We start from the raw sequence: 55,094 nt of genomic DNA on the forward strand, positions 1-55,094 counted from the left end.
TTTTTTCAAACGTATTTTTTAAAACACAACCATTCTTATTTTATAATTTGTCTATTTGGCAAGGTGCCCTTGTTTCACTTTCTTTTTATATTTTGTACAAATTTTTATATAAAACATCTAAATTTTAACAGCCCTTCAAAAGGCTGTTTTTCTTCTGTCTAATTTTACAAATTGAAAAATTTCATAAAGAAAATAAGAAAAATGCAAAATAATTAAAGTTAATTGTTGACGTGATGCTTTTATTATCGGTATCATAAATCTTCGTGAGCAATTATTTTTCGTTATACGATTTTTTTATTATTACTGAATTTTTGAGAGGAGAAATTAGATGTCAGTTAAGAAGAAAACGCAAGTACGCACCGGCAAAATGGTACGTGAACTAATGTTAGCAGACGAAGATGTAAATGCTTCGCTAATTATGGTATATAGTGAAAACGGTGTAAACGCAGAAATTAAAATCGAGGGCTTAACGCCGAAATGTAACGAAGAATTATTTTTGAGCGGAAACGTGGATTGGAACAAGAGTGTTATTTATAAAATTGTTGATTTCACTGGGAACGCTGAAGTTGGTAAAGTTACATTAACAGCGATGAACAAAAACAATGTTTCTCTAGAAGTTGAACGCGTTATGTGGAGCAAAGAGAATAAAGAAGCTGCTGAGCAAGAAGAAACTGTTGTAGAAGCTACTCCGAAAAAAGAAGTAGTTGTAGAAGTTCCAAAAGCAGTTACACCGGCTCCAAAACCTGTTACGCGAGTAGAAACACCTGCAGCACCTAAACCTACTCCGGTACCAACACCGAAGCCAGTAAGTGTAGAAGCTGCTGTGGAATTATCTACTCCAGCACCTGTGAAAAAAGCAGTACCAACTCCAGTTACAAAGCAAGAGACAGCACCGGTTGCGCCTGCAAAACCGAAGCAATCTGCTTTGACTGAAACAAATACAAAACTACAAGAAAATTATGTGAAACTCGTGAAAAAGACAATTGAGGTTTGTCAAGATTACGAGCTTGGCATCGACATAGATGATTCTATTGAAGGATTAAAACAAGAATTACAAAGCCAAGGTATTAGCGTTACATTTGACAAAGAAATTATGGACGTTGTAAATCGCCTTCGTTCTTTACAAGATAAAGGAATCAAAGTAGAAAAAGTACTTAATTTACTATAAAAAAATAAGAGGTGGCAATTGCCACCTCTTATTTTTTATAATTCCATTCTTTACTTTCATACTTCTCTTTTGCTAATGTTTGTACTTCATGTAATTGTTCTTCTGTTAATTCATACGGAACAAGCTCTACATCTAATCCTTTTTCAAACCCAACCTCAAACGCTTTAATTAACTGATCGATTGTAAACGTACGGTCTGTTAATTCATTAATTGCTACCGCTTTAGAAGAGAACATACTCTTCATACGTTCTTTTACACGTTCATTCGGGAATAAAAACAGATCATATAACTCATCTAAATCTATTTCTAACGGAATCGACCCGTGCTGTAAAATCACACCTTTTTGGCGTGTTTGAGCACTACCTGCGATTTTTCTTCCTTCTACTACGATTTCATACCAAGATGGTGCATCAAAACATACGCCTGAGCGTGGATTTTTTAAATTTTCACGATCTGCTTCTGTTTTTGGAACTGCATAATACGCTTCTAACCCTAATGCTTTAAAACCGTCTAGTAAACCTTGCGAAATAACACGATACGCTTCTGTAACTGTTTTTGGCATATTTGGATGATCTTCAGACACAATAACACTGTACGTTAATTCTTTATCATGTAGTACACCCCTGCCGCCTGTTTGACGACGAACGAATCCATATTTCTTTTCGTTAACTACATCCATATTAATATCTTTTTCAACACGCTGGAAATACCCGACTGTTAATGTTGGTACTTCCCATTCGTAAAAACGAATAGTTGGTGGCATTTTCTTTTCACTTTGCCAATTTAATAAACATTCATCTAACGCCATATTAAATGCCGGTGAACATTGACCAGAGTTAATATAACACCATTTTTCTTTTCCCATCCTGCACCTCATATAACCAATTATTTTTCACATTCTCTAGTCTACCAAATTCGACAAAATTTGTGAAAGAATACGAAATTTCTTCTTATATACAAATGAATCTGTTGCATAAATACATACGGGCATTATAATATTGAAAGTAGGATAAGAAAAAAGGGAGCGATAGAATCGTGTCAACAACTTGGATTATTTTATTAGCCGTAATCGTAGCGTTCATCGGTTACACTGTATGGATGTATTTCTATCAGAAAAAATTAATTAAAACACTTTCAGAAGAAGAGTTTCGCGCTGGCTACCGTAAAGCACAGCTTATCGATATTCGCGAAGCAGACGAATATACTGCAGGGCATATTTTAGGCGCACGTAACATTCCGTTATCACAAATTCGCCTTCGTCATAAAGAACTTCGTAAAGATCAACCAGTTTACTTATACTGCCAAAGCGGATTCCGTACTGGTCGTGCGGCTCAATACTTAAAGAAACAAGGCTACAAAGATTTCTACCAATTACAAGGTGGATTCAAAACGTGGACTGGAAAAATTAAAAAGAAATAATAACATACAAAAACTAGCTGAATGATTCAGCTAGTTTTTTCATTCCATATTATTCGCAATGTATAATAAATTTTTCTTAATCACATCTTGATCATTCTCTTGTACATTACGATACAAGAGCTGATATTCAAGTCCTTTCTCTTTCCATATAAGCGTAGCAAATTCATCTCCTTGCCCAGAGTCATCCTTATTTTTAAAATAAGCGAATGCTCCATTATTCAATTTCATTTGTTCTTGAAATCGCTTCTCTTCCACGATATCTGGAAAACTATAAGGAAAGTTTGCAACATTTAACTCAATATACTCATTTCTCCCCGGCTCCCGCTGTTTATATTTAATCATTAAGACAGCGTTCTTTTTTTCAATCGTTCTGACTTCTCCCTTTACATCACTCGTAGTGTCATACGGTAAAAACGCCGGAACTTTAAATTTCACTGGAAAATATTTTGGAAGCTCCTTCAGCGGAATTGGATCCGTAACACGATCCATAGTTCCTCCTGTTGTTCCCACAAAGTGTTTTTCTTCTTGCATCGTTTGCTGAAACGAACACGAACTAAGCACGAAACTAGAAAACACGAAACAAATGATTCTTTTTTTCAATTTGTTTCCGCCCTTTCATACCGCTCTCTTAACGAACGAAGCGTTTATATGCTCTTCATATTCGCTTCGCTACCAAACTCCACCTTTGAAAACTTTCCACGTTATTCTCACACATTTTGACAAAACTTCTTTTACAGACGCAAAAAAGACCTCTATCATTCTCACGCCCAAATAAAAAGGTTACGCGAATAAAAAGAAGCCTTATTAATACCATAGTTTGTGAAAAGCTTTTCAGGTCAAGATTTTTTCATTCTTATTATTTTCCCTTTATAATAAGTGGAAGAGGTGATACATATGGCCAATATAAAACAAATTGCAAAAACTGCTGGTGTATCCATATCAACTGTTTCCCGCGTTCTTAATAATCACCCTTACGTAAAAGAAGAAAAGCGTAAGCGTGTTCTAGATGCTGTTGAAGAATTGAACTACGCAAAAAATATAAATGCTATTCACTTAATAAAGGGAAAAACATATACGATCGGCGTTATGCTCCCTTTCATTAACCTTCCATACTTCAGTACCATTATTGAAGGAATCGGAAACGAAGCGTTAGCAGCTGGCTATCACATTAATTTATGTCAAACAAATTACGATAGTATTGAAGAAATTCGTGTTCTTGAAATGATGAAAATGAAACAATTCGACGGGATGATTATTTGCTCTCGAACGAGTTCATGGGAACAAATTGAACCTTTCGCAAAATTTGCTCCTATTATTTCATGCGAAAAAATGAACCACCCCCTCATTTCATCTGTCTACGTAGATCATTATGAAGGCTTCCGTCTCGGCACCGCCTATTTACTTAGTAAAGGCCATGAAAAAATCGGGATTTGTTTAGCAAGAAAAACAAGTGTAAATTCTGTAGAACGTGAAAAAGCGTTTGCTGATACACTTCGTAATGAAAGCAAAACGTTACATCCCGAATGGATTTTTCATCAATGCTATACAATGCAGGACGGTGCACAAATACTCCATCGTATTTTAAACATGAAAAATCGTCCAACCGCTATTTTTACAGCGAACGATCAAGTTGCAGCTGGTTTATTAACAGAGGCGCGAAAACATGGCATTCGCGTTCCTGAAGACCTTGCTATCCTTGGATTTGATAATCATGAAATTTCAAAGGCGTTAGAAATTTCCACAATTGAACATCCTGGTCTCGCAATGGGCTCACATGCTTTTTCTTTATTCCATAAGCAGATCCAGAGTGAGCAAATTGTCGGGAACGCAAAAGAGCTTTCATTCCATTTAATTGAGCGAGATACTGTCTAAAAAGAGCGTTACCTATAGCGCTCTTTTTTCAGCCCTTCACCTATTGACTTTATATTTTCCATCTCATATAATAAACCTAACGAACGGTAGGTAGGGGATGAAAATGACAGCAAACCGCATTAAAGCTGTAGCACTTTCTCATTTCGCACGCTACGGCTACGAAGGAACTTCATTAGCAAATATTGCTCAAGAAGTTGGGATTAAAAAGCCATCGATTTACGCACACTTTAAAGGAAAAGAAGAGCTATATTTTATATGCTTAGAATCCGCTCTTCAAAAAGATTTGCAAAGCTTCACTGACGATATCGAAAAATTTTCAAATTCGTCTACTGAAGAATTGCTCTTACAGTTACTAAAGGGCTATGCAAAACGATTTGGTGAAAGTGAAGAATCAATGTTTTGGTTACGAACTTCTTATTTTCCGCCCGATGCATTTCGCGAACAAATTATCGAAAAAGCAAATGCACACATTGAAAACGTTGGAAAACTTTTATTCCCTATATTTAAACAGGCAAACGAGAAAAGTGAACTGCATAACATTGAAGTAAAAGCCGCTCTAGAAGCTTTCCTATGCTTACTAGACGGACTTATGGTTGAGCTACTATTCGCAGGTTTAAATCGCTTTGAGACTCGTTTAAACGCCTCTTGGCAAGTATTTTGGCGAGGCCTTTCAAACTGACGGATTGCTCCTTTGCAATGCGTCGTTTTTAAGCCCTTTACCTAACGACTGGTAGGAAGGAGAAGTGACATATGGCTTGGATTTATGTAATCATAGCTGGTATTATTGAAATCTTTTGGGTGATTGGACTAAAAAAAGCGGAGGCACCACTTGAATGGGCTGGTGTTGCATTATTAATTACAATTAGTTTCGTTTTATTATTTAGAGCTTATAAAGATTTACCTGTCGGCACTGTATACGCCGTCTTTACAGGAATTGGAGCTGGTGGGATCGTTCTTACAGAAATTTTCATCTTCGGAGAACCTTTCTCTATTGTAAAAGTTTTATTAATCGGCTTAATCTTCTTCGGCGTAATTGGTTTAAAACGAGTAACAGAAGAAAAAGAAACGAAGGAGGCCGCATAAAATGGCTTGGGTATTTTTAATTCTAGCTGGTATTTGTGAAATTATTGGTGTACTCTTTATGAAAGTAGCCACTGAAAAGAAAGGCTGGGCACCAAAAGTTATTTTAATCGCTAACTTCGGCGTAAGCTTCTTCTTCTTATCTCTTGCGATGAACACATTACCGATGGGAACTGCTTACGCGATTTGGACTGGAATCGGAACTGCCGGAAGTGCACTTCTAGGTATTCTTATTTTCCGTGAATCAGCGGATTGGCGTCGTCTTGCCTTCTTAAGCTGCATTCTATGCGGCGCTGTTGGCTTAAAACTATTAAGCTAACGTGAGGTGAATGTCATGTGGAAAGAAAAAGGAAAACAAATGCTAGCATGGATTACACTCGGGATCGTCATTCTACTGCAAATCAGTTTTCATATAATAGAATGGTTGTTTCATAGAGTCGTATCCATTCTTACATTTCTTCCTAACATGACACTTGAAATTGCATCTATTGTTTGGTCCATTATTGCCTCCATTGCAATCGTCATTATATGGAGTATCGCCAAACTATGGAATAAATTATTTAAAAAGGACAGTACTTCTGAAAAAGAGTAACTGTCCTTTTTTATAATCATTCAGACTTTCTGTAGAAGTTTGATGTGATAAGACAAAGAAGACCAACGATGACAACACTTATACCAACCCCTTTATGCAAATTAGGAAATGGTGATGGTATATCTGAGTAAAAATTTGCTAATATGAGACCAATTGAAAATAAAAATATCCCTATTCTATATAACCATTTTCTTTTGTTCATCATTCTCCCCCTAACATTTTTCATACACTCCTTTCTTTTGGACATACTACCTAAAAAAGGAGTGAATAATATGCAAAATTCTATACATAAGCAGATCCTATTTTTATTTTTCCTCTTTCTCATTCTCGTTATCGTTTTCAGCTTTATATTACATACTCCAAAAGATGTTGTACCGAATAACCTCTCTGTTTATAAACTCTTACTTTCATATTGTCGTTATTGAAGAAGGTGCCTTACATAAGGCACCTTTTAAAATTCTCTCTTCCCATACAATTTCACTGAAACGAAGATAGATACTATGAACATGCATATTGAACTAACGAATAACATGCTGTTATATAATTGAATTTGTTCCATGCTGATTTCAAAGAACATGGTACCAATTGCTGTCGGTGCTATTAGTATGAAAAGCGTAATAAAAGAAGCTTTTTTATACCCAAACCAAAACAATATCGGTAATACAATGCTTAAATATATAAAAACAAAGCCAGAAATCGTAATTACTGTTGTCGTTATAAATTCAAAAGTTCCATCTTCAAATCGATTGATTACTACAGGACTAGACACTATCATACTTATAATAAAAATAATAAGTGCCATTATGTATTTAGCTAACACAATTTGCTTTTTCGCTAGCGGTAAACTATTTACTATTACTTCACTATTATATTTTTTATCGTCATTGAATGTTTTTAAAATTGCTATTACTGGAATTATAGCTGACATAATTATGTAAAAACTTTTAATATCTATTAATGTCATATACAAGAGAAGAGGATAGATTAAGTGCCATATTAAATACTTCCATTGCATGATAAAGTCTTTTATTATAAGTTGCTTCACAATCGCTCCCTCCTTATAAATCACGCTCATTGTACAAATGAATTGAGATAAACATAGACATAACATATAAAAGAAGCAATCCTGCTATAAAACAACTATTTACAACAAGACTCGTGTTCCAAACATTCTCTACATCTAACCATACGTTACTTACAATCAGTCCACTTAAATACCCAAATGCAATTCCGATGAAGGGAGCAATTTGTTTTGCACTGCTATATCCTACTGAAAATTCAATTGGGAGTACAATTATGCTATAAACCAATCCTCCCGTTATTCCGCCAAGAATCTCTCCCCATAACATAAACGCAGTTGTATTTTCATTTTGCAACTGGATTAAACTAATCACAAGTGAGAAAAAAACACCTAAAGTAACTAAAATACTTATAAATATGTATTTTGCTATGACAATTTCCTTACGCTGAAACGGTAAACTATTTATTACCATTTCACTTTTATTCCTATCCTCATAAATCATCGACAGCATCATGCCAAGAACAGGTATAAACATAATAAATGTCATCAAAAAACTATCACTACGAAAATCAACAATAGCAAGGAAGAACAAACATATTAAATACACAAAACTTAACTTTCTTTGCAACATCATATCTTTTAAGACTAATTGCTTGATCATGTTTTACCCTCCTAATATGAAAATGCCCCTTCTATAACTCTGCCTCCTGAAACATTTTCATTGAGAGCAACATTGATATGACTATACTTACTAACACTCCGATACCAAGAACACTCATTGATAATGTAGCATCTTCAGAGTGAAGTACTTTTAACATGATTATTTCATCACCAAAAATATTGCACATAAAGCCAATCATACCCATTAAAGGAAAAATCATAATCACATTCAAGACAGTAATAGCTTTATATCCTCCAATGTAATTAGTAGGTATCGTTACTACACAATAAATCAAAGTTGCTACTATTGCTGAAAATATCGCATATCCAGGAATAACTATATCTCTGTCTAATAAAACATTTCCTAATATTATGACTATAAAAGTTATACTCAAACCAGCTATAATAAATAATGAGCTTGAAATATATTTAGCTATAACTATCTCTTTTCTCGTTATAGGCAAACTCACTAATACTTTTTCTGTTTTACTTTTCTCCTCATGATAAAAAGAAATATAAATAATTGTACTACATGTTATAAATAATCCTATTGCAATCCCCATTGGTTGAACGGAATCCCTAAAAATAGATAACATAGGGATTAAAAAATAGAAAGGAAATATCTTCTTCTGTAAGAAAAACTCCTTCAAAATCAACTGTTGCATATGAATTCTCCTCTCTATAAATCACGTGTTTCATAAATTTTAATTGTAAGAAACATAGAAGCGATATAAATACTGACTAATACAATGAATCCAAATATAAATACACCAATATGCAGAGGATTCATAATCCACTCAAGGAATGAAGGTGCTACTTCCTTCAGCCCATCACTAATAAATATCCAAAGTATCCCCCCAACTATTATTGAAGCTGCTGCTATTATACTTATTACCGCCTTTGATTTTGTAACATAATAAATAGGGAAAAAGGTGCCCATCCAAAATACGGCGTAAACAATTCCATTTATTACTTCATACCATGAAATCTCAATATAAAGTTTAGGATAGTATGCACCGATATCACCAATAACAGCGATACACCTTATAAGAAAAACAACTAGCATAGTAGAAACCATGCCCCCTACAATAAATATTGCACAGGAAATATATCTAGCAATTATGATATCCTTTCTACTTAGTGGTAAACTATTCATCATAATGTCACTTGTATTCCGTTCATCTATTGCGACTAATATCATAACTGAGGAAAGAGTTATAAATAAACAACTCATAGGAAACAGCATTCCATCACCGTTTTCAAATAAAAAGAATATAAAGGGTATAATAAAGTATACGAACCATATCCCCCGAAAAAAGAACAAATCTTTATAAATGAGCTGACGCATAGGCACCTCTCCCTTTCGCAGTGTAAACGATAATATCATCTAATGTAGGCTTTTCTAGTACAACCTCATTCCCAAACCAATCTATGATTGCTTGTTTATCCTTCGCTAACCCTTCAAAACCAAATTTATTTTTTCGTAATCCAACAAATAGCTCTTTTCCTTCTCGGTCTAATAAATCATTACTTCCCTTTACGATTACGTAGTTCTCCATTAGTTCATCTTTCTCACCAGTAAATATAATTTCCCCATCGTTGATAAACGTAATATAATCAGCGATACGCTCTAAGTCTGTTGTAATGTGCGTTGAGAATAATACAGATACTTCATCTTCCATTACAATCTCTTGCAACATATCAAGCAATTCACTTCGAACAACTGGATCTAATCCTGCTGTCGGTTCGTCCATAATAATAAACTCTGCGTGGTGCGAGAGCGCGATGGCAATCGCAAATTTCATTTTCATCCCTTTTGATAGTTCTTTAATTTTTTTATACTTCGGAACTTGCAATCTATCCATATACGATTGATACTGCTCTTCGTCCCACTTTTTATATAGCGGCGCGATAATACGCTTCATTTGTTCACACGTTAAATCTTCGTAGTAATGATTTTCATCATATACAAAACCGATATTTTGTTTTATTTCCTTTTCGGCTTTCTTATTGTCCTTGCCAAAAATTTTTATATCGCCGCTATCTTTTCTAATTAAATTCATAATCATTTTGATCGTCGTACTTTTCCCTGCTCCATTCGGCCCGACAAATCCCATAATATATCCGCGTGGTAGTGTAAAACTTATATTTTTCACTGCAAAATCTTGATAACTTTTACAAACGTTTTTTAGCTCTAACACCCTTTATTCCCCCTCATATAAACACGCAATCATCTGCTGTAAATCTTCAAGTGAAAGCTGCAACGCTTTACTTTCATTTACAACCTCTTCCGCTTTACTTTCCAATAGACGAAGCCTTTGTTCTTTTAGTAGTTCATTATTTTTACGTGAAACATAAGTCCCCTTCCCAGCAACAGTTTCTATATATCCTTCTTTTTCAAGCTCCTCGTACGCACGCTTCGTAGTAATTACACTAATCTGTAATTCCTTTGCTAAGCTACGAATAGACGGTAATTGGTCTCCACCCTTTAAACCACCATTTAAAATAAGCTGGCTTAATTGTTTTCTTATTTGCACATAAATAGGGTCTTGGGAAGAATTCGAAATAATAATATTCATGTTTTCCTCCAGTGTGTGTATATACTGTGTATACCTTATATACACAGTATATACACAACATCCTATTTTTGGCAAGAAAAAAAGACCAACATTTTCCTGTTGGTCTTTCGTATATGTATCACTTTTCAAAGCGATCTAACATCTCATCTCTCATTCCAAAACTCACTACCGCAATTCCTACATACATAAACAGAAGGAACGCCGGATGAACTGTGTTGTACCAAGTGCTATCAACAATTAAATAAATCGTTAATGCCACAACTAGAACAAACGCTAAGATAAACATATAAAAGTGTCTTGTACTACCCATGATAAACTCCTCTCTTCTCACTTCACCATTCAACAGTATATTTTATCGAATAATTCGATATGACTCAAGGTTAACTTTCTGTTATGTAATCAAGTTCCACCTTTACAATGTCCTCACATGCTATTGAAATGATCGTTCCTTGCTTATCAATTGCCGTCACTTCTCTATTATCCATTACTCGATGCGCTACTCTTTCTAGTACTTTTCCTTGGTCTCTATAACAAAATTCTTTTACATCTTTAATCGTTTTTCCGTTTTCTAAATGGTATATCATTCTATAACACCGATATCCCACATTTTCACCCCCAACTTGCTCGTTTTTTCACATATACATAAAAATGAGTCATTCCTATCTCATTACATCTTCTTAATTTCAATAAAATTCTAACAAAAATAAATACTTTTATCAAACTGACTTTTTCAACAAAATCACCTATGAAACTGCTTCTTTACACCATTATGAAACAAAAAATATAAATTTTTAACATTTTCTTCACTAATTCTGCACAGATTCTCCATATAAAAAAAGAACCCGCATACAGCGAGTTCTTCCTTCGTTATTCTAATCAAACTTGTACAGGAGCTGGCTTTTCATAACGTAAAACTGGTTTACGTGCAGCCATCGTTTCGTCTAAACGTTTAATGACTGTTGTATGAGGTGCTTCTTGTACAACTTCTGGATTTTCTTCTACTTCTTTAGCAATTTGAATCATCTTATCAATGAAACCGTCTAATGTTTCTTTTGATTCTGTTTCTGTCGGTTCAATCATAATACATTCTTCCACATTTAATGGGAAGTAAATTGTTGGTGGATGGTAACCGAAATCAAGCAGACGTTTTGCAATATCTAATGTACGGACACCAAGTTTCTTTTGACGACGACCTGATAATACAAACTCATGCTTACAATGTCTATCGAATGGAAGATCATAGAATGGTGCTAATCTTCTCATCATATAGTTCGCATTTAATACCGCATACTCCGTTACTGCACGTAGTCCATCTGGACCCATAGAACGAATGTATGTGTATGCACGAACGTTAATTCCGAAGTTACCATAGAATGGTTTTACGCGCCCAATTGCTTCTGGACGATCATAGTTAAAGCGATAGCCATTTTCCGTTTTCTCTAAAATTGGTTTTGGTAAGTACGGAATTAAATCAGCTTTCACACCTACTGGACCAGAACCTGGGCCTCCGCCGCCGTGAGGACCTGTAAATGTTTTATGAAGGTTTAAATGCACAACGTCAAATCCCATATCTCCTGGGCGCGCTTGACTTAATACCGCATTTAAGTTTGCACCATCATAGTATAATTTACCGCCTGCATTATGGACGATTTCTGCCATTTCTAAAATATTTTCTTCGAATAAACCTAATGTATTAGGGTTTGTTAACATAAGTGCTGCTGTTTCTTCGTTTACAACACGTTTTAAATCTTCTAAGTCAACAAGACCATGTTCATTTGATTTTACTGTAATTGTTTCAAAACCAGCTACAGTTGCAGATGCTGGATTCGTTCCGTGAGCAGAGTCAGGAACAATTACTTTCGTACGGTTAAAATCACCATTTGCTTCATGGTATGCACGAATTAACATTAAGCCTGTCCATTCTCCGTGTGCACCAGCTGCTGGTTGTAATGTAACAGTATCCATACCTGTAATTTCAATTAAATGCTCTTGTAAGTCGTACATTAATTCCAATGCACCTTGTACTGTCTTTTCGTCTTGTAACGGATGAATATTTGCAAATCCTGCGAAACGAGCTACATTTTCATTAATTTTCGGATTATATTTCATCGTACAAGATCCAAGTGGATAGAATCCAGAATCAACACCGTGGTTACGGTTTGAAAGTGCTGTATAATGGCGCATAATATCAAGTTCAGATACTTCTGGTAGCTCCGCATCTTCTACTCGAATATAATCGCTCTCAAATACATCTTCTAGTTTCACTTCTTCTACATCTAATTTTGGTAGGCTATATCCTATGCGTCCTTCTTTACTCACTTCAAAGATAAGTGCTTGGTCTTGGTTCTTCATTGGATAGCCCCCATTTCGTTTACAAGTGTGTCAATTTCCTCTTTTGTACGAAGCTCAGTTACTGCTACAAGCATATGGTTTTCATGCTCTTTATAATCACGGCCTAGGTCGTAACCGCCGATAATATTCTTTTGTAATAATGCATCGTTTACTTCTTTCACTGGACGCTTGCAATCTACAACGAACTCATTGAAGAATGGTCCAGCAAATGTTACAGTGAAGCCTTTCGCTTCAAATTGACGTTTGGCATATTGTGCTTTAGAAATGTTTTGACGTGCCATTTCTTTCACACCTTGTTTACCAAGTGCCGTCATTGCAACTGATGCTGCTAATGCATTTAACGCTTGGTTTGAACAAATGTTAGACGTCGCTTTATCACGGCGAATATGCTGTTCACGTGCTTGTAACGTTAATACGAATCCACGTTTACCATCTGAATCTACAGTTTGTCCGACAAGACGTCCTGGAATTTTACGCATAAATGCTTTCGTTGTTGCAAAGTAACCACAGTGTGGTCCACCAAACTGCGTTGGGATACCAAATGGTTGTGCATCACCGATTACAATATCAGCACCAAATTTTCCTGGTGGTGTTAATGCGCCTAATGATAACGGATTTGAAGAAACGATAAATAATGATTTTTGTTGATGAACGATTTTTTCAATATCAGCTAATTTTTCAACTTGTCCGAAGAAGTTTGGATATTGAACGATTACACAAGCAACTGTATCATCTACTTCACTTTGTAATACGTCTAAATCAGTTACACCATCTTTATGGTTAATTTCAACAACTTCAAGATGTTGACCTTTTGCATACGTTTCAAGTACTGCTCTTGATTCTGGATGAACTGCGCTAGATACAAGAATTTTCTTTTTACGAGTATGGCCAGCTGCTAGCATCGCCGCTTCAGCTAAAGCTGTACCTCCGTCGTACATAGAAGAGTTTGCTACATCCATTCCCGTTAATTCACAAATCATTGTTTGGAATTCAAAGATTGCTTGTAATTCCCCTTGTGAAATTTCTGGTTGGTATGGCGTGTAAGCTGTATAAAATTCTGAGCGAGAGATAACGTGATCTACAATTACTGGAGCGTAATGATCGTATACGCCTGCTCCTAAGAAAGAAGCGTATTCTTTTAAGTTAGCATTTTTACTAGCCATTTGAGTTAACTCTTTTAACAGCTCTGGCTCTGATTTTGCTTCTTTAATTTTTAAATCCCCTTTAAAACGAACACTCTCTGGAATATCAGAGAATAACTCATCGATCGTTTGAACGCCGATCGTTTGTAACATTTCTTTTTTGTCTTCTTCTGTCATTGGAAGATAACGATGCAACATGAAATCTACCCCTCTCCCCGTTACTTTGAACGTTTATAAAATGGTGTTGGAACAACTACTGCTTTGACGCGTTTATTACGAATTTCAATTTCTACTTCTGTATCAACTGCTGCGTATTTTACATCAATTAGTGCTAAACCAATGCTTTTCTTTAACGTTGGAGATTGTGTACCACTCGTTACTTCCCCGATTTTTTCTTCTCCAATAAATACAGGGTAATGTGTACGAGGAATTCCACGTTCGATTACTTCGATGCCGACTAACTTACGAGGTGCACCGTTTTCTTTTTGCTCTTTTAAAGTCGCTTTTCCAAAGAAGTCTGCTTCTTTATTTGGTTTTACCGCAAAGCCAATTCCAGCTTCAATCGGTGTAATATCTTTTGATAACTCTTGACCGTAAAGTGGTAATGTTGCTTCGAAGCGAAGTGTATCACGAGCACCTAAACCACATGCTTTTAAGCCTTCTTCTGCTCCAACTTCAAGAAGTTTCTCCCAAAGTTTTGCAGCATCTTCACTCTTACAGTAAATTTCAAATCCATCTTCACCTGTGTAACCTGTACGAGATACAAGTGCTGGAATTCCATCTACAAGAATATCGTTTTTAAATTTAAAGAACTTAATTTCTTTCAAATCTTCTGACACAACTTTTTGTAAAATGCCTTCTGCTTTTGGTCCTTGAATTGCAAGCTGTGCAACTTCACTAGAAACATTGACTACTTTCGCATCGCCAATTACATGGCTAGCTAACCATTCGTAATCTTTCTCGATATTTGATGCGTTGATTACTAATAAATAGTCTTCTTCACCACGTTTGTAGATTAATAAATCATCTACTGTACCACCATTTTCGTAGCACATAGCTGTATATTGTGCGCCTCCTACCTTTAAGGTAGAAACGTCATTTGTAACAACTCGTTGTAAAAATGCTAAACTATCTACACCTTTTACCTCAACTTCTCCCATATGAGACACATCGAACAAACCTGCCGCTGTACGCACAGCTTCATGTTCTTCTTTAATGCTTGAAAATTGAACTGGTAACTCCCAACCACCGAAGTCGATTGTTTTCCCACCATACTTCGCGTATACATCAAATAACGGTGTACGTTGTAATGTAATCATGCTCTCTCCCCCTTATGCTCTGACAAATCAATAAAAGTTGTTTCCCTTATCTAAACATTTTCACTCTGAAAAGATAGGATATACGGAATCTCATTATATTTTTTTATGAAAGCGTAAATAAAAAATCACTTTCTTGGATAAAATACGAAAGATTCCACACATTTCACACCATTATCCTAACATTATTCGCTATATTTCATCAATATTCTAGCATAAAAAATAATTTAGAATTTTTCATTCTTAATCTTATTAAATACAACTTTCAAAATTTAGCCCTTTATCTTTATCTATTCTTTAACTTTTAGTATGTGTAATAGTGCCTTATTACAAGGTTTATATAATAAAGATTTTTTAATAATTACTTTAGTTTATAAAAGGTGGGAGAGTCGTAATGAATGTCGATATTTCCGTAGATCGAACGTGGCAAAACAATTTTTTAAATAGAATTGATGAAGATGGCCCTTGGACAAACTGGGATTTATACCATTTAGCTTATGAAACAGAAAAATCATTACTTGTTCCTACTTTCGATGGATTACAAGCACCGAAACATTTATCTCATTTCACACCACTTCCTCATCAATTGGAAGTCGCTCAAAATGTCATTGAACAAATGAATGGTAAAGCGATACTAGCAGATGAAGTGGGACTTGGGAAAACAATTGAAGCTGGGCTTATTTTAAAAGAATATATGGTCCGCGGTCTTGTGAAAAAAGTGCTTATACTCGTCCCTGCTTCTCTCGTATCACAATGGGCATACGAACTAAATACAAAGTTTTTCATTCCCGCTGTAGCCCAGAAGAAAAGCTACTCATGGGAACAAGCCGATGTGATTGTATCATCAATTGATACTGCAAAACGTTCACCGCATCGCGATATCGTTTTGAACTTAGAATATGACCTTATTATTATCGATGAAGCACATAAACTTAAAAATAATAAAACAAAAAACTATGAATTTGCACAGCGTTTAAAAAAGAAATTTTGTTTATTATTAACCGCTACTCCTGTTCAAAATAAGATCGATGAAATTTTCAACCTTGTATCTTTATTAAAGCCAGGACATTTAGGCAATCAATCCAACTTTGAAGAATATTACGCTTCAAAAAATCGTTCTGCCGAATCTGATGAAGATTTAAAAGCTCTTATTAATAAAGTGATGGTCCGAAATCGACGGCATAATACCGGAATTGATTGGCCAAAGAGACATGTACGTACAATTTTTGTTGAGTTTAATGAGCAAGAACAAGCTCTATATAATGATATCGAAAATTGGCGAGGTCAAGACGCCTTCACATCCGCTTTCTCATCGTTAACTTTAAAACGAGAAGCGTGTAGTAGTCGCGAGGCTGTGTACTATTCATTAAAAAAACATGTAGAAAAAAGGCAGAAAGAAAATGAGCATTACATAAAAGACCCACATATTGATGTGCTAATGGACAAAATTAATCATATTCCTTTCAATTCAAAAGCGACTAAAGCTCTTGAGCTTATAAAAGAAATTGACGATAAAGTCGTCATCTTTACAGAATATCGAGCGTCACAAATGTACTTACAATGGTTTTTACAACAACACGGTATTTCTTCCGTTCCATTCCGCGGCGGGTTTAAACGTGGGAAGAAAGATTGGATGAAAGAACTTTTCCAAAACCACGCACAAGTATTAATTGCAACTGAAGCTGGTGGTGAAGGAATTAACTTACAGTTTTGTAGCCATATGATCAATTATGATTTGCCATGGAATCCAATGCGTCTTGAACAAAGAATCGGACGTATTCACCGTCTTGGTCAAAAGAATGATGTTCATATTTATAACCTAGCTACAAAACACACTGTGGAAGAACATATTTTGAAACTGTTATATGAAAAAATCAATTTATTTGAGCGTGTTATCGGTGAACTTGATGAAATTTTAACGAGAATTAATATGAAAAACATCGACGCGCACATTCAAGAAATATTTGCGCAATCAAAAAGTGAAGGAGAAATCCGAATTAAGATGGAAAACTTAACATCTATTATCGACTTTGCGAAACGAAATGAAGCTGAGGTGCAAGGCTATGCAGCAACATGAAATTCATAATTACTTATACAATTTTTTTGAGGCGAATAACTGTGAAATTTTAGAACGTTCTCCTCATTTATTAGATGTGCAGTTAACAATTGAGATGGATAAATTATTAATGAATCGCCCTTTTTATTGGCACTATCTTGAGAAAACAGGAGGCGTACCGAATCCGATGCGCCTTACTCTTGTTACGAATCCAGAAAATGAAGAAAACGATGGTGAACTTATTCACTACGGTTCCCCACGCCTTCATCAAATTTTTCAAACGACAAAAGAATTAGGCTCTTACATACGTTTATATGAGGAAGTACGGCATAGCGGAGCAACACATACACCGCTCCATCCGTGGCTCGGTGTAAATATTAAAGTTTCCTATCAATGTGATCGAAAAAAGGACATCCTCCACTCGATTGGTATTCATCTCATTTCTGGCACAATGATTGCAAACTTTCATGAAACATTAACTAAAATTAAACTTACACCGAAAATACCTGACTTTTGTTTTACGCTCTCGCCTATTATTAAACCGCAAAGTGGTTTACAACGTATAGAGGACGCTTTAAAGAATATAATTGCAGAAGATGACCATACGTGGGCGAAAGAAGCAAGAGTGCGCTGGAATCACGATTTAGACCTTTTAAATCGTTTTTATGAAGAAAGTGATGAACTTCCCGAAAGCTATGAAATTGAAAAACAAGCCTTGCAAGAACAATATGAACCACGCATTACAGTGCAAATCATTAATGGCGGACTCTTTTACGTTACCGCTAATCATTTTCTACCTTAAAAAGCCCCTTCTTTTTTAGAAGGAGCTTTTTTGAGTTACCCTTTATCGCCATTACGCTCTTGTTGTTTTTGCTTTGCCATGCGTTTTTGATACGCGCGATCCTTTGCGCTCACATGATTAGCATCAGTTGGAAGATTTTCTTTTGAACGACCAATTCCATTGCTCATCTTTTCCCCTCCTTTTTATATCTTTCAAAATACACCCTTATTTTCAGCTAGAGGCACCATCCTTATACAAAAAAATAAGAGCAGCCATTGGCTACTCTTACTCGCTTACATATTTTTGAAACATATCATGGATGCCTTTATTTACTAGGTTCGAGATCTGCTCGTCAGATTTATTCGGATAACGATCACGCAATCTGATAGATGCCTTCACCATTAAATTTTCTAATACAGAACGGCCACCTTCTCCATAAATAATTTCAGCATATTTAACAAGCCTTCCATCCTCTACTGTTGCTGGATTATGATTGAAGAAAAATTTACTCATCGTCTCCACCTCTCTCTTTTGATAACGTTTACATTTATATAAATTATTTATGTTATTTATTTCACAATATTGTATGCATGTATATTTAATTAGTTTCATTATAAAGCAACATATCGATAGTAAATATGTGATTTTCCGTCCATTTTGTGAACAAAATAAAAATGAAAGCGTTTCCTTTATTATATACTAAAAAAACTTACTACGCTAGGGGCAATTTTTTCAATCTACTACTCCCTCAAAAATTGATATATTTTTTCTTTTCCCATTAAACCTTATACAATTTTCAGAAATTATATTATAAAATATATGTATGACTTAAGGAGGATTTGTATGAATCAAAATAAAAAAGCTATATTAGATCTTGTCTTTTATCTCGTTATCCCATTCCTCATTTGGAAATTTGCAAAACCTTATATCGATCCTTATTACGCGATGTTACTTTCCTCTGTTCCGGGGATTATTTATACACTGTATACCTTTAAAAAAGAAAAACAGTTTAACGTGACAGGGTTCTTTATTTTAATTACACTCATTTCTAATACAACGGTAGATCTATTATCTGGATCAGCTGAACGAATGTTATGGAACGATGCTTATTATCACATCGTGCTCGGTATTATCGTTATCTGTACAATCTTTATAAAAAAACCACTTATGTTATATTTCGCAGCAGATATTGCCGCACTGCAAGGCCATGACCGTGATAAAAGTCGTGAACTGTATCGTGATAGTCGTATTTATCCAGCACTACAATATTTAACGCTATTTTTCGGGCTACAATTCATATTAAAAAGCTTCTTAAAAATTTATTTCATCTCTGTTTTCGGTGTAGATGGCTATGGTGAAATGAGAGCGATTATGACCGCTGTTGGATGGGGCATTTCCATTTGTATCGGAATTGGATTTGTTTGGGTAAACAATAAAATACATGCCGTTACAGAAGAAAAAGAATCTGTGCAGTAAATGAAAATCCCCTAGTAGCATCATACTACTAGGGGATTTTCATTTTGCTACACATATTACGAAATCGTTAACTTGATTTTTTTCTTTTATCTTTTACGTTTCGATAAAACAAAGCAGCACTTAGCGGCATAACACCAAACCACTTATTCATAAATGGCTCTTTTTCAGCACGGCGTTGTTCTTTCTTTTGTTTACGATCTTCTTTTGGAGCATCCATATACGACACAAACTGCTGCGTCACAAAGCGAACATAATCATTAGTAGACATATTATCATCACCTCTACTTGATTAGTATGTCCACTTTTTTATTCATTAATCTCTTCTTTTAATTCATTCATAATTTGCTTTACAGACTTATTCGTCGTATCAATATGAATATGAGCCTCTTCATAATAAGCTCGGCGCGATTCAAATTTTGCCACAAATGCCTCTATATCTTTCTTCTGAAATAGTGGACGTGTCGTATCCTCACGAAGTCTTTCCGCAATTACATGTGGATCACAATATAAATACACGATGGTTCCATTTTCCTTCATCCACTTTCGGTTTTCCTCTCGTTCAATGATTCCACCACCAGTTGTAATAATTACATTACAACTCGGTAATGAACGTAACATTTCACTTTCATATTCCCGAAAAGCCATTTCACCTTCTTCGGCAAAAATATCACGAATTGCCTTCTCTTGCTTCTCTTCAATTTTTTGGTCTGTATCGACAACATCCATATGAAGTTCTTTACTTAATGCTTTTCCAATTGTTGTTTTCCCTGCTCCCATATAACCGGTTATGTATATAGATTTCATGTTCGTTCCTCTCAATCATTCGTTATTATTTGTTATTATAACGAATGATTCCATTATTTAATAAAAAAACGTTTTTACTTATAAGTGCCTCTTCTCACCCACTGCGTTGCAATCCATTTCTCACCTTTCGTTACAGGTGCCCCTCCATGTAACGTAAGCTCATTCAATGATTGATCTTGATAAAAATACTCAAAGTATACTGCCATTCCCTTTCTAGGGTTCACAGAAAGATTTAATTTCGGAAAGAACGTTTCTCCGCCTTCTTCTACATCATTTAAGTACATAACAAGCGTACTAATACGATTATTAGCAGCTGATCTACTATGTTCCGCAAAATAATCATAATGCGCTTTATATTGTTGATCCACTTCATAGTTTAAAATGTGTAATCCTTCTCCATGCGACACAGGAACATTCATGATAGATGAAATTCGTTTTTCAATCTTCGCAGTAAGTTCATTATCGTCCAAAAATGCACCACTACTCGTTCGAATATCATTTACATCACGTGATGAACCAACTTTAGAACGTGCTAACTTATTTTTAGACAATTCAATCAATTCATCGCATTCTTCATCGCTTAATACATTTCCTAACACGACAATAAGAGGTTCTTCGAATTTTGAAATAATGTGTATTTCCCTATCTTCTGTCATAATTGCATTTCCTTTATGATCAAAAATAGTTTGTTCCTTATTTTCACCTATTTGATTGTTATTTGTCATTTCCCTATTCTCCCTAAAAAATATGTTTGGATAGCTTGAATATATCATATTCTTTCTACCTTTCTCTTTTTTGAGAAAATTTAAACTTTGAAGTGTTTTATTTATCCATTTCCTTTTTAAAAACAACCTATTACAAAATGAGAAATTATGGTTTTCATCCGTATATTTCACAGACTATCCTTCTACCCAATCGAATATTTTTTCATCCTTTTTTCTATACCGAAAGCTTACTTTATAGAAAATTTCCTGTTTAATTTTGCACTGCAACGAAATGAGAATATCATCGTTTTCAAAGACGTAATTCCCACTGGCTTCACCCTTTTCATATTGAAAGAAAAATGTATCTTCCTTTTCTTTTTGCTGTAAGTCTTTTTTTATATTTGTAATCGATTGACTTAGTAGTTCCTCCAATACAAACTTTTGCTCTATTTCAATATAAAATTTTTTATCTATAAGTAACATATTCGTTTCGTATACAAAGAACGAAGTTAATAATACAAGAAAAATGATTGTTCCTGGCATCGTAAATCCATCTTGTTTTCTCATATATTTATGTCCATCTCACTATACCTTACAGCTACACCTTCATATGTTTTCCCACTCATATCTTTCACATTTATAAAGAGCAAATGAGGGGTTACTTCATATGAAACCATTTCAATATTTTGTAATATAACTTCTCTTCCGCGCATATTCACTTTTCTTATAAGACGATTATTTAATTTTTCGTACGTCACTTCATCTCCAGTACGAAGGCGGAAGCGCAAAAGATTATCTTTATTTTCAGGGACTATTTTTTCTACAAATGATACTTCACGAAATTCTAATTGTACTTGTCCTATAAACACATCCCATTCCCAATTATTTAATCCTTTCGATTTTTTGTTTTCTATTCCGATAAAGTTTAAACGTGGCAAGAGTAAAAAGAACAGTGATAACAGAAAAAAACATACGATCATTTCTATTAATGTAAATCCAACTTCTAATTTGTTTTTTCTCCTGCATAAAAGCATTGTTCCATCATTCTTCCTTTCACATCTTTCCACATAGCACAAACTTCATTTCCTCCCCAATATGTGTAATATACATTTCCATTTATGACTTTTTCTTTCTGTTGTTTCACCTCATTCTCATACATATATAAAGCTGCTTCCCTTTTTAATAATACAAATGCATTGTAACGAATTTGTATGTTTTTTCGTTCTTGCATAATCAATATTGTTTGCGGAAGTAGTAAAGATACCGCCATCATTACTATACTTAATGCCACAAGCATTTCAGCCATCACTGACCCTTTTTGACATTTCACGATACGTAAATCTCCCTCTTCCAAGCTGAAATACAACCTCATATTTATAACTTCGATACGAAAGTAAAATTGTACCACCTCTATTAATATTTCCACTCGGATTATATGTCATCGGATTGGGAAAAGTATTCAAATCAATTTGTATATCGCTATCATATTCTCTTTTAATGATAGCAAGATTCGTACTCGATTCCCCTATATAGTACATATGTCTATCTTTATACCATCGTAATGTATAATGTTTTTGACGGTTTATCGCTAATTGTTGCATATACAAAATATCATTTGAAAACTGTCTCAAAAATTGTTCGATTTTTTGTTTTTCATATAATGAATGTACATTGTAATACATGACCATACTTAGTACAGAAATTGCAAATAGAACGAGTAGCATTTCTAAAAGAGTAAAACCTTTTTGTTTCACAGTTTCCCACTTGATACTGTGCCATCATTTGAAATATAAATGGATTCACCATTCGGACACTTATCAGATGTAATATATTTTTCATCACTTAGCTCTTTTAACGAGGGAATTTTATTATGTTGTAATTGGTATACTTGTATTTGGGCTTCTATAGATTTCACATAGGCTTTACATCCTTTTCCTTCAACGGATGAACGCTGTGTAACTACATTAGGAATAATTAATAGTAATAATACAGTTATTACCACCATAACTAATAACATTTCTAAAAGGGTAAATCCCTCCTCATTCTGCATGTAAATACCTCCTAAATAGAATTCATCATTTGAAACATTGGCATAATCATCGCTAAATACATAAGAACGACTATTCCTCCAATACACGTAAATAAAATCGGTTGAATGATCACTAACATGCGTTTAACTTTTTGCTCCATCTTCTCCATGATAAGATCGCTATAGTCACCTAATTCAATCGCCAAATTACCATTTGCTTGTCCATGCGTAATAATATAAGATAGCTCTTCCTCGTAATATCCGTTTTTTGCAATAATAGATTGCAACGGTTCTCCCGCAATTAATTGGTGTTTAATTCGGCCCGCTTCATACTGAAAGAACGGATGATACTTTTGCTCCATCATTATTGTTAAAGCCTCAAGTACTGATAGTCCTCCGTGTAATAAGCCGCTCAATTGAGTAGCGAAATAATGCGAATGCTTTAAAATAAGGAATGTTTTTATGAGGGGAATACGAAGCATAATTTTTATCTGCTTCATATGCGGGAGTTTCCGAAAGTAAAATATATATACACTACAGCCAATTAAGACGATAAAAATAGTGCTCATAATAAGATAGGGTAGCAGCTTAATTGCACTTAATATTTGTTCTGTAAGTAAAGGTGCTGTAGAACCAAACGAACTATATACCATGTCAACCTGCGGTAATAAAATGCGGTTAAAAACAAAAATCATGATTATTAAAAAGAACGCCAAAAACATAGGATACTGCATTATTTTCATCATATCTTTCCTGTACTTATCCTTTTTATAAAGAAGTGAGCTCCCTTGTTGCAACGCAAAAGAAATATCACCATGTTGCTCGGCATAAAATAAATAGCTTAACATCTCCTGATGAAACTTTAATTGATGAAAAGAATCGTGTAGACTTTTTCCATCTTTTAAACCATCAATCATACGCTGCAATTGTACTTTCTTTTCTAAAGGTAATTGAAAGCGTAAAAATTCTAATGCCTGCAAAAGGGAGTATCCTTTTTCTAATAGTTCTCCTAATCGTTTCAGTAATACTACTTGATCACTTAAACTCCATATTTTCTTAAACATAAACATCCTCTTCTAAAAATCCTAAAGCGTATCCTTTTCGTAGCGAAGACTCTAATGTCTCATGCTTGTATGTGACACATTCCCCGTTTGCTTCTTTAATCGCTTGTTTTAATTCATATCCATATAACAACTCATAAATACTCGCTTGTCTTACTTGCCTCATTGATTTACATAAAGTTGAGCACTTTCTTTTGCAAAACGGACACTTCAATTCGACAAGTCGCTGTGCAGCTATAGCCAATAAAGATTGTTCAATCTCTTGCCTCGTTATACCAAAATCCATGAAACGAAGTATCGCCCCTTTCGCATCATTCGTATGCAATGTCGTCATTACTAAATGGCCAGTCAAACTTGCTCTTATAGCGATTTTTGCTGTCTCTTCATCACGAATTTCGCCAACTAAAATAATATCTGGATCATGACGTAAAATAGCCTTTAGTCCCGCCTCATATGTGATACCTGCTTTTTCATTTATTTGAATTTGTAATACATCATCATTTCTTTTTTCAACTGGATCTTCCAGTGTAACGATGCGACGTGTTTTCTTTTTTCTAATTACCTCTAATAATGCATACATTGTTGTTGTCTTTCCTGAACCAGTTTTGTAGTTTTTTGGGGATTATTTTATAACGATCTTCTTCACATTAATCTGCAATACCAAATCATTTGTTATTTTAAATATCAAAAGTATAATTAATTACATACGCTAAAAAATCCCATTCAAGAAAGGTCGATTAAAATGAGCAATTATCAAATCATACGAACTGAACTTATTAATGCATTCGACTCTCATTTAGCTCCATTTAGTAGAAAACTTAATTTTACTTACCATATTGTCCCTAATGACTGCAACATTGGAATTGAGGGAAAAGCACAAGACATATTTAATATGTTTGCTCTTTCAATTAGCGATGAATTTGAACAAATTTATATTGATACAGCATTTTTACCAAGCAAAATAAAAGGAAATGGAATTGTTTTAAGACTAATGGAAATCACTTTCCTAATAGGGCAGAAACATGGCTATGATACAGTCGTTGTTAACATGGTTGATGGTTTTTATAGAGCCTTAAGAAATCGAGGCGCATTAGAAACTTACAAACCTAACGGAACTGAGAGTTATGAGGATTTAATCCTCACAAATACAACTAACTTCAAAAAATAAAAAAGTAGCTCATTTCCGAGCTACTTTTATTAAATAATCCGCTATATTTTTAACTGCTTCTGCAGAAGGTTCGTTTTCAATAATAACTTTAATTTTTGGTAACTCCTTCATTTCAATTTCCCCTCAACCTTTTTAATACTGTTATATTGAGAAAAAATTGAATGTAAAGTTAGCGAGTAAAATTTGTAAAATTAAAATTATTAAACCTTTAAAACCTAATGTGTTAACAATAAATTAATCATTTCTAAAATGGCATTTTAAAATCTTCAAATTTTTGCTTGTGATGACAAATACAACAATGATGTAAGCCATCATCCATATTTAATATCATAGACCCTTTTGCGTTACACTCAGAACAATCATGAGCCCATCCATCCACTGACACTGGTTTTCGCACAATCCACTCTTCATGACCACATGTTGTGCATATTTTGTCTCCTGTGAGACCGCTTTCGTTACGTTCTTTTTCCATATGAGGATGTGAACATGGCGGGCTTCCTTTTTCTTTCCATTCTTTTCTCAATTTAGCAGCTTCTACTGATTGCATATCTTCTCCTCCTCCTTTAATTAAATATTAATAATCAGAAAATGAGATTGCAAGGACAATTAACTTTATTCGCCATAAAATGTAAGTTTTATACAATTTACTATAGCAGAAAAATGCGATTTTTTTATCAAAAATGTGCAATTTTCTATAGATTTTTGCATAAAAAACGCATAAAAATGACGTAAAAATCGCATGTTTTTTATCCAAGTTGGGGATGGGAATCCATCAGTGGTGCGGTTCTACGCAATTTTCTATGTCTAAAAACCGTCATTTTCTCGAAATTCTAAAAGAAGGGGGTCGATTTTTTAGTTTTGGACCACCCTCCTGTCCTTTGTTCCCCTAGGTAAATTAAAAAAAGACCTAGGGGGCTATATTTTCATTTATTGCTATTCTTGCATTTTCCGTACTTTGCATATTTTCTACAATAATGTCTTTTGCTCTAAATCGTATCATCTGCCCAATTACTAAGTAATTTTCGCATTCGCTCAGATGGGATATAACAATTCATTGGTTGACCTTTGCGGATACAGCCACGAAATATAAATTGGATCAAGTCACTTACCGCCAATAGATCTTCGTCTACACCAACACTTCTTGTTGTGAAGAATTGCTTGTCATTAGGGTTCATAAAGCGATTATACATGTATACCATTGATTTACATTCAGCATAATCATTGGTTGCCCGTGCATTAAATGATACGAAATTATCTTTCAAGCGGTCATCTTTCTTATTGTATTTACATTTCGGATTCTTTAATATTGGAGCGTATTTCTTTTTAGTCGTCCAAAAGATTTTGTTATTATCAGTAGGACAAATGTTACGTAAATAATTGTTAGCATTATTTTTTAGTTGCTTCAAATCTTCTTCTGGAGCATTATCAAACCAAGTAGACGATAATTGGTAATGTTTTTGTTTACTCGTCAACTTTTCTCGAGAATCATAATTGCTGTTCATTTTACTAACAGATTTCCCAGTTTGATAATCCTCGTATATATTTAATAAACCGTATAACGCTTTTCTTGGTTCAATGGCTGGGTTATATTCTGTCAGTTCATAACGGTCACCATTCTTTTGTACACCGTTTTTTGTATATTGTACATTGTGCATATCATAATAATATTTTTGTATTTGTCCATCGAACAGATACGTTAAAATATAAACTTCATCAAAAGCTTCAAATGCTTTTATATTCATTGTCCAATAGAATGCTTTTTCTTTCAGAATGAACAAGTTTTCATTTTCCGCAATGATTTTAATATCACGGAATCTATCATCTTTATCTTGTCCATAATCTACATCTAACCAAGTAACTTTTCCTAACTCATCTACTTCAATAACATTCCATTTCAATAGATATTCAATATCTTTATGACTAACATTAATTGCTTCAAGTACATTTGCAACTTCATCCATAATTAATATGTATCCCTCTTGTTCAATCTCCTCTAAAGTTTCCGCATCTAATCGTTTGAACAATTCATGTGTAGTAACAATGGATTTCCCAAGTTCCACAAGCATTTTGAAGTGCTCGATTTTAGATCCTCTCCCTTTTGTAGCATCTGGTTGAAAAAAATCTGCTTTAGTTGAATTACTAACACGTTCAACTTCATTAAGAAATGGCGTTACATAAATATATTTTTTATCTGACGTTTCACCGAATCCATTTACTTTTTCAGAGTCATTTATCATTTGAATTGCCCATGAGGTTTTACCCGCACCACAGATGGCATCTATTACTTTTATCTTTGTTACATCATTATTCATTACATCTGATTCCTCCTGTTTCCTAGTAATACTATTTTATTTGAAAGTGCCATTTTGTAAGGAGAAACCAGATAAAAAAGTATTACAAATTAACGTTTGCACAAAATCCATAGCAAAAGTGTGAGAACGTTAATTAGAAAACCATTAGTACCAACGCTAGGACAAGTTTTGCTTATAAGTAGATATAGTATATTTGTGAGAACGTTGACCCAAAAGAACAAGACACGAGCAAGCGAAGCGCAGTGAGTGGACGATACAGCTTGCCTGTATCGTCGAACAGAACAGTGCCACAGGCAACCTGCCAGGAGGCCACATACTATTAAAATAGCAATTTTATAAAGAAATGAATGTGCATCCCAGCGTTATTTCTGCTTGAGAGCAATTTTGGCTAGAGATAGAATATACGAAACCACACATCGAACACATATAACTTACTTTATAAACAAATGTAAATAGCTCAAAGTCCGCTTGGCTCTAAGGCTCAACACTTTATACTTGGCTGCCAATTTTTTTGGTGTTATGATGATAAAATTAGAGAAAGTAGGTGATTAATATGCAGAAGCAACATCTAAGAAATATTGTCGAAACACTTAAAGAGAACTTAGATATGGCGACACAAGAAGGAAATTTTTTCTTTTGGCGTTACATGGAGCAAATATGTGATGAGGAGAATGAAGAGTTATATATACTGCGAGATCTACCGTTATTAGCAATGGTGCTGAAAGAAAAAGATGCTGTACCATTAACAGATTATTTCGGTTTATTCAATTATCAAGCCACATGCGAATTGAAACGACTACTGATTTAATTGAGAAAGAGAAAAAAATTGAATATTAATATTCAATTTTGACTATGGATGGCAGTCGCTCGACAGTGCAACTAATACGCCTTTTATTTTCTTAATATTCAGTAATTATTTTTTCGCAGAATTATGCTCAATGTTTCACAAATATATTTTAGGAGGAAATTATGACAAATTTTGATGAAATATCAATAATTGTTAAACGAAAATTCATTAAGGAAGAAGTGTTAACTACGCCCGAGGCAATAGAATTCCTTGGTGTATCCCGTGCTAGAATGAGTCACATGATTAAAAAAGGTAAAATCACACCTGTTAAAAAGTTAGGGTGTGTGTCCCTGTTCCTCAAAGATGATGTAATCGCTAAGCGAAAAGAACTTGAACTGCTGCGTGTCAAATACCGTCCATATGAGAATTGATGCTGAATATTTTATATGCGTCATACCTGATGCAAGCTGTATTTGCATTAGACCTGCTCCGATTACTGTTCGGAGGAGACCTGCTATATGTAATGTATATATGAGACCTGAGGGAAACAGTATTTCCATCAGACTTCCTACACCAAAAGAGTGTAGGAGAATACTATCATTTTAAATGAGGGTATTCATGCTCGGAATAATGTTCGGAGCATACCTGCTAGGGATACTGTCCCTAGCAGACCTGATGAATATAGGATATGCACCAGACCTGATACGAACAATTTTCGTATCGGCTCTCACCGGAATATTGTTCCGGTCTGCTACACACTTGGTGTGTATGAGGTATAAACAGTAGTTATAGCACATCTTTAAATAACCAATTGCCAATAGGAGGTTTATAATATGGGAATTAAAATGATTTACAAAAAAACGCTCGCTATGGATTTAATAAAGGCGGGACACGATTTGGAATATACGACACGCAATAGGAAGAATAAAAAATACCAGTGTTACGCTTTTGAAGATTCTCCTGAATTGAGAAAGAGCATTGCACGGATAAATAATCAAAGTTACAAGGGATAAGCAATGAAACGGAATAGGAAAATATTAATATCGGAACGAACAAAGACGATCTTGTTATTTCTGTCAGTGATAATAATGATGATGTTATTTATTTATAATGTGTGGGACAATTTATTTAATAAAGATGCCGAAACGATACGTATGGAGAAAGAACGAGAAGAAAGACGGATTCAACGTATGGAAATGATAAAAACTATGAAATGAAAAAGGAGGTAAAGTGTTTACCTCCTTTTTATTGATTTTAAATATTATATTTCTTCTTTAACTGCCACAATAACATGTAATTCATATTCAGTAACTTCAGTTCTCGTTTCCCTACTTGATAGGGGAATAAGATGAGGCGTGAAAATAAATTTTTGGGAATATTCATTGCCCAATACATCCGCATACGTTAATGAAAGCTTTAAATTCGGTATTTGCTCAAGTGGAAGCTTTTTGGTATTACATAAATGGATCATAATTGTAAGTATCTGAGTATATGAAAGAGGAAGATGTATTTTGCAATTTTTATCTGCAGATAACATAGGTATCTCTTGTTTAAAATCAAGGTCTAATAAAGTAAGACCAAAGTTATTAATACTTACATGGCTTCCTTCTTTGTATTCCAATATATATTGATTTTCTTTTTGGTTTTCCTTTATTAGCTTAATACTGGAAGACATTTCATCATAATCCCATTCAAACCTAATTCTTTTAGCATTTCCATTTCCAGTATTAGTAATGGTGAAATTCATCATATTATTTCCATGATGAAACCTTACAAAATCCATTCCTTGGCTATATTTTAATCCAAACGTTTCCTTCTCGAGAAACAGCTCGGGTTTAACCGCATCTTTTCTTTGATTAATCATCTCTTCTAATTGTTTCTTCGCACTTTCAGCTGATATTTCCGAAGCTTTTGCTGATTGTCGTCCAACTATACTGGCATACAAAGCAATTAAAACCGAAATTAATGAGATAATAACGGCACCTAATTGAATCCAATCTGTAGGTGTTAGACAGGACCAAAATCCAGAATTACATGCTTCTTTTATTGTCATTTCATACTTCAAAAGTATTCCTCCTATGTAACGATATACCAAATATTATATCACACTTCACAGAATATACGTTTGGTAGTTTGATATTATTAAACGCAAATTATCACACTAAAAATGTTAAACTGAATATTTATATTCAACAATAAAAGGTTCGTAATATTATTACGAACCTTTCTCATCATCTGAATCTTTTTCAATTAAGTGATTATATGCAACAGGTATTGGCGTGTCATTTTTAAGGATAAAGCTTCCTTCAGGTCTATCTTTTAATTTTTCCTTCTTGGTTTCCCTTATATCTAAAACGTCGTGTTTTTTTATAAGATTTTTAAATTTTTTATTTTTTCCATACAGTGCATTAATAAAAATCAATTCAAATTCTGCATTAGACCATTGAGCTCGCAGTGTACCAAAATAGAATCTTTTATCACCGACAACCGTATCTCTTTTTTCTCCTTCTTTAATTCTTTTTTGTTCGTCCTCGTCCTTAACTACATTTTCTACAATAAATTTGACAATCCGATAATTGTTTCTCATGTAATGACCTATAGCGTTACCATATTCATCATGAAAATCTTTATACACAATATCTAAAAGGTCTTGACTTATCCCATCAGGAGTATCAAGAAACTCTTCTTTCCATTCTTCTGAAGGTATATACATTTCTTTTTCCCACGATTGTGTAGCCTGTATGTTAATGTGACGCAAATATTGTTCTTGTGCCAACCGTTCTTCCAAAACTTCTTTCAATTTCTCAAAAGCCGCTCTACCTTCATAAAGTTTAGCTTGAGATACTACTTCATCTCCTTCAACCCATTCATCATACCATTCATCATACATATTTATTTGAGTATCACTAACAATTTGATGATGTAATGACAACATATTAAAAAATGTTGTTTCAAACTGCTGTTTTTTCATCGTTTCATTTGTAACTTGTGTTTCTTTTCTTGCTTCCTCAGCTTGTCGGACTGAAGCTTTCATTTGTTTTACGGAAGCTTTGGTTTGGTTTACCATTTCATCAACACTTTGCCTACTCATTTCTAGCTCTTTACGCTGCATAATATTTGTGCCAATTAATAAAAATACACTAGCAGCAGTTAAAAAAGTTACAGTTGTCCCCCCTACAAAATCTCCTATTGAACCTAAACCTGCTATCCCTGTGTAATCTCCATAGTCACTATATCGTAAATAAACGAAAAGCGGTGAACCAACCGCCCCTACAATACACAACATTGAGATCAAAAACATCCAATTTGTTGTTTTTGAAAACCATTTCTTCAAAAGCTATCCCCCACTATCTATCTTTAATTAACTTATTATATCAATTAATCCATTTCCTTACTATACCACTAGACACATCAGCTTAACGAATTATATATTTTCTCGATATTTACTATTACAGACAACAAAACCACGCCCAGTGACGAGCATGGTTCGTTTACTTGTATTTAATTTTCACCGTGGGTTGTTCATCACCTTTTGCATACGTCCATTCAATTCGCTCAATAATGAAATGTAAACTTCTGTTAACTTCTTCATCTGTCAGACCTTCCCCATCGAGGAATTGCCAATTTTGAAGCAGGTATTCAATCCGTTGTTTCATTTCATGTAAATTAGCTATTTTCTCCTGTGAGTTCTGCTTTGCACTTTCTTGAAGTTCCAAATGCAACTGCTCCATTTTCCCTTCATACTCAGCTTTTCTTTCACGATAACGAGTTGGGGTTAAATCTCCTTCAATTCGCATTGTTTCAATGGTATCCAAAGCTGTAGTAATTTTATTCATTTGCTTTTGAATCTGATTCATCTTATATTTCATTTCAGCACCATTGTCGTTTTGTTCAAGCTCTTTAATGTCGTTTAAGATTTTAGGCACATGATTCCCTACATCTTCCTTAATGAGTTTCAATATTGGTTCATACTGGTAAGTTCTATTTTTGCAGTAACGACAAATTTTTATGTATAACTTCCCTGTATGTGCCATTTGAGTCCCCTGCACTTTTCCACAGTTTCCACAAAAAATGAGCTTAGTAGTTGGGTAGATTTTATTTTTGCTCCTTGGAGCTGAAAACGAATATGTATTAACAATTTCGTTGACCTTTGTCCAAGTTTCCTTGTCAATGATAGCAGGATGAGCATTCTCAATCCGCTTCCATTCATTTTTTGGACGCTCTTTTCGCTTTTTCCAATATTTATTGTAAATCAGATCTCCTGTATATACTTCATTATTAACAATTCGACAAATGCTGTTATATGCAAATTTCTTTCCCGTTCTCGTCCTCACGCCCATTACTTCATTCAGTTCATCACATACTTCAGGGATTGTTTTTCCATCTGCGATAGCTTTGAAAATATATGTAATATGCTCAGCATTTTTATTTTTTACCAGCTTCCTTGTGATGGGGTCTTTGTCATATCCTAACGGAGGATCGCCATGTACCCACAACCCCTTTTCTGAAGCAGCTAATTTCCCTTTTTGCAAACGTCTTTTTGTTATGCGAAGCTCTTGAGCTGCTAACAAAGAATTGAAATCTAACAGCATCATATCATTATCATCGTCCCAATCGAAAATCCTGTCTGGGGTAACAATGAATGTATCATTCACAAACAACTTTTCTTGTATATCTGCAGTATGTTTTTTGTCTCGTCCTAAGCGGTCAACAGCGTTAACTACGATGGCATCATATTCATTACGTTCTACCTTCACGAGCATATCATCTAACTGCTGACGTTTCCTGTCTGCTCCTGAAGCTATTTCTTGATATAAGTCATATGACCATTTATTCCTGTCACATAGCTCCGTCAATGTTTTCCTATGGTTGGCAAGGATTTCATCAATCCCTTTATTTTCCTCATCACGAGAAAGACGGAGGTATATTGCTACATGCCTGATATTTTCTGTAAAAGCCATTTATATAATAACACCCCTTTTGAATCATCATTGTAATGTTATTATATATTTGTAGTCCCTACCAAACAACCTTGTCGGTCCTGTAAAGACGAGTAACCCATGCGAATAATGTAAAAAGGAAAGAAGTTTCTTCGCTGTACTTGGAAATAACGAAAGATGAGATAACGGCTGAATAGATGCTTGTAAATGAAGACGAATAACGAGACTTTCTTGATATACGGTTGGAAGCGTGGAAAGGCGCAAATACACTTCTTGTCCATCCATTTGTAAATACAATGAACCATTTTGTGGCTTCCGCCTCTCCCCTATATCCATAGATGCTAAAAATTTAAAGTGTGAAACAAGTTTTTCTCCAAATTCCTTTTCAATGCATTGTTTCGTCATTAAATCTTTTCCTATACGTAGTTGAACCGCTACATCCTTCTTCCGGGGCACAATGTGTAAATCCGAAGCTTGTACCCTACACGCCTCTTTCAAAATCATATTCGCAAAGCTTTCAATTCCATTCATCATTTTTCCCTCCCCACTATGTATATAGCATGAAGAAATCCATCTGAAAAATCGGTATTTTTGCATTTTCACTAAAGAAAAAAGGGAAAATATGTTTGTGAAATTATGAACAATTTCCGAATTATTGTCTGAAATTACCTATATGGAAGTTTATCTGTATTATAATGTTATTATCTTGGATAAAGTGATAAAGGTGGAGATCCTCATGGAACAAGCTTTAAAAATTACAGGTGTATTATCTGATCCAACTCGTTATTACATTTATAAATATATTTCTCAAAAACATAGCTACGTAACAGTACAAGAAATTGCAGATGAGTTTGACATTCATCCAAACGTAGCGCGTTTACATTTATCTAAACTAGAAGATGTTCATATGCTGAAATCGGAAACGAAGAAAACTGGAAAAGGCGGACGCCCAAGCAGATTATATGTATTATCTGATGATGTGATTCAATTACAATTTCCATTCCGTGATTATCAATTGTTAGCAAGAATCGCATTTAATTCTTTACTTAGCCTTGGCGCTGCTGGTGAAAAAGCGCTATACGAAACTGGAAAACAATTCGGAGCCGAATTAATGCAACAACATATGCTGCGTTTAAATGTAAGTGAAGATGCTTTAACAGTGGAACAAAAAGTTCAAATTGCAAAAGAAGCTTTCTCAACAGCTGGCTTATCACCTGCATTTGAATTAAGTGCAGATGGAACGAAAATTTTCTATGATGTACACAATTGTCCATTTAAAGAAGTTGCTGTTCATCACCCAACTGAAATTTGTAATATGCACGGAGATATGATGAAAGGGATTTTTGAAATCCTATTCCCTAACACGGAATTAACACGAAATGATAGTCTACTAGATGGATGTAAATCTTGTAATTATAAACTAACAATTTAATTTCTCATATAAAAAGAAGCCATTTATAAATGGCTTCTTTTTATATGAACGAATATTTACAATAGTAAGAAAAATAAACTATAATGAGGTGAGGTTTACTTTTTTTAGAAAAGGAGGGAGATGGCATGGAGCGCATGTTTCGCGTTCTCGGCTTTTGGACTGGAATTTTCTCGGTTATGTTTTACGTAGGGGATATGCATTCGACCGCACTACTATTTTTAGGACAAACAGGATTCTTCGTACTTTTAAGCTATTTAAATTTAACAGAGCGTATGTATATATACGTATTTGGGGCATATTTAACTGTTTTCTTCATAGGATTTACATACTACACGACGTTTTTACTTGTCCCTGGGGCTGGACATTAAAAGATGGCATTTTGCCATCTTTTTTTTAATTCCGCAATTTCCTAGTTGACTTATAGGTTTTATTACCTTATATTCTATATAACAGATTGGAATTAGGGGGAATCAACATGAATACACTGCTTGTCGGAATTAACGTTGCAGTCATGCTCATCTTAGTTGGCGTATTATATTATATGCAACGTAAGCATGTATCTTTTAATAAACGTGTATTTACTGCTTTAGGAGTCGGAATTATATTCGGTCTTATATTACAATTTATTTATGAACCAACTTCTAAAGTAATTATTGAATCAAATACTTGGTTTGGCTTAATCGGTAACGGTTATGTGAAATTACTTCAAATGATCGTTATGCCACTTATTTTAGTATCTATTATTTCAGCATTTACAAAATTACAATTAACGAAAAACCTTGGTAAAATTAGTGGTCTTATTATCGGAATTTTAATTCTTACTACCGGAATCGCTGCAGCTGTCGGTATCGCTGCAAGTGCAGGATTTGATGTATCTGCAACAGGTCTACAACAAGGTGATGCAGAATCTGCTCGTCTGAAGCTAGTTGAAGAAAGATTTACTTCTATTGAAAAAACAACAATTCCAGATAAATTATTAGAACTATTGCCTACAAATCCGTTTCTTGATTTAACAGGTGCTCGTCCAACATCAACAATTTCTGTTGTAATATTTGCAGCCTTTATCGGTATCGCCTTTATAGGTGTAAAACGAAAATATCCAGAACAAGCAGAGCTATTTAAGAAAATGCTTGATGCTGTATATGCAATCGTAATGCGTATGGTAACATTAATTTTACGTCTTACTCCATTCGGCGTATTAGCTCTTATGGCAAAAACAGTTGCTGGTAGCGACATAAATGCTATTTTAAAACTTGGTAACTTCGTGTTAGCGTCTTACGTAGCACTTATCGTAATGTTCATTATCCACTTATTATTAATTGCTCTTTCTGGTTTAAATCCAATTCAATATTTAAAAAAGGTATTCCCTGTATTAACATTTGCATTCACATCTCGCTCTAGTGCTGGTGCAATGCCATTAAATATTGAAGCGCAAAAAGAAAAGCTTGGTATTTCTGAAGGGATTGCAAACTTCGCAGCATCATTTGGAGTATCTATCGGGCAAAACGGTTGCGCAGGTATTTATCCAGCAATGCTTGCAATGATGGTCGCTCCAACTGTAGGAATCGATCCATTACAACCACAATTTATTTTAACTTTAATCGCTGTCGTTGCTATTAGCTCATTCGGTGTTGCCGGTGTTGGTGGCGGTGCAACATTCGCAGCGTTAATCGTACTATCTACAATGAACTTACCAATCGGTATTGTCGCTCTTGTTATCTCAGTTGAACCATTAATCGATATGGGTCGTACAGCTCTTAACGTAAGTGGTTCTATGACAGCAGGTCTTATTTCTAGTAAATGGCTTGGTGAATTAGATCAAGATACGTACAATCAAGATGATACAAAAACTGGTGAAATTGCTTCATAATAAAAAAGGACGCTAACAGTTTTGTTAGCGTCCTTTTTTAGTTCCTTCCATCTTCCTCTTTATCTTTTATACATAAGGCATAACATATTGTTTCAAACACTATGTATAAAGCTCTACCGATTACTTCAATCATGGTAAAACACCACCTGTATATTAGAATAGATAATTATAAATAAATTATATATCTTTTCGGATTTTTATAAAAATTACATTTGTGTAAGGTTTTATAAAAACCGAGCTTTATTCTTCTACTAAAAACTCTTCTAGTTGCTCTTTTAACTCCTCTTCAATTTCATCACAAAATTCATCAACAATTTCTCCTACTTTCTTACTCCCAAAAATGTTTGATTGAATAGACATTCCTAAAAAGATTCTTTCGCATTTCCAAATTGTAATATATTGAAATCCAATCATCCCTTTTTCTTCATCTAATACAGCTATAGCAACTGATGAATCATACCCGGTTTCAAAAGGATTCTCTTTACCTTTAACAAGTCCCATATCTAATTCCATGTTTTTTTCTATGTATAAATGCGAATACTCTTTATAAAGTTCAAGTGATATCCGTTCTATTTCCTTCTCCATACACTGAATTTTCTCTTTCAATTCCAATGTGAAATCTCGTTCTTGATACTTCATTTCCGTCTCCTTACACATAAAAAAGAGAATACAATAACATATTCTCTTTTCTCAAATATATTTCATTATCTCACAGCCCGTCCTTTCACAAATAACCATTTTGTTCGCACCATATATGAAATTGTCCTACGTCTACTCCAACTAACACGATATCCTTTAGCTCTACATCAATGATTTGTTCTCCAATTACAATAGCAAACTGCGATTCTAATTTTGTCTCGCATTTCTTTACAATTCCAATTCGGTTCCGATGCGGTCCATCTTTTATATATGCTTTTTGTCCTACAATATCAAAGTTCAAGATTTTCACCTCTTTTACTGCGCTCAAATTGGAAATACGATCTCCACCTCGGAAAATTTCCTTTCATTGCACTATTTCTCTATATATATGACGAAACAATAAAAGAGTCCTCCCTTCTTTACAATTATTTTTTCTTTGTTTCATTTTTGTGATTGAAACGTAAAGTTTATAATAAAATACACTTGGAAGCGCTTTCTATGTAATTTTTTATGTTATAATATATAAGTAGAACTTCGTAAAGAGGGTTAAAAAATGAATACAAAAATGATTAAAAAAGTAATTGAAGCATTAAAAGTATATGGATTTCAAGATGTATCATTCTGTGATAAAACGAAGCAATTTTTATTTCATAACGAAATGGATATTATGAGCGGCTATGCAGAAATAACATATAGTAGTCAATTTGAAAAATTCAACGTACAAATTCATCCGATTGAAACACATCACCAAGCAGAGTTACAAGAGGTTGAAAGACATATACAAGCCTGTATAAGAAAAGTGGAATATTTAAACGCACTTCTTAGCGGACAAACAAAACTAGATGACAAAATTATTATAATGTAAAAAAGAACGTGATTACCTCACGTTCTTTTTTACATTATACGTTCATCTTTTCTTTCAGTTGTAATCCTGTAATGGACTCTAACAGATCCATTGCTTCTCCAAATGTCATATCAAAAATTGTCTTATCCTCTATGTATGGAAATTGTCTAAAGCGCTTTTCTAACATTTTCACGGCGTCTGACGTAAAGTGTGCACTATCAATACCAAATTCTGTTTCAAGAAGAACGATCCAATCTAACACATGAAAGCCTAATCCATTTACGAATGAAATAAGTTTTTCTTCTGGCTGTGAAGATAAGAATACGTATCGTTCCATCTCACTAAAAAGTTCTTCTCCTAAAATATCAGCTAATTCATCATCAAGTTCGCGGTTAATGATTTCTTCATAGCCATAATCATCAACAAGCTCCTCAACTTCTTCACTATCCTCACAAAGCAATTGACTAAGCAGTGCATCTTTCTTAAATTCACTATTTTGTACGACTTCTAAAAAGCTCGTTTCCCATCCATTTTCTAATTTCATATTATGTACTCCTTTATATACGTTTCTTATCATCACTGTACCCAAAATATCCCTTTTATAACCTTTTAGGTAGTTACTATTATTTCACATGATTCACAACATAAGATGCAAATTCAGCTACATCTCCTTCAAAAATATTTATTTCTGTCAAATGATAGAACGTTGTTTGGAGCGGATTTCTTTCATGATATACATATATCTTTTTCTCTAACGCAATCGCCATTCCAAACTCTGTATGGCTCCCGTTTCCGCCATCTAATATAAGTAAAAATACATCCGCTTCTTTAATAGCATTCTTTTCTGCCTGACCAATTTCTCTTAATTGTTCTTGATTCACTGCTCTTTCGTTTTTGGTCCAATCATATGTATGGTTCCATCCTGCATGTTCCAGTTCATTTGCTATAGAACGTACAAGATGTTTATTTTGGAATCCTGAGGCGATATAAAAATTCATTTTATATACACTCCTTCATTATATAAGGGGGAAACTCCATTTTAGCGTTATTTGCTATAAACATAATAAAGATCGACTTCAAAAAAAATCCCCATCTTTAAAACTTATTTGCGTTTAAATGATGGGATGCTTCATGATCTTCTTTTATTTTTTGTTTTTTATAACTTTCATCAGCTAACATTTCTAGTTCAGCTGTTATTTCTGATTTTTCAAGCTCCCTTTCTTGCGAAAACTTCCTTGAAATATAAACAATAACACTACCAACGTACAACACAAAGCATATAATAAGTGCAGTATTTTCATAGAGACTTAGCTCCAACACAGTCACTCCTAATCCATTCGTATTTTCACGCTTCATTAATTGGAATTTCCCTATTAATCCATTTGTTATTGTAACATACAAACACCGTTTCTTGGAATCTTTCATCCTATTTAAAAGAGGCATGATTGTTTCATCATGCCTCTGAAATATGTTGAATGATTGTTTGAATTGCTTCTTTTCCATTATATTTTTTTAGAGCTGTTTTATACATTTCATTATTTTGATTTAATTCTTCGACATGCTTTATAAGAGAGTTCACAGTCACATCTTCTTCATACAATACGGAAGCATATCCTTGTCTCTCAAAAGACTCTGCATTTAGTATTTGATCTCCACGACTTGCAAATTTGGATAGCGGAATTAAAAGCATCGGCTTTTGCAATGTTAAAAACTCAAAAATAGCATTAGAGCCCGCACGTGAAATAACAAAGTCTGTTATCGCTAATATGTCTGGCAGTTCTCCATGTACATATTCAAATTGTCTATATCCTTCTTTATTTTGTAAACTTTCATCAAGATTACCTTTTCCGCAAAGATGAACAATTTGATACTTTTTTAGAAGTTCTGGTAACGCTTCTCGAACCGTTTCATTAATTTTCTTTGCGCCCAAGCTTCCTCCCATAATTGTAATAACTGGCTTTTTACGTGAAAAACCTAAAAACGCTAAACCTTTTTCGCGATTTCCCTTTAGCACGTCTTCACGTACAGGCGATCCTGTATAGATTACTTTTTCTTTTGGTAAATGTTTCGCAGCTTCATCAAATGTAACAAATATTTTCGAAGCAAAACGGAGAGCAATTTTATTTGCTAGTCCTGGCGTCATATCAGATTCATGTAATAAGACTGGTACTCTATTTAACCATCCTCCAATTACGACTGGGACAGATACGAAACCACCTTTTGAAAAAATCACATCCGGTTTTAGTTTTCGAATCCTTACATACGCATCCATAACACCCTTCATTACAAGAAAAGGATCTTTTATATTTTTCAAATCAAAATAACGGCGTAGCTTTCCGCTTGCAATACTATAGTACGGAATGCCTTCCTTTTCTATAATCGTTTTCTCAATTCCTTGATGAGAACCAATATAAGAAATATCCCAATTTTGTTCTTGTAAATGCGGAATGATGGCTAAATTAGGTGTTACATGCCCTGCCGAACCGCCACCTGTAAAGACTATTTTTTTCATACGTCTCCCCCTTCTACACTATAATACACTAAAATATCTTGCCTCAGGGTGAGAAAATACCATAGCTGTTACAGATGCTTCTGGCTCCATCATAAATCCTTCCGTTAATGAAATACCTATCTCTTCTGGATGAATAAGTCGAAATAATTTTTCTTGATCCGCGAGTTCTGGACATGCTGGATAACCGAAGGACACGCGTATTCCTCTATATTTCGTGCGGAAACGTTCTTCCATTGTCAGTTCTGGTGAATCTGGAATACCCCAGCGATCACGAATAAGCATATGTGTTTTTTCAGCAAGTCCCTCTGCTAGTTCAAGCGCTAACGATTGAATGGCATGACTGCGTAAATAATCACCCTTCGCTTTCCACTCTTCAGCAATGTCCCGAACGCCTTCCCCAACCGTAACAGATAGGAAAGCAACGTAGTCCATCTCATCTCCAACTGGGCGTAAATAATCACCTAAAGTACGGTATGGTGCTTTTCCTTGTCTTGGGAATGTGAAACGTTCTATAACACGCGTATGATCTTCTGGATCATATACTACAATATTTTGTCCGTCGCTTTGCGCTGGGAAAAATTGATACACTGCTTTCGGCTTTAACCAAGATTGTCCTTCCTGCAATAATTCGTCTATTAAATCATTTAATTCATGTGCTCTTTTATCTCCCTCTCGCAAAAGCTTCTTCACACTTCCTTTTAATCCAAGGTGATGTCCAAGTAACATTTGTCTATTTAAAAATGGAGCGAGATGAAGGGCTGGGATATCGCGTAATACGATTCGCTTTGTTGAATCAGGCACTATAACCTCTGCCTTCGGTAATGGCTCAATTACTGCTGGAATTTCTACTTTTTTCTCTTCTTTTGTTACGATATGAAGATGACGTTCTTTTTTATCTTGTTTCATCTTCTCTCTCTCTTCTTCTTTTTGAAGCTTATTAATAATATCAAGCCCCGTCATCGCATCACTTGCATAACATACGAGCCCTTTATAGGATGGCGAAATACGATTATCTGTAAACTTTCTCGTTAACGCTGCCCCGCCTACAACGATTGGAATATCAATATCCGCCGCTTTTAAATCTTCAGCAGTCGTTACCATTTGTTGCGCTGATTTTACTAATAAACCAGAAAGCCCAATAATATCAGGCTTCTTTTCTTGTACTTCTTGCACAATTCGATCCGAGCGAACATTGATCCCTAAATTAATAATCTCATATCCGTTATTCGATAAAATAATTTCAACGAGGTTTTTCCCAATATCATGTACGTCACCTTTAACAGTTGCTAATAACACTTTCCCTTTTTTCGCACTATCACTAGATTCCATATGTGGCTCCAAATAACTTACAGCAGCTTTCATACTTTCAGCACTTTGCAATACTTCAGCAACGATAAGCTCATTATTATTAAATAATCGTCCTACCTCATCCATTCCTGTCATAAGTGGGCCATTAATAATATCCAAAGGTTTTCTTCCTTCTGTAAGCGCAAGACTTAAATCTTCGTGTAACCCTTGTTTCGTACCTTCTACAATGTAATTTGCGAGCCTTTCATCAAGAGTTAATGTTTCTTGGATAACGATATCTTTCTTTTTTGCCACGCGATAAAAGTTTGTAAATTTTTCTAACGTCTCTTGCGTCGTTTCAAAAAGCAACGCATCTGCAAGACGTTTTTCTTCCTCAGGAATTGACGCATACCGTTCTAATTTTTCCGTATTCACAATCGCGTAATCTAATCCTGCTTTCGTTGCATGATATAAAAAGACGGAATTTAATACTTCGCGTCCAGCTGGTGGTAAACCAAATGATATGTTACTTACACCTAAAATCGTTAAACACTCTGGTAATGCTTCTTTAATAAGGCGAATCCCTTCTATCGTCGCGGCCGCCGAGCCAATATATTCTTCATCACCTGTACCTACAGGAAATACAAGTGCATCAAAAATAATATCTGACGGGCGTATACCATATTTCGTCGTCAATAACTCATAACTTCTTTTCGCAATTTCTAGTTTTCTTTCTGCACTTACTGCCATACCATCTTCATCAATTGTTCCAACTACAATTGCAGCACCATATTTCCGAAGGAGCGGTGTCACTTTTTTAAATCGTTCTTCTCCATCTTCTAAATTAATTGAATTAATAACGGCTTTTCCTTGAATATAAGTAAGAGCTCGCTCCATCACATTTTCATCTGTTGAGTCAATCATAATCGGTACTTTTAATACTTTCGTAACTTCTGCCAAGAAGTTTTCCATATCTTCTATTTCATCCCGGTCCGGGTCTGCCATGCAAATATCAATAATATGAGCATTTTTCTTCACTTGCGCTCTAGCGATTTCAGCAGCCTCTTCGAATTTCCCTTCTGCTACTAATCGTTTAAATTTACGTGATCCAATAACGTTTGTTCTTTCACCAACAAATAACGGTCTCATAGAATCATCATATTGAAGTGCCTCTAATCCACTAACACCGTGTCCAGCTCTTTCGTGGTGTTCACGCGGCTTAAGAGACGCTAACGCAGATTTCATTGCTTTTATATGTTCTGGTGTTGTGCCACAACAACCACCGATAATATTAACCCATCCTTCTTCAGCAAATCGCTTCACTTTTTCAGCGAGAGAAGATGGAGATTCGTGATAATGTCCATCTTCATCAGGAAGACCTGCATTTGGATAGCAAGAAATGTAACACTCTGACAAATCAGATAGGGAACGAATATGGTCTCTCATAAACTCCGGACCGGTCGCACAGTTTAATCCAACAGATAATGGCTTCATATGCTCTATCGATAAGTAAAAAGCCTCAATTGTTTGCCCCGCCAAAGTCGTTCCCATCGGTTCAATCGTTCCCGAAATCATGATAGGTACTACCTTACTTAGTTCATCAAAAGCTGCTTGAATTCCAATATAAGCAGCCTTCACGTTACGCATATCTTGACTCGTCTCAACGAGTAATACATCAACTTCTCCTTTCAACAATCCTCTTGCCTGCCGTGTATAGGCTTCAATTAATTCTTCAAACGTCACACCACCAGTAACACTAATCGCTTTCGTTGTCGGTCCCATTGCTCCCGCAACATATACTTCCTTCCCGCTTTCTTCGACTGCTTGCTTTGCTAAACCCGCTGCCTTCTCATTTAGCTCCTCGTCTAAATGAGATAACTCATAATCACTTAGTACAATATTTGTCGCCCCAAATGTATTTGTTTCAATAATATCCGCTCCAGCTTCAATATAGGCTTTATGAATCTTTAAAATAACATCTGGTCTTGTTTCTACTAAATATTCATTACAGCCTTCGTACTCTTCTCCTCCGAAATCTTCCGCCGTTAAGTCCTCTTGCTGGATCATCGTTCCCATTGCACCATCTAATATTAAGATGTTATTTTGTAATTTTTCTTCTATACATTTCATCAATTAATACCTTCTTTCACTTCTTGCTTTTCTCTCACATATTTAACAAGATGTTCTGTAATTTCATATTTTAGAAATGGTGTAATAAGATAAATGCCGTTAAAATATTTCATCGCCGTATCGATCAATTCTTGTGAAATACGAATCCCTTCTTCAATTGCTGCTTCTTTCGTTTCATGTCCATCCATTCTCTCTCTTACTTCTTCAGGTAGCGTAATACCTGGCACCTCAAAATGAAGGAAATCTGCGTTCCGTTTACTTATTAGTGGCATAATCCCAATAAAAATAGGCTGCTTCAAATGCTTTGTCGCTTCATACACTTCTTCAATTAACGCGATATCATAAATCGGTTGCGTTAAGAAATATTCCGCTCCAGCATCTATTTTCCGTTCCATTCGCTTAACCGCTGCTTTTAAATGTCTTACATGCGGATTAAAAGCACCTCCCACTGAAAACCTTGTTGCTTGCCCTATTGATTTCCCTAAAATAGAACGCCCATCGTTCATTTCTTTAATCATTTTAATGAGCTCAATAGAGGACAAATCATATACAGAAGTGGCACCTGGAAAATCACCGACACGTGCTGGATCACCAGTTAAAGCTAACACTTCTTCCATGCCTAACGCTGATAATCCTAGTAAATGAGATTGTAATCCGATGACGTTATGGTCTCTACACGTTAAGTGCGTCAATACCGGAATATCGTGCTTCGTTAATAATGCTCCCATTGCCATATTCGAGACGCGAGGCGATGCCAATGAATTATCTGCTAGAGTAATAGCATCTGCTCCAGCTCTTTTCAAAGCTCTTGCTCCTTCAAAAAACCGCTGCGTATCTAACGTTTTCGGTGGATCTAATTCCACTACTACTGTCGTTTGTTTTTTTGCTTTCTCAGCTAAAGTAACATGAGCTTTCGAACGTTTCTCGTGTGTATGAACTACTTTCGGTCTTTGAATCGTATCCTTTTCTATTACAGGTGTAACATTTGCAATTGCACGTTTCATACTTTCAATATGTTCTGGAGTCGTGCCACAACAACCACCCAATAAACGAATACCTTGCTCAATAAATTTCGGTGTCATCGCTTCAAAATAAGCCGGACTTCCCTCATATACGTAACGTCCCTCCACATAATTTGGGAGACCTGCATTTGGGTATGCTGATAAGTAACCATTTTTCGGAATCGATATCATTTTAAAAGCTTCTGTCATATGAAGCGGCCCTAGTTGACAGTTCAATCCAACGACATTTGCACCATAATCTAAAAGCTGTTTTAATATTTCATTTACATCATTTCCATTTTGAGTCGTACCTGCCTCATGTAACGCTAATTGAGCTACAATTGGAATATTCGTTTGTTTTCGTAACACCTGAACAGCATGAAGTAATTCAAACTCATCATAGAAAGTCTCTAATAGTAATCCATCAACCTGTTCTTCTAGTAAAGCACTTGCCTGCTCAAGTAACATAAATTCTCTTTCCATATCAGTTGTCGTAACAGCTCCAATATGTTTCATACCACCGATTGTTCCTAAAATAGCGTTTCTGTCTGTAACAGATGCTTTCGCCAGTTTGACTGCTGCTCTATTAATTTCAGTAACTTGATTTTCTAAACCATACATACGTAATTTCGCTTCGTTTGCTCCGTACGTATTTGTTTGAATCACATCAGCCCCAGCAGCTACATATTGCTTATGAATCGATATAATTAAATCCGGATCAGATATATTCAATTCTTCAAAACTACTTTGCAAACCGTGTGAATGTAATAACGTCCCAACCGCACCATCACCTATTACAATTCCTTTCGATAATAAATCTAGTAATTTCACCAATCTCCCTCATTTCTATCAATATAAAAACCCCCTCTTCACTTTGAAGAGGGGGACATAATTGGTCCTCCTCTTATTATGCAAAACACTCGTTTTGCAGGTATTAGCACCGTTTCAAACATTTCGTTTGAAGGTTGCCGGGTTTCACAGGGCCTTTCCCTCCACCGCTCTCAATAAGAGTTTGTCTTTATTATTTTATTTATGTAGCTAAAAGGAAATGCGTTCCCCTTTTAACAATGTTTGTTAATTTTTTAATAAATTTAGCACGCACAAATGCAAAAGTCAATGACACTTGCGGAAAAATAAAAATTATTTAAAATAAAGTTGCAATTCAATTATCTTTTGTTGTAAAGTTAAAAACATAATAAAATTTCATACGAACATTCTTATCTAGAGAGGTAGAGGGACTGGCCCTATGACACCTCAGCAACCATTAACATTTGTTAATAAGGTGCTAATTCCAGCAAATTGTGAAAGATTTGACAGATGAGAAGAAGACTCTATTCAAACCGAAAGCCTTCTTCTTAGAAGGCTTTTTTTATTTTCCCCCGCTATTTGAGGGCAGTAAGATTCCCAACTCAAAATTCAGCTGGAACAAAGAAGTTAGGTGGGAATCAACTGCCCGTAAAAGCCCGATTGGTGAGGGCTGATAATTAGTGGGGATGAATCCCTCACTGATTAAAGTTTCACTTTACATTCACTTAATTGTTCATTTAAAAAGGAGGAATTTTCACATGTCAACTATTGAAACGAAACTAGCACAAATCGGAAACCGGAGCGAAACTACAACAGGAACTGTTAACCCGCCTGTTTATTTCTCAACTGCTTATCGTCACGAAGGAATTGGTAAATCTACTGGCTTTGATTATTCAAGAACTGGAAATCCAACTCGTGGTCTTTTAGAGCAGGCAATCGCAGACTTAGAATACGGCGAACAAGGTTATGCCTGTAGCTCCGGAATGGCGGCTGTTCTCCTCGTCCTTTCGCTATTCCGTTCTGGAGACGAACTTATTGTATCTGAAGATTTATACGGCGGGACTTATCGATTATTTTCTGAGCATGAAAAAAAGTGGAACGTTCGATGTAGATACGTAAATACACAATCTATTAAACAAATTGAGCAAGCTATCACAACTGAAACGAAAGCTATTTTCATAGAAACTCCAACTAATCCATTAATGCAAGTTACTGATATTACCGCAGTCGCAACTGTAGCGAAAAGACACGGACTACTCCTTATTGTAGACAACACATTCTACACGCCTTATATACAACAGCCCTTAACAGAAGGTGCTAACATTGTACTGCATAGTGCAACGAAATATTTAGGTGGGCATAACGATGTGCTAAGCGGACTTGTCGTTGCAAAAGGAAAGGAACTTTGTGAGGAAATCGCCCATTATCATAATGCATCCGGTGCGGTCTTAAGCCCATTTGACTCATGGTTATTAATCCGCGGTATGAAAACGTTAGCGCTTCGCATGAGACAACATGAAGAAAATGCAAAAGCAGTTGTCGCTTATTTAAATGATGAAGACGGGGTGACAGATGTATTTTACCCTGGAAGAGGCGGCATGATCTCATTTCGTCTGAAAGATGAAACGTGGATTAATCCATTCTTACAATCTTTATCCTTAATTACATTTGCTGAAAGTCTCGGTGGTGTTGAAAGTTTAATGACGTATCCAGCAACGCAAACACACGCTGATATTCCTGAAGAAATCAGAACAGAAAACGGTGTATGTAATCGTCTTCTTCGATTTTCCGTTGGCATTGAAAATAGTAACGATTTAATTCAAGACTTACAACAAGCCATTACACTTGTAAAAGAAGGTGTAAGAATATGAGTTATTCTATAGATACACTCTTACTACACAACCAATATAAACATGACTCACAAACAGGAGCTGTTAACGTTCCCATTTATAATACATCAACATTCCACCAATTTGATGTAGATACGTTCGGGAAATATGACTATAGTCGCTCTGGCAATCCAACACGTGAAGCGCTTGAAGATATCATTGCTTTATTAGAAGGCGGAACAAAAGGGTTTGCGTTCGCGTCAGGAATTGCAGCGATTTCTACTGCATTCCTCCTCCTTTCACAAGGTGATCACGTACTCATTTCAGAAGACGTATACGGAGGAACTTATCGAATTATAACTGAAGTTCTCTCCCGTTACGGTGTTTCACATACATTTGTTGATATGACCAATTTAGAAGAAATAAAGCAAAACATTAAGCCAAATACAAAACTCTTTTATGTGGAAACACCTTCTAACCCACTTTTAAAAGTGACAGATATTCGTGCTGTTTCTAAACTTGCAAAATCTATTGACGCCCTTACTTTTGTTGATAATACATTTTTGACACCACTATTCCAGAAACCACTTGATCTTGGCGCCGATGTCGTTCTTCATAGTGCTACAAAATTCATTGCCGGGCATAGTGATGTTACTGCCGGATTAGCGGTTGTAAAAGATGCCGAACTCGCTCAAAAACTTGGATTTTTACAAAATGCATTCGGCGCTATTTTAGGCCCGCAAGATTGTTCTCTCGTACTTCGTGGCCTAAAAACATTGCATGTACGTCTTGAGCATTCAGCGGCTAACGCCAATAAAATTGCACACTATTTACAAGATCACACTAAAGTTCAAAATGTCTATTATCCTGGCTTACAAACACATCTTGGATTTGACATTCAACAATCTCAGGCTACATCAGCCGGAGCCGTCCTATCTTTCACTTTACAATCAGAAGACGCACTCCGCCAATTTTTATCAAAAGTAAAATTACCTGTCTTTGCGGTTAGTTTAGGAGCTGTCGAATCCATTCTTTCCTATCCAGCTAAAATGTCACATGCAGCACTGTCGCAAGAAGCTCGCGATGAAAGAGGTATTTCGAATTCATTACTCCGGTTATCCGTCGGCCTTGAAAATGTTGACGATTTAATATCCGATTTTGAAAATGCCCTTTCTTATGTAGAAGAACCTGTAAATGCATAGAGTGAAAAGAAGATATGAAATTAAGTTTTCATATCTTCTTTTTTATGCTGTTTAGTATATTTTTTACTTTTCGTATAGTTCATAAAAAACGACAGAGCACCATCTATTTCCAAGTAATGAATTAATTGATATATTAAAAAGTAAAAAAAGGGGCAAAAATAATGGATACTTGTGCAGATGTTTTAATCGTTATCGATTTACAAAATGGAGTATGTTATAGCGGGGAGCATTTATTCGATTTACAAAATCTACTTACAAAAGTAAATAAAAGAATTTCTTCATACAGAAAATCAAATAAACCGATTCTTTTCGTTCAACATTGTGATGATGATTTAGTACCTGAAAAAGATCTTTGGGCTATTCATGCTGATTTAGATGTTCAAGAACAAGATCTTTTTGTAAGAAAAACACATGCCAATTCATTTTATAAAACAAACTTAAAAGAGATTTTAGAGCAATTATCTGTACATCGTATTGAATTTTGTGGTGCCCAAACAGAGTACTGCATGGATGCTACGATTAAATTTTCCCATGGACTAGGATTCGAAAACTTCATGGTACAGAAAACTACCTCTACGTTAAATAATCCATTTATGTCCGCAAAAGAGACAATTGATTTTTATGAGAATATATGGAATCGCAGATTTTTAAAGCTGATAAACGATGAACTCTAGAATAAATAACCAACAGATTAATCATTCTAAAATTTATCAGCTAAACTCAAACATTTTCTTTTAACCTATTTTATATTCTATAAATAACATTACAATTCCTTTGTCTTATTATTTTAAAAATTTTGTATATTCATTTGAAAGAATAAGAAAATCATGATAAAATTGTGTTACAAATATATCTATATCTTTCAATTTTTAAAACGCATCGAAATTTTCACCCAAAAATGTCATTTTACAAAACCGTGCTAAATCATCTACTTTATTTACATCAGGGTCTCTTTTCTTACAATTTCTTTACTTTAGGACTTTTTTTCTGCAACAACTGTTTTCTTTTCTTTAATTTTTTGGTATGTATAGTATGGTAAAACAGCTCACACGGAGGTGGAAAAGAACATGTTAGAAACCTTTCAAAAAGAAATAGAACTATATGAAAGCAATGCAGAATTATTGAAAGTACTTGCTCATCCTGTTCGCTTATGTATTGTAAAGGGATTAATTGAACGTGGTCCAAGCAACGTTTCTACAATGTACACTGGCTTAAACATGCCACAATCTACAATTTCACAGCATTTAGCAAAATTAAAAAGTGCTAAAATCGTTTCAAGTGAAAGAAAAGGATTAGAAATTTATTACAAAGTAGAAAACGAAACAATTATTCAACTCGTTCGCGTATTATTGGGTTAGGGACTCATAAACAGAGAAAAAGGACGTATTCTATATTTTTTATCTCATATCTTTAATATAAATATATATCATGAGAGGAAATATATAATGCTACATAAGTCGTATTAAAAAACAAGACACAGAAATATGCTGTGTCTTGTTTTTTTTATATTTTCAAATACCGATTCAATTGTAACTGTTGCATATGTTTCGTATGCATAACAACATCAAATGCACTCCCTAATCCTCCACTCAAAATCATAGAACGAACTGCTCGATTTTGTTTTTGAGTTTCAGAAAAAGGGTTCCTATCTTGATGATTCGTAAGCTGCTCTAATATTCCTGCCGCTAACAAAAACTCTGATTGCTTCTTATGCCATACTGTATGCATACCTTGCAGGCTAAACATCTCTTTCAGTTCGTCCCAATGAATATGAGTAGTAAGATCCATTTCACCTGGATGCACTAAAGGATTACGGATTAACTTATGGTCGTAATATCCTCGTAAACTTCCTTCCTGATGTGCAGGATGCATCCATTCTTCTTTTGTATATCCATAATCAACTGTAATACATACACCTCGTTGAAACCATTTCGCCATTTCTTTTATATATTCTTCCATCGCAATCGGCACTTCAAAACGCTGGCCTTCAGCAAGATGAATATTATATTTCAATAAGTATCGACCAATTCGTTTATGTAACGGTCTACATACTTCTGCAAGTTTCCCTTCTTCTGTGTACGTAACACGTACTTCATACAATATTCCATTTCTCTTCTCAATTACTTCAACAGGAAATGCATCAAATAACTCATTCGAAAAAAGAATCCCTTCGAACGATTCGCCCATTTCACTATGCGACGTATAATATGACACATTAGAAAACGAATAAAGATTTTTCCGCTGTAATTTTCTATGAAAAGGGCTCATTTCAATCATTGAATAGTTTAAATCCGTAAAGGTTTCTGGAGATAATTGCTTCCACTCTTGCAAAACATCATAGGCAAACCTTCCTGTTCCCCCACCAATCTCACAAATATTCGGAGCAACTTCACCATTTTCAACAAGACGAATAAAAAACTTAGCAAAGGTTTTTGCAAAAACAGAGGATACGTTGCTACTTGTAAAAAAGTCCCCTTGTCTTCCGATTTTTTCACGTTCTTTCATATAATATCCATGTTCCTCTGCGTATAATGCGAGGTTCATATATGTACTGTATGAAATTGAATAATCCTTTTCTTTTTCCATCCATTCTTTTAAAATGAGCTCCATCTCCATACTAGCTCCTTACTGTAAAAATGGATTATTTTCTTTTTCAAAACCAATGCTTGTTTCTGGACCATGTCCACATAGCACCGCTGTTTCATCGGGTAATACAAATAATTTTTCTTCAATACTTCCAATTAATTCAGCAAAACTCCCACCAGGTAAATCTGTTCTTCCGATGCTCATTTGGAACAACACATCTCCAGAAAATACAGCATTCGCCTCTTTACAATAATAAGAAATACTACCTGGAGAATGTCCTGGTGTTTCAAAAATTTCAAAATTAAATGAGCCAATTGCTAATGCACCTTCTGCATCAATAATATGATCTGCTGGTTTTGCTGTAATGCTGCGATTCATCATAAAAATTTGAGAACCATTTACAGTTGCATCACCTAACCAATCTGCTTCTTCTTTATGTACGTACACAGGAATATGAAAAGCATCTCTTACCGCATCAACAGCTCCAATATGATCAAAGTGAGCATGTGTTAATAAAACAGCCAGTGGCTTTAATTGTTCTTCTTGTAAATATGTAACGAGCTTCTCTCCTTCGTGACCTGGATCAAAGATAATACACTCATTTTGATCATTCGTTAAAATATAAGCATTCGTTTGTAATGGGCCTAACGGCATTTGTATCCATTTCATATGAAAATCTCCTCCAATTATTAAACTTACTTTCAATGATACAACATTTTTTTCTCTTAGGAAAAGAAAGGATGCTATCTCGACAATCATTTTTAAAACATGTACAATATAAAAGAGTTAATATTCTAAAAACTCATATTTAGGAATGGTAGACAGAGGAGGATATTGTATGGGCCTTGTTATTATTTTTGCATTAGTCACTCTGTTAGCTGTATTTGCTACGCTTAGAACACTTCGTGAAAAGAACTTTTTCGCAGGCGGCTTTGCAATTGCAACTGTACTCGTTTTCGGATGGTTTACAATTATGACTGTTCTATATAACGGGTACCCACCAGCAGCTTAATTCATCTACATGTTATTCTTCATCGAGATCTCACAAAAAAGAGGAAGGGGTTCCCCTTCCTCTTTTCATAGTTCACAACTTATATCATCTTCGCTTCGTATTTGTGCTTTTTTACAAGCCAAGCTCCTCCGATAACACCTGCATCGTTACCAAGTGTTGCAATCGCTAACTTCGTGCTTTTTACAGCACGTGAGAAAGCATATTGCTCGAAATAACGTTGAATTGGTTCTAATAGTGCATCTCCAGCTTTAGAAACGCCTCCGCCAATAACGATTTTCTCTGGGTTCAACGTGCTAGAAAGGTTCGCTACAGCTAATCCTAAATAAGAAGCTACTTTTTCTACAACTTCGCCTGCTAGTTCATCACCTTGTCCATGCGCTTCAAATACGTCTTTTGATGTAATACGCCCTTCTTCTGCTAACATAGAACGTAGAACACTTTCTTTATCAGTCTCTTGTATTTTTTGCATAGCAACACGCACAATACCTGTAGCAGATGCTACAGTTTCTAGGCAACCAGACTTCCCGCAATTACATGGGAAAGCATTCTCTGTAACGACTGTAATGTGTCCGATTTCACCAGCAGCACCGCTTACGCCGTGTACAATCTCACCATTGGCAATTACACCGCCGCCAACGCCAGTACCAAGAGTCATACAAATTAAATCTTTCGCTCCTTCACCAGCACCTTTCCACATTTCACCAAGCGCTGCTAAGTTTGCATCATTATCAATAACGACAGGTAATCCTGTTTCTACTTCTAATAAATCTTTTAATGGATAGTTTTTCCATCCTAAGTTAACCGCTTCGTAAATCATTCCAGACGCCACGTGTACAGGACCAGGAGCTCCCATACCAATACCGATTAACTTACTTTTTAATTCGCCTAACTCTTCTAACTTTTTATCAATAGCTTTCGCTACATCAAGTGTAATATGTTTTCCTTGCTCATTTGTATTCGTAGGGATTTCCCACTTATGTAAAATTTCACCGTACACATTAATAAATGCTAATTTAATCGTTGTACCACCAAGGTCAACACCAACTAACCATTTCTCTTCCATGTTGCTTACCTACCTTTATCTAATTCTTATTTAGCTCTTTTTGAATTTCTTGCTTCAATAAAAATAAAGCTGTTTGATAGTCTTGTGGATCGATTAGCTGTGATTGATTTAATTCACGCAATTCATCTTGCATTAATTGTAAATCTGCAATTCGATCACCCGTATAAATAATCGTACCAAATTTCTTTAGCAATTGCTGAATATCATAAATAGATACCATTTCATCACCCTCTATGCTCACTTACTATAAAAAATTATAATAAGAAAACGTTCACATATTTTATTATAATCAAGAAGAAAAAGTCTCGTCAATTTTTATTTGTCTATACAAGCCCATTTTTAACCATTGTTCCTTTTTCTGTAATAATTTTTTCTACATTTTTATCAAACGGCTCTACTGGGATATGTTCTACCATTTGAAAACTATAAGCTAATGATAGCGTTTTCCCTTTATAATGCACGAGATAACGATCATAATAGCCACCGCCATATCCAATCCGTTCTCCTCGCACTGTATAAGCTACGCCCGGCACGATTTGAAGATCAATTTCATCTGCATTCACTTCTTCCGTAAGTGCTGGAATTGGTTCACGTAAATTCATATACACAGTTTCTAATTGATCAAAATTACTAATTTGCCTAAAGGACATTGTTCGTGTTCCTTTATTACACTTCGGGACAACAACTTTCTTGCCCTCTTCCCAAGCTTTTTCGATAATAGGATATGTATTCACTTCATTTTCCATTGAAAGAGTGATTCCGATTGTTTTAGCTTCAGTCCACTCTTTTTGCGCATACAACGAACATGCAATTTCCTCTGATAAAGTTGTATACCGTTCTTCTGATAAAGAATTCATGTGCTCTATTATTCGTTTACGTAAACGTACTTTCTCTTCTCTCACACATTTTCCCCCTCACAGTGATACTTTGCTCTACGATGATAGTGTATCACTTTTAACAGAGGAATCGAATAAAAAAAGAAGCAGTAGGAAAATATTCCTACTGCTTACTTTGTTTCACGGTGTAACGTAGACTTCTTGTCACGCTTGCAATACTTTTTAAGCTCGATACGCTCAGCGTTGTTACGTTTGTTTTTCTTTGAGATATAGTTACGATCTCCGCATTCTGTACATGCTAGAGTAATATTCACACGCATTCTTATTTCCCTCCAGTACTAATAACTTAAATCAGACTATACTATAATACCACTTTTAAAATAAAAATTCTACACCTTTTGATATTGTCTAATTTTTTCTATAAGATTTTTCATGTTTTCCCTTGCTATTACTGGGTTTCTAGCATGTGAATACACTAAAAATTTCGGTTGTTTTGTGTCAGAAACGATATAAGACCACTCTTTTTCCGTATATTTGAACTGTACTCCTTCAAATATACCGTCTTCCTTTCTTTCCATATCAGCCAATAATTTCCTCATCACTTTCCCTTTTTCATTCCATGAACATACAACTTCATCACAAAGTAAATAGAGCGGCGGCGATTGCTCTACTATGCTGAGAAACGTTTTTCCCTGCAATGCTATCAGCTCAAATAATTTTCCTAT

General features: G+C 35.0%; 70 protein-coding genes, 2 pseudogenes and 2 riboswitches (2 of these 74 cut by a window edge). Of the genes and pseudogenes, 25 read left to right on the top strand and 47 right to left on the bottom strand.

Annotated features, from left to right (window positions below):
* Positions 1–128, top strand: the 3' end of a protein-coding gene (locus ACUXEY_RS05295) for a DUF1048 domain-containing protein (RefSeq protein ID WP_461300232.1). Its footprint begins 541 nt before the window's first position; 128 of the gene's 669 nt are visible here — the last part of the coding sequence; its start codon lies beyond the left edge, outside the window; it ends in the stop codon at positions 126–128.
* Between the two features lie 200 nt (positions 129–328).
* Positions 329–1,168: a hypothetical protein gene (locus ACUXEY_RS05300; protein ID WP_429600026.1), complete on the top strand. Its 840-nt coding sequence runs from the start codon at positions 329–331 to the stop codon at positions 1,166–1,168.
* A 28-nt stretch (positions 1,169–1,196) separates the two neighbouring features.
* Here the strand turns inward: ACUXEY_RS05300 and ACUXEY_RS05305 are convergent, their stop codons facing one another.
* Positions 1,197–2,033, bottom strand: a complete 837-nt coding sequence (locus ACUXEY_RS05305; protein WP_060488295.1) for a lipoate--protein ligase family protein — start codon at positions 2,031–2,033, stop codon at positions 1,197–1,199.
* A 170-nt stretch (positions 2,034–2,203) separates the two neighbouring features.
* Between ACUXEY_RS05305 and ACUXEY_RS05310 the strand changes: the two genes are divergently transcribed.
* Positions 2,204–2,587, top strand: coding sequence for a rhodanese-like domain-containing protein (locus ACUXEY_RS05310; protein ID WP_048531103.1), 384 nt, complete (start codon positions 2,204–2,206; stop codon positions 2,585–2,587).
* 39 nt (positions 2,588–2,626) lie between these two features.
* On the opposite strand, the gene ACUXEY_RS05315 is transcribed toward ACUXEY_RS05310, so the two are convergent.
* Positions 2,627–3,163, bottom strand: coding sequence for a DNA polymerase III subunit delta (locus ACUXEY_RS05315; RefSeq protein WP_429600097.1), 537 nt, complete (start codon positions 3,161–3,163; stop codon positions 2,627–2,629).
* A 318-nt stretch (positions 3,164–3,481) separates the two neighbouring features.
* On the opposite strand from ACUXEY_RS05315, the gene ACUXEY_RS05320 reads away from it, so the two are divergent.
* The 5 genes from ACUXEY_RS05320 (at position 3,482) to ACUXEY_RS05340 (ending at position 6,131) form a co-directional block, all read left to right on the top strand.
* On the top strand, positions 3,482–4,459 hold the full coding sequence (locus ACUXEY_RS05320; RefSeq protein WP_461300233.1) for a LacI family DNA-binding transcriptional regulator: 978 nt from the start codon (positions 3,482–3,484) through the stop codon (positions 4,457–4,459).
* Positions 4,460–4,556: 97 nt separating this feature from the next.
* Complete coding sequence (locus tag ACUXEY_RS05325; protein WP_166701831.1) at positions 4,557–5,138, top strand: TetR/AcrR family transcriptional regulator; 582 nt, start codon at positions 4,557–4,559, stop codon at positions 5,136–5,138.
* A 71-nt stretch (positions 5,139–5,209) separates the two neighbouring features.
* A complete protein-coding gene (locus tag ACUXEY_RS05330; RefSeq protein WP_000312340.1) occupies positions 5,210–5,542 on the top strand; it encodes a DMT family transporter in 333 nt (110 codons plus the stop codon).
* A 1-nt stretch (position 5,543) separates the two neighbouring features.
* The gene (locus ACUXEY_RS05335) at positions 5,544–5,858 is read left to right on the top strand and encodes a DMT family transporter (RefSeq protein WP_000312623.1); all 315 of its coding nucleotides are present in this window, start codon (positions 5,544–5,546) and stop codon (positions 5,856–5,858) included.
* A gap of 15 nt (positions 5,859–5,873) precedes the next feature.
* Positions 5,874–6,131 (top strand): DUF3975 family protein, encoded by a 258-nt coding sequence (locus ACUXEY_RS05340; protein WP_166701830.1) that lies wholly within the window; start codon positions 5,874–5,876, stop codon positions 6,129–6,131.
* Between the two features lie 16 nt (positions 6,132–6,147).
* Here the strand turns inward: ACUXEY_RS05340 and ACUXEY_RS05345 are convergent, their stop codons facing one another.
* From ACUXEY_RS05345 to gcvT, 12 genes are all read right to left on the bottom strand, one after another.
* Positions 6,148–6,336: a hypothetical protein gene (locus ACUXEY_RS05345; RefSeq protein ID WP_208326572.1), complete on the bottom strand. Its 189-nt coding sequence runs from the start codon at positions 6,334–6,336 to the stop codon at positions 6,148–6,150.
* A 246-nt stretch (positions 6,337–6,582) separates the two neighbouring features.
* Positions 6,583–7,176 (bottom strand): ABC-2 transporter permease, encoded by a 594-nt coding sequence (locus ACUXEY_RS05350; protein WP_429600039.1) that lies wholly within the window; start codon positions 7,174–7,176, stop codon positions 6,583–6,585.
* Between the two features lie 13 nt (positions 7,177–7,189).
* The gene (locus tag ACUXEY_RS05355) at positions 7,190–7,813 is read right to left on the bottom strand and encodes an ABC-2 transporter permease (protein WP_327958423.1); all 624 of its coding nucleotides are present in this window, start codon (positions 7,811–7,813) and stop codon (positions 7,190–7,192) included.
* A gap of 31 nt (positions 7,814–7,844) precedes the next feature.
* Positions 7,845–8,477: an ABC-2 transporter permease gene (locus tag ACUXEY_RS05360; RefSeq protein ID WP_461300234.1), complete on the bottom strand. Its 633-nt coding sequence runs from the start codon at positions 8,475–8,477 to the stop codon at positions 7,845–7,847.
* Positions 8,478–8,491: 14 nt separating this feature from the next.
* Entirely contained in the window at positions 8,492–9,160 is a 669-nt protein-coding gene (locus ACUXEY_RS05365) for an ABC-2 transporter permease (RefSeq protein ID WP_461300235.1), read from the bottom strand.
* The gene (locus ACUXEY_RS05370; RefSeq protein ID WP_166701825.1) at positions 9,141–10,013 is read right to left on the bottom strand and encodes an ABC transporter ATP-binding protein; all 873 of its coding nucleotides are present in this window, start codon (positions 10,011–10,013) and stop codon (positions 9,141–9,143) included. Before ACUXEY_RS05370 ends, ACUXEY_RS05365 begins: the two co-directional genes overlap by 20 nt.
* Positions 10,014–10,016: 3 nt before the next feature.
* A complete protein-coding gene (locus tag ACUXEY_RS05375) occupies positions 10,017–10,391 on the bottom strand; it encodes a GntR family transcriptional regulator (RefSeq protein ID WP_001021358.1) in 375 nt (124 codons plus the stop codon).
* Positions 10,392–10,509: 118 nt separating this feature from the next.
* The gene (locus ACUXEY_RS05380) at positions 10,510–10,701 is read right to left on the bottom strand and encodes a hypothetical protein (protein ID WP_000535935.1); all 192 of its coding nucleotides are present in this window, start codon (positions 10,699–10,701) and stop codon (positions 10,510–10,512) included.
* A gap of 70 nt (positions 10,702–10,771) precedes the next feature.
* A complete protein-coding gene (locus ACUXEY_RS05385) occupies positions 10,772–10,975 on the bottom strand; it encodes a DUF3929 family protein (RefSeq protein WP_000639160.1) in 204 nt (67 codons plus the stop codon).
* 292 nt (positions 10,976–11,267) lie between these two features.
* A complete protein-coding gene (gene gcvPB, locus ACUXEY_RS05390; protein WP_166701823.1) occupies positions 11,268–12,743 on the bottom strand; it encodes an aminomethyl-transferring glycine dehydrogenase subunit 2 in 1,476 nt (491 codons plus the stop codon).
* The gene (gene gcvPA / locus ACUXEY_RS05395) at positions 12,740–14,083 is read right to left on the bottom strand and encodes an aminomethyl-transferring glycine dehydrogenase subunit 1 (protein ID WP_048531122.1); all 1,344 of its coding nucleotides are present in this window, start codon (positions 14,081–14,083) and stop codon (positions 12,740–12,742) included. The genes gcvPB and gcvPA overlap by 4 nt, the downstream gene beginning before the upstream one ends.
* Before the next feature lie 20 nt (positions 14,084–14,103).
* Positions 14,104–15,204, bottom strand: a complete 1,101-nt coding sequence (gene gcvT, locus ACUXEY_RS05400; RefSeq protein ID WP_087956936.1) for a glycine cleavage system aminomethyltransferase GcvT — start codon at positions 15,202–15,204, stop codon at positions 14,104–14,106.
* Positions 15,205–15,595: 391 nt separating this feature from the next.
* On the opposite strand from gcvT, the gene ACUXEY_RS05405 reads away from it, so the two are divergent.
* Entirely contained in the window at positions 15,596–17,278 is a 1,683-nt protein-coding gene (locus ACUXEY_RS05405) for a DEAD/DEAH box helicase (protein ID WP_001100039.1), read from the top strand.
* Entirely contained in the window at positions 17,265–18,059 is a 795-nt protein-coding gene (locus tag ACUXEY_RS05410; RefSeq protein ID WP_461300236.1) for a YqhG family protein, read from the top strand. Before ACUXEY_RS05405 ends, ACUXEY_RS05410 begins: the two co-directional genes overlap by 14 nt.
* Positions 18,060–18,094: 35 nt before the next feature.
* On the opposite strand, the gene ACUXEY_RS05415 is transcribed toward ACUXEY_RS05410, so the two are convergent.
* Entirely contained in the window at positions 18,095–18,226 is a 132-nt protein-coding gene (locus tag ACUXEY_RS05415; RefSeq protein ID WP_048531130.1) for a hypothetical protein, read from the bottom strand.
* Between the two features lie 97 nt (positions 18,227–18,323).
* Positions 18,324–18,551 carry a hypothetical protein gene (locus ACUXEY_RS05420; RefSeq protein WP_000032702.1) on the bottom strand — a complete coding sequence of 76 codons (228 nt, stop codon included), beginning with the start codon at positions 18,549–18,551 and terminating at the stop codon, positions 18,324–18,326.
* Between the two features lie 73 nt (positions 18,552–18,624).
* On the opposite strand from ACUXEY_RS05420, the gene ACUXEY_RS05425 reads away from it, so the two are divergent.
* A complete protein-coding gene (locus ACUXEY_RS05425) occupies positions 18,625–18,741 on the top strand; it encodes a GTP pyrophosphokinase (protein WP_071721462.1) in 117 nt (38 codons plus the stop codon).
* Between the two features lie 140 nt (positions 18,742–18,881).
* The gene (locus ACUXEY_RS05430; RefSeq protein WP_001073110.1) at positions 18,882–19,514 is read left to right on the top strand and encodes a VC0807 family protein; all 633 of its coding nucleotides are present in this window, start codon (positions 18,882–18,884) and stop codon (positions 19,512–19,514) included.
* A 67-nt stretch (positions 19,515–19,581) separates the two neighbouring features.
* On the opposite strand, the gene ACUXEY_RS05435 is transcribed toward ACUXEY_RS05430, so the two are convergent.
* The 10 genes and pseudogenes from ACUXEY_RS05435 to comGA (ACUXEY_RS05480) all read right to left on the bottom strand — a co-directional run.
* Positions 19,582–19,782: a YqzE family protein gene (locus ACUXEY_RS05435; RefSeq protein ID WP_000106080.1), complete on the bottom strand. Its 201-nt coding sequence runs from the start codon at positions 19,780–19,782 to the stop codon at positions 19,582–19,584.
* 38 nt (positions 19,783–19,820) lie between these two features.
* Positions 19,821–20,318 carry a shikimate kinase gene (locus ACUXEY_RS05440; RefSeq protein WP_461300237.1) on the bottom strand — a complete coding sequence of 166 codons (498 nt, stop codon included), beginning with the start codon at positions 20,316–20,318 and terminating at the stop codon, positions 19,821–19,823.
* Between the two features lie 74 nt (positions 20,319–20,392).
* The gene (locus ACUXEY_RS05445) at positions 20,393–21,043 is read right to left on the bottom strand and encodes a 2OG-Fe(II) oxygenase (RefSeq protein WP_461300238.1); all 651 of its coding nucleotides are present in this window, start codon (positions 21,041–21,043) and stop codon (positions 20,393–20,395) included.
* 174 nt (positions 21,044–21,217) lie between these two features.
* Positions 21,218–21,589 (bottom strand): competence type IV pilus minor pilin ComGG, encoded by a 372-nt coding sequence (comGG, locus tag ACUXEY_RS05450; RefSeq protein WP_461300239.1) that lies wholly within the window; start codon positions 21,587–21,589, stop codon positions 21,218–21,220.
* Positions 21,586–22,056 (bottom strand): competence type IV pilus minor pilin ComGF, encoded by a 471-nt coding sequence (gene comGF, locus ACUXEY_RS05455; RefSeq protein ID WP_461300240.1) that lies wholly within the window; start codon positions 22,054–22,056, stop codon positions 21,586–21,588. The genes comGG and comGF overlap by 4 nt, the downstream gene beginning before the upstream one ends.
* On the bottom strand, positions 22,026–22,328 hold the full coding sequence (comGE, locus tag ACUXEY_RS05460; protein ID WP_166702110.1) for a competence type IV pilus minor pilin ComGE: 303 nt from the start codon (positions 22,326–22,328) through the stop codon (positions 22,026–22,028). Before comGE ends, comGF begins: the two co-directional genes overlap by 31 nt.
* The gene (gene comGD / locus ACUXEY_RS05465) at positions 22,321–22,776 is read right to left on the bottom strand and encodes a comG operon protein ComGD (RefSeq protein WP_166701817.1); all 456 of its coding nucleotides are present in this window, start codon (positions 22,774–22,776) and stop codon (positions 22,321–22,323) included. The genes comGE and comGD overlap by 8 nt, the downstream gene beginning before the upstream one ends.
* Positions 22,773–23,072: a competence type IV pilus major pilin ComGC gene (gene comGC / locus ACUXEY_RS05470; protein WP_166701816.1), complete on the bottom strand. Its 300-nt coding sequence runs from the start codon at positions 23,070–23,072 to the stop codon at positions 22,773–22,775. Before comGC ends, comGD begins: the two co-directional genes overlap by 4 nt.
* An 11-nt stretch (positions 23,073–23,083) precedes the next feature.
* Complete coding sequence (gene comGB, locus ACUXEY_RS05475; protein ID WP_166701815.1) at positions 23,084–24,115, bottom strand: competence type IV pilus assembly protein ComGB; 1,032 nt, start codon at positions 24,113–24,115, stop codon at positions 23,084–23,086.
* Positions 24,108–24,716, bottom strand: a pseudogene (comGA, locus tag ACUXEY_RS05480) (competence protein ComGA); the annotation flags it as partial. The pseudogene comGA (ACUXEY_RS05480) and the gene comGB, both read right to left, overlap by 8 nt.
* Before the next feature lie 138 nt (positions 24,717–24,854).
* On the opposite strand from comGA (ACUXEY_RS05480), the gene ACUXEY_RS05485 reads away from it, so the two are divergent.
* Positions 24,855–25,280: a hypothetical protein gene (locus ACUXEY_RS05485; protein WP_461300241.1), complete on the top strand. Its 426-nt coding sequence runs from the start codon at positions 24,855–24,857 to the stop codon at positions 25,278–25,280.
* Positions 25,281–25,524: 244 nt separating this feature from the next.
* On the opposite strand, the gene ACUXEY_RS05490 is transcribed toward ACUXEY_RS05485, so the two are convergent.
* Both ACUXEY_RS05490 and ACUXEY_RS05495 read right to left on the bottom strand, forming a co-directional pair.
* Positions 25,525–25,827: a hypothetical protein gene (locus ACUXEY_RS05490; protein ID WP_461300242.1), complete on the bottom strand. Its 303-nt coding sequence runs from the start codon at positions 25,825–25,827 to the stop codon at positions 25,525–25,527.
* A 439-nt stretch (positions 25,828–26,266) separates the two neighbouring features.
* The gene (locus ACUXEY_RS05495) at positions 26,267–27,592 is read right to left on the bottom strand and encodes a DEAD/DEAH box helicase family protein (protein ID WP_461300243.1); all 1,326 of its coding nucleotides are present in this window, start codon (positions 27,590–27,592) and stop codon (positions 26,267–26,269) included.
* A gap of 553 nt (positions 27,593–28,145) precedes the next feature.
* Between ACUXEY_RS05495 and ACUXEY_RS05500 the strand changes: the two genes are divergently transcribed.
* From ACUXEY_RS05500 to ACUXEY_RS05510, 3 genes are all read left to right on the top strand, one after another.
* Positions 28,146–28,400: a hypothetical protein gene (locus tag ACUXEY_RS05500; protein WP_461300244.1), complete on the top strand. Its 255-nt coding sequence runs from the start codon at positions 28,146–28,148 to the stop codon at positions 28,398–28,400.
* 161 nt (positions 28,401–28,561) lie between these two features.
* The gene (locus ACUXEY_RS05505; protein WP_098854869.1) at positions 28,562–28,810 is read left to right on the top strand and encodes a helix-turn-helix transcriptional regulator; all 249 of its coding nucleotides are present in this window, start codon (positions 28,562–28,564) and stop codon (positions 28,808–28,810) included.
* Between the two features lie 402 nt (positions 28,811–29,212).
* Positions 29,213–29,392 carry a hypothetical protein gene (locus ACUXEY_RS05510; RefSeq protein WP_098854867.1) on the top strand — a complete coding sequence of 60 codons (180 nt, stop codon included), beginning with the start codon at positions 29,213–29,215 and terminating at the stop codon, positions 29,390–29,392.
* Positions 29,393–29,640: 248 nt separating this feature from the next.
* On the opposite strand, the gene ACUXEY_RS05515 is transcribed toward ACUXEY_RS05510, so the two are convergent.
* The 4 genes and pseudogenes from ACUXEY_RS05515 to comGA (ACUXEY_RS05530) all read right to left on the bottom strand — a co-directional run.
* Complete coding sequence (locus ACUXEY_RS05515) at positions 29,641–30,444, bottom strand: hypothetical protein (protein WP_461300245.1); 804 nt, start codon at positions 30,442–30,444, stop codon at positions 29,641–29,643.
* A 150-nt stretch (positions 30,445–30,594) separates the two neighbouring features.
* Positions 30,595–31,713 carry a putative phage abortive infection protein gene (locus ACUXEY_RS05520; protein WP_461300246.1) on the bottom strand — a complete coding sequence of 373 codons (1,119 nt, stop codon included), beginning with the start codon at positions 31,711–31,713 and terminating at the stop codon, positions 30,595–30,597.
* Positions 31,714–31,870: 157 nt separating this feature from the next.
* Positions 31,871–33,340: a recombinase family protein gene (locus tag ACUXEY_RS05525; RefSeq protein WP_461300247.1), complete on the bottom strand. Its 1,470-nt coding sequence runs from the start codon at positions 33,338–33,340 to the stop codon at positions 31,871–31,873.
* A gap of 72 nt (positions 33,341–33,412) precedes the next feature.
* Positions 33,413–33,850: pseudogene (gene comGA, locus ACUXEY_RS05530) on the bottom strand (competence protein ComGA); the annotation flags it as partial.
* 205 nt (positions 33,851–34,055) lie between these two features.
* Between comGA (ACUXEY_RS05530) and ACUXEY_RS05535 the strand changes: the two are divergent.
* From ACUXEY_RS05535 to ACUXEY_RS05545, 3 genes are all read left to right on the top strand, one after another.
* On the top strand, positions 34,056–34,751 hold the full coding sequence (locus tag ACUXEY_RS05535) for a helix-turn-helix transcriptional regulator (RefSeq protein ID WP_098088693.1): 696 nt from the start codon (positions 34,056–34,058) through the stop codon (positions 34,749–34,751).
* 125 nt (positions 34,752–34,876) lie between these two features.
* On the top strand, positions 34,877–35,119 hold the full coding sequence (locus ACUXEY_RS05540; RefSeq protein WP_000440714.1) for a DUF2626 domain-containing protein: 243 nt from the start codon (positions 34,877–34,879) through the stop codon (positions 35,117–35,119).
* A 107-nt stretch (positions 35,120–35,226) separates the two neighbouring features.
* Positions 35,227–36,621: an L-cystine transporter gene (locus tag ACUXEY_RS05545; protein WP_461300248.1), complete on the top strand. Its 1,395-nt coding sequence runs from the start codon at positions 35,227–35,229 to the stop codon at positions 36,619–36,621.
* 240 nt (positions 36,622–36,861) lie between these two features.
* Here the strand turns inward: ACUXEY_RS05545 and ACUXEY_RS05550 are convergent, their stop codons facing one another.
* Together ACUXEY_RS05550 and ACUXEY_RS05555 are read right to left on the bottom strand one after the other, a co-directional pair.
* Positions 36,862–37,260, bottom strand: coding sequence for a hypothetical protein (locus tag ACUXEY_RS05550; protein ID WP_461300249.1), 399 nt, complete (start codon positions 37,258–37,260; stop codon positions 36,862–36,864).
* 85 nt (positions 37,261–37,345) lie between these two features.
* The gene (locus ACUXEY_RS05555; protein WP_166701810.1) at positions 37,346–37,561 is read right to left on the bottom strand and encodes a DUF3912 family protein; all 216 of its coding nucleotides are present in this window, start codon (positions 37,559–37,561) and stop codon (positions 37,346–37,348) included.
* 252 nt (positions 37,562–37,813) lie between these two features.
* On the opposite strand from ACUXEY_RS05555, the gene ACUXEY_RS05560 reads away from it, so the two are divergent.
* On the top strand, positions 37,814–38,125 hold the full coding sequence (locus tag ACUXEY_RS05560; RefSeq protein WP_166701809.1) for a hypothetical protein: 312 nt from the start codon (positions 37,814–37,816) through the stop codon (positions 38,123–38,125).
* 34 nt (positions 38,126–38,159) lie between these two features.
* On the opposite strand, the gene ACUXEY_RS05565 is transcribed toward ACUXEY_RS05560, so the two are convergent.
* The 6 genes from ACUXEY_RS05565 to ACUXEY_RS05590 all read right to left on the bottom strand — a co-directional run bounded on the left by ACUXEY_RS05565 (position 38,160) and on the right by ACUXEY_RS05590 (position 45,865).
* Complete coding sequence (locus ACUXEY_RS05565; RefSeq protein ID WP_461300250.1) at positions 38,160–38,648, bottom strand: hypothetical protein; 489 nt, start codon at positions 38,646–38,648, stop codon at positions 38,160–38,162.
* Between the two features lie 79 nt (positions 38,649–38,727).
* On the bottom strand, positions 38,728–39,102 hold the full coding sequence (locus ACUXEY_RS05570; RefSeq protein ID WP_166701807.1) for a nucleoside 2-deoxyribosyltransferase: 375 nt from the start codon (positions 39,100–39,102) through the stop codon (positions 38,728–38,730).
* A 97-nt stretch (positions 39,103–39,199) separates the two neighbouring features.
* Positions 39,200–39,460, bottom strand: coding sequence for a DUF3966 domain-containing protein (locus ACUXEY_RS05575; RefSeq protein WP_000817964.1), 261 nt, complete (start codon positions 39,458–39,460; stop codon positions 39,200–39,202).
* A gap of 97 nt (positions 39,461–39,557) precedes the next feature.
* Positions 39,558–40,616 carry an undecaprenyldiphospho-muramoylpentapeptide beta-N-acetylglucosaminyltransferase gene (gene murG / locus ACUXEY_RS05580; RefSeq protein WP_461300251.1) on the bottom strand — a complete coding sequence of 353 codons (1,059 nt, stop codon included), beginning with the start codon at positions 40,614–40,616 and terminating at the stop codon, positions 39,558–39,560.
* 18 nt (positions 40,617–40,634) lie between these two features.
* Positions 40,635–44,033, bottom strand: coding sequence for a methionine synthase (gene metH, locus ACUXEY_RS05585; RefSeq protein WP_461300252.1), 3,399 nt, complete (start codon positions 44,031–44,033; stop codon positions 40,635–40,637).
* Positions 44,033–45,865 carry a bifunctional homocysteine S-methyltransferase/methylenetetrahydrofolate reductase gene (locus ACUXEY_RS05590; RefSeq protein ID WP_461300253.1) on the bottom strand — a complete coding sequence of 611 codons (1,833 nt, stop codon included), beginning with the start codon at positions 45,863–45,865 and terminating at the stop codon, positions 44,033–44,035. The genes metH and ACUXEY_RS05590 overlap by 1 nt, the downstream gene beginning before the upstream one ends.
* A gap of 70 nt (positions 45,866–45,935) precedes the next feature.
* Positions 45,936–46,045, bottom strand: a riboswitch (SAM riboswitch).
* Between the two features lie 203 nt (positions 46,046–46,248).
* A riboswitch (SAM riboswitch) is annotated at positions 46,249–46,358 on the top strand.
* 241 nt (positions 46,359–46,599) lie between these two features.
* Between ACUXEY_RS05590 and metI the strand changes: the two genes are divergently transcribed.
* The 4 genes from metI to ACUXEY_RS05610 all read left to right on the top strand — a co-directional run bounded on the left by metI (position 46,600) and on the right by ACUXEY_RS05610 (position 50,230).
* Positions 46,600–47,712 (top strand): cystathionine gamma-synthase/O-acetylhomoserine thiolyase, encoded by a 1,113-nt coding sequence (gene metI / locus ACUXEY_RS05595; RefSeq protein ID WP_461300254.1) that lies wholly within the window; start codon positions 46,600–46,602, stop codon positions 47,710–47,712.
* Complete coding sequence (metC, locus tag ACUXEY_RS05600) at positions 47,709–48,872, top strand: cystathionine beta-lyase (protein WP_166701802.1); 1,164 nt, start codon at positions 47,709–47,711, stop codon at positions 48,870–48,872. The genes metI and metC overlap by 4 nt, the downstream gene beginning before the upstream one ends.
* 161 nt (positions 48,873–49,033) lie before the next feature.
* Positions 49,034–49,546, top strand: a complete 513-nt coding sequence (locus tag ACUXEY_RS05605; RefSeq protein ID WP_461300255.1) for a cysteine hydrolase family protein — start codon at positions 49,034–49,036, stop codon at positions 49,544–49,546.
* Positions 49,547–49,939: 393 nt separating this feature from the next.
* On the top strand, positions 49,940–50,230 hold the full coding sequence (locus tag ACUXEY_RS05610; RefSeq protein ID WP_000894375.1) for an ArsR/SmtB family transcription factor: 291 nt from the start codon (positions 49,940–49,942) through the stop codon (positions 50,228–50,230).
* A gap of 145 nt (positions 50,231–50,375) precedes the next feature.
* On the opposite strand, the gene ACUXEY_RS05615 is transcribed toward ACUXEY_RS05610, so the two are convergent.
* Together ACUXEY_RS05615 and ACUXEY_RS05620 are read right to left on the bottom strand one after the other, a co-directional pair.
* Entirely contained in the window at positions 50,376–51,488 is a 1,113-nt protein-coding gene (locus ACUXEY_RS05615; RefSeq protein WP_461300256.1) for a class I SAM-dependent methyltransferase, read from the bottom strand.
* 9 nt (positions 51,489–51,497) lie between these two features.
* Complete coding sequence (locus ACUXEY_RS05620; RefSeq protein WP_000871244.1) at positions 51,498–52,127, bottom strand: MBL fold metallo-hydrolase; 630 nt, start codon at positions 52,125–52,127, stop codon at positions 51,498–51,500.
* A 169-nt stretch (positions 52,128–52,296) separates the two neighbouring features.
* On the opposite strand from ACUXEY_RS05620, the gene ACUXEY_RS05625 reads away from it, so the two are divergent.
* Positions 52,297–52,470 carry a DUF2759 domain-containing protein gene (locus tag ACUXEY_RS05625; protein ID WP_000524846.1) on the top strand — a complete coding sequence of 58 codons (174 nt, stop codon included), beginning with the start codon at positions 52,297–52,299 and terminating at the stop codon, positions 52,468–52,470.
* Positions 52,471–52,549: 79 nt separating this feature from the next.
* Here ACUXEY_RS05625 and glcK read toward each other — a convergent pair whose 3' ends face one another.
* From glcK to ACUXEY_RS05650, 5 genes are all read right to left on the bottom strand, one after another.
* Positions 52,550–53,533: a glucokinase gene (glcK, locus tag ACUXEY_RS05630; RefSeq protein WP_048531179.1), complete on the bottom strand. Its 984-nt coding sequence runs from the start codon at positions 53,531–53,533 to the stop codon at positions 52,550–52,552.
* Between the two features lie 19 nt (positions 53,534–53,552).
* Positions 53,553–53,753 carry a YqgQ family protein gene (locus ACUXEY_RS05635; protein WP_000253699.1) on the bottom strand — a complete coding sequence of 67 codons (201 nt, stop codon included), beginning with the start codon at positions 53,751–53,753 and terminating at the stop codon, positions 53,553–53,555.
* Positions 53,754–53,856: 103 nt separating this feature from the next.
* On the bottom strand, positions 53,857–54,435 hold the full coding sequence (locus ACUXEY_RS05640; protein WP_166701798.1) for a 5-formyltetrahydrofolate cyclo-ligase: 579 nt from the start codon (positions 54,433–54,435) through the stop codon (positions 53,857–53,859).
* Positions 54,436–54,539: 104 nt separating this feature from the next.
* Positions 54,540–54,689: a 50S ribosomal protein L33 gene (gene rpmG / locus ACUXEY_RS05645; RefSeq protein WP_001265616.1), complete on the bottom strand. Its 150-nt coding sequence runs from the start codon at positions 54,687–54,689 to the stop codon at positions 54,540–54,542.
* Positions 54,690–54,758: 69 nt separating this feature from the next.
* On the bottom strand, positions 54,759–55,094 hold the 3' portion of the coding sequence (locus ACUXEY_RS05650; RefSeq protein WP_166701797.1) for a sugar phosphate nucleotidyltransferase. 2,019 nt of this gene lie beyond the right edge of the window; 336 of the gene's 2,355 nt are visible here — the last part of the coding sequence; its start codon lies off the right edge, out of view; it ends in the stop codon at positions 54,759–54,761.

It is taken from the genome of Bacillus sp. F9_6S_D1_P_5, from assembly GCF_054823925.1.

Excerpts from the sequence above, each read along its gene's own strand:
- ACUXEY_RS05320 (WP_461300233.1), top strand. The coding sequence starts at position 3,482 with ATGGCCAATATAAAACAAATTGCAAAAACTGCTGGTGTATCCATATCA.
- ACUXEY_RS05485 (WP_461300241.1), top strand. The coding sequence starts at position 24,855 with ATGAGCAATTATCAAATCATACGAACTGAACTTATTAATGCATTCGAC.
- ACUXEY_RS05525 (WP_461300247.1), bottom strand. The coding sequence starts at position 33,340 with ATGGCTTTTACAGAAAATATCAGGCATGTAGCAATATACCTCCGTCTT.
- comGC (WP_166701816.1), bottom strand. The coding sequence starts at position 23,072 with ATGCAGAATGAGGAGGGATTTACCCTTTTAGAAATGTTATTAGTTATG.
- ACUXEY_RS05560 (WP_166701809.1), top strand. The coding sequence starts at position 37,814 with ATGAATACAAAAATGATTAAAAAAGTAATTGAAGCATTAAAAGTATAT.
- ACUXEY_RS05545 (WP_461300248.1), top strand. The coding sequence starts at position 35,227 with ATGAATACACTGCTTGTCGGAATTAACGTTGCAGTCATGCTCATCTTA.
- metI (WP_461300254.1), top strand. The coding sequence starts at position 46,600 with ATGTCAACTATTGAAACGAAACTAGCACAAATCGGAAACCGGAGCGAA.
- ACUXEY_RS05335 (WP_000312623.1), top strand. The coding sequence starts at position 5,544 with ATGGCTTGGGTATTTTTAATTCTAGCTGGTATTTGTGAAATTATTGGT.
- ACUXEY_RS05385 (WP_000639160.1), bottom strand. The coding sequence starts at position 10,975 with ATGATATACCATTTAGAAAACGGAAAAACGATTAAAGATGTAAAAGAA.
- ACUXEY_RS05635 (WP_000253699.1), bottom strand. The coding sequence starts at position 53,753 with ATGGTATCTATTTATGATATTCAGCAATTGCTAAAGAAATTTGGTACG.
- comGE (WP_166702110.1), bottom strand. The coding sequence starts at position 22,328 with ATGGCTGAAATGCTTGTGGCATTAAGTATAGTAATGATGGCGGTATCT.
- ACUXEY_RS05570 (WP_166701807.1), bottom strand. The coding sequence starts at position 39,102 with ATGAATTTTTATATCGCCTCAGGATTCCAAAATAAACATCTTGTACGT.
- ACUXEY_RS05405 (WP_001100039.1), top strand. The coding sequence starts at position 15,596 with ATGAATGTCGATATTTCCGTAGATCGAACGTGGCAAAACAATTTTTTA.
- ACUXEY_RS05415 (WP_048531130.1), bottom strand. The coding sequence starts at position 18,226 with ATGAGCAATGGAATTGGTCGTTCAAAAGAAAATCTTCCAACTGATGCT.
- comGG (WP_461300239.1), bottom strand. The coding sequence starts at position 21,589 with ATGAGAAAACAAGATGGATTTACGATGCCAGGAACAATCATTTTTCTT.
- gcvT (WP_087956936.1), bottom strand. The coding sequence starts at position 15,204 with ATGATTACATTACAACGTACACCGTTATTTGATGTATACGCGAAGTAT.
- ACUXEY_RS05435 (WP_000106080.1), bottom strand. The coding sequence starts at position 19,782 with ATGTCTACTAATGATTATGTTCGCTTTGTGACGCAGCAGTTTGTGTCG.
- ACUXEY_RS05505 (WP_098854869.1), top strand. The coding sequence starts at position 28,562 with ATGACAAATTTTGATGAAATATCAATAATTGTTAAACGAAAATTCATT.
- ACUXEY_RS05300 (WP_429600026.1), top strand. The coding sequence starts at position 329 with ATGTCAGTTAAGAAGAAAACGCAAGTACGCACCGGCAAAATGGTACGT.
- ACUXEY_RS05380 (WP_000535935.1), bottom strand. The coding sequence starts at position 10,701 with ATGGGTAGTACAAGACACTTTTATATGTTTATCTTAGCGTTTGTTCTA.
- ACUXEY_RS05425 (WP_071721462.1), top strand. The coding sequence starts at position 18,625 with ATGCATGTATATTTAATTAGTTTCATTATAAAGCAACATATCGATAGT.
- comGB (WP_166701815.1), bottom strand. The coding sequence starts at position 24,115 with ATGTTTAAGAAAATATGGAGTTTAAGTGATCAAGTAGTATTACTGAAA.
- comGF (WP_461300240.1), bottom strand. The coding sequence starts at position 22,056 with ATGCTTTTATGCAGGAGAAAAAACAAATTAGAAGTTGGATTTACATTA.
- ACUXEY_RS05440 (WP_461300237.1), bottom strand. The coding sequence starts at position 20,318 with ATGAAATCTATATACATAACCGGTTATATGGGAGCAGGGAAAACAACA.
- glcK (WP_048531179.1), bottom strand. The coding sequence starts at position 53,533 with ATGGAAGAGAAATGGTTAGTTGGTGTTGACCTTGGTGGTACAACGATT.
- ACUXEY_RS05605 (WP_461300255.1), top strand. The coding sequence starts at position 49,034 with ATGGATACTTGTGCAGATGTTTTAATCGTTATCGATTTACAAAATGGA.
- ACUXEY_RS05445 (WP_461300238.1), bottom strand. The coding sequence starts at position 21,043 with ATGACAAATAACAATCAAATAGGTGAAAATAAGGAACAAACTATTTTT.
- metH (WP_461300252.1), bottom strand. The coding sequence starts at position 44,033 with ATGAAATGTATAGAAGAAAAATTACAAAATAACATCTTAATATTAGAT.
- ACUXEY_RS05325 (WP_166701831.1), top strand. The coding sequence starts at position 4,557 with ATGAAAATGACAGCAAACCGCATTAAAGCTGTAGCACTTTCTCATTTC.
- ACUXEY_RS05550 (WP_461300249.1), bottom strand. The coding sequence starts at position 37,260 with ATGAAGTATCAAGAACGAGATTTCACATTGGAATTGAAAGAGAAAATT.
- ACUXEY_RS05430 (WP_001073110.1), top strand. The coding sequence starts at position 18,882 with ATGAATCAAAATAAAAAAGCTATATTAGATCTTGTCTTTTATCTCGTT.
- ACUXEY_RS05305 (WP_060488295.1), bottom strand. The coding sequence starts at position 2,033 with ATGGGAAAAGAAAAATGGTGTTATATTAACTCTGGTCAATGTTCACCG.
- gcvPA (WP_048531122.1), bottom strand. The coding sequence starts at position 14,083 with ATGTTGCATCGTTATCTTCCAATGACAGAAGAAGACAAAAAAGAAATG.
- ACUXEY_RS05360 (WP_461300234.1), bottom strand. The coding sequence starts at position 8,477 with ATGCAACAGTTGATTTTGAAGGAGTTTTTCTTACAGAAGAAGATATTT.
- ACUXEY_RS05620 (WP_000871244.1), bottom strand. The coding sequence starts at position 52,127 with ATGAAATGGATACAAATGCCGTTAGGCCCATTACAAACGAATGCTTAT.
- ACUXEY_RS05345 (WP_208326572.1), bottom strand. The coding sequence starts at position 6,336 with ATGATGAACAAAAGAAAATGGTTATATAGAATAGGGATATTTTTATTT.
- ACUXEY_RS05365 (WP_461300235.1), bottom strand. The coding sequence starts at position 9,160 with ATGCGTCAGCTCATTTATAAAGATTTGTTCTTTTTTCGGGGGATATGG.
- ACUXEY_RS05410 (WP_461300236.1), top strand. The coding sequence starts at position 17,265 with ATGCAGCAACATGAAATTCATAATTACTTATACAATTTTTTTGAGGCG.
- ACUXEY_RS05375 (WP_001021358.1), bottom strand. The coding sequence starts at position 10,391 with ATGAATATTATTATTTCGAATTCTTCCCAAGACCCTATTTATGTGCAA.
- ACUXEY_RS05540 (WP_000440714.1), top strand. The coding sequence starts at position 34,877 with ATGGAGCGCATGTTTCGCGTTCTCGGCTTTTGGACTGGAATTTTCTCG.
- ACUXEY_RS05575 (WP_000817964.1), bottom strand. The coding sequence starts at position 39,460 with ATGAAGCGTGAAAATACGAATGGATTAGGAGTGACTGTGTTGGAGCTA.
- ACUXEY_RS05610 (WP_000894375.1), top strand. The coding sequence starts at position 49,940 with ATGTTAGAAACCTTTCAAAAAGAAATAGAACTATATGAAAGCAATGCA.
- ACUXEY_RS05625 (WP_000524846.1), top strand. The coding sequence starts at position 52,297 with ATGGGCCTTGTTATTATTTTTGCATTAGTCACTCTGTTAGCTGTATTT.
- ACUXEY_RS05510 (WP_098854867.1), top strand. The coding sequence starts at position 29,213 with ATGGGAATTAAAATGATTTACAAAAAAACGCTCGCTATGGATTTAATA.
- ACUXEY_RS05500 (WP_461300244.1), top strand. The coding sequence starts at position 28,146 with ATGCAGAAGCAACATCTAAGAAATATTGTCGAAACACTTAAAGAGAAC.
- metC (WP_166701802.1), top strand. The coding sequence starts at position 47,709 with ATGAGTTATTCTATAGATACACTCTTACTACACAACCAATATAAACAT.
- ACUXEY_RS05420 (WP_000032702.1), bottom strand. The coding sequence starts at position 18,551 with ATGAGTAAATTTTTCTTCAATCATAATCCAGCAACAGTAGAGGATGGA.
- ACUXEY_RS05355 (WP_327958423.1), bottom strand. The coding sequence starts at position 7,813 with ATGATCAAGCAATTAGTCTTAAAAGATATGATGTTGCAAAGAAAGTTA.
- murG (WP_461300251.1), bottom strand. The coding sequence starts at position 40,616 with ATGAAAAAAATAGTCTTTACAGGTGGCGGTTCGGCAGGGCATGTAACA.
- ACUXEY_RS05535 (WP_098088693.1), top strand. The coding sequence starts at position 34,056 with ATGGAACAAGCTTTAAAAATTACAGGTGTATTATCTGATCCAACTCGT.
- rpmG (WP_001265616.1), bottom strand. The coding sequence starts at position 54,689 with ATGCGTGTGAATATTACTCTAGCATGTACAGAATGCGGAGATCGTAAC.
- ACUXEY_RS05495 (WP_461300243.1), bottom strand. The coding sequence starts at position 27,592 with ATGAATAATGATGTAACAAAGATAAAAGTAATAGATGCCATCTGTGGT.
- ACUXEY_RS05340 (WP_166701830.1), top strand. The coding sequence starts at position 5,874 with ATGTGGAAAGAAAAAGGAAAACAAATGCTAGCATGGATTACACTCGGG.
- gcvPB (WP_166701823.1), bottom strand. The coding sequence starts at position 12,743 with ATGAAGAACCAAGACCAAGCACTTATCTTTGAAGTGAGTAAAGAAGGA.
- ACUXEY_RS05615 (WP_461300256.1), bottom strand. The coding sequence starts at position 51,488 with ATGGAGATGGAGCTCATTTTAAAAGAATGGATGGAAAAAGAAAAGGAT.
- ACUXEY_RS05490 (WP_461300242.1), bottom strand. The coding sequence starts at position 25,827 with ATGCAATCAGTAGAAGCTGCTAAATTGAGAAAAGAATGGAAAGAAAAA.
- ACUXEY_RS05565 (WP_461300250.1), bottom strand. The coding sequence starts at position 38,648 with ATGAAATTAGAAAATGGATGGGAAACGAGCTTTTTAGAAGTCGTACAA.
- ACUXEY_RS05330 (WP_000312340.1), top strand. The coding sequence starts at position 5,210 with ATGGCTTGGATTTATGTAATCATAGCTGGTATTATTGAAATCTTTTGG.